Origin of the sequence: uncultured Winogradskyella sp. (assembly GCF_947496485.1) — a bacterium.
GTDB lineage: Bacteria > Bacteroidota > Bacteroidia > Flavobacteriales > Flavobacteriaceae > Winogradskyella.
On the sequence record NZ_CANMCZ010000005.1, the window covers coordinates 173,014 to 230,684 of the forward strand.

59 protein-coding genes (2 of these 59 only partly in view) are annotated in these 57,671 nt (G+C 33.2%); 35 read left to right on the forward strand and 24 right to left on the reverse strand.

Annotated elements, in window-relative coordinates; all coding sequences use genetic code 11:
• The 5 genes from Q0822_RS15030 to Q0822_RS15050 all read right to left on the reverse strand — a co-directional run.
• Positions 1-564 carry the 5' portion of a hypothetical protein gene (locus tag Q0822_RS15030; protein ID WP_299125121.1) on the reverse strand. The gene continues 399 nt to the left of window position 1, outside the view, so 564 of the gene's 963 nt are visible here — the first part of the coding sequence; it begins with the start codon at positions 562-564; its stop codon lies beyond the left edge, outside the window.
• Between the two features lie 274 nt (positions 565-838).
• Positions 839-1,384, reverse strand: a complete 546-nt coding sequence (locus tag Q0822_RS15035; RefSeq protein WP_299125124.1) for an ASCH domain-containing protein — start codon at positions 1,382-1,384, stop codon at positions 839-841.
• 46 nt (positions 1,385-1,430) lie between these two features.
• Entirely contained in the window at positions 1,431-1,775 is a 345-nt protein-coding gene (locus Q0822_RS15040) for an SRPBCC family protein (RefSeq protein WP_299125126.1), read from the reverse strand.
• A gap of 106 nt (positions 1,776-1,881) precedes the next feature.
• Complete coding sequence (locus tag Q0822_RS15045; protein ID WP_299125128.1) at positions 1,882-2,253, reverse strand: TfoX/Sxy family protein; 372 nt, start codon at positions 2,251-2,253, stop codon at positions 1,882-1,884.
• A gap of 76 nt (positions 2,254-2,329) precedes the next feature.
• Positions 2,330-3,100: a hypothetical protein gene (locus tag Q0822_RS15050; protein ID WP_299125131.1), complete on the reverse strand. Its 771-nt coding sequence runs from the start codon at positions 3,098-3,100 to the stop codon at positions 2,330-2,332.
• Positions 3,101-3,325: 225 nt separating this feature from the next.
• On the opposite strand from Q0822_RS15050, the gene Q0822_RS15055 reads away from it, so the two are divergent.
• The gene (locus Q0822_RS15055) at positions 3,326-3,940 is read left to right on the forward strand and encodes a DUF4230 domain-containing protein (RefSeq protein WP_299125133.1); all 615 of its coding nucleotides are present in this window, start codon (positions 3,326-3,328) and stop codon (positions 3,938-3,940) included.
• Here Q0822_RS15055 and Q0822_RS15060 read toward each other — a convergent pair.
• Complete coding sequence (locus tag Q0822_RS15060) at positions 3,935-4,240, reverse strand: rhodanese-like domain-containing protein (protein WP_299125135.1); 306 nt, start codon at positions 4,238-4,240, stop codon at positions 3,935-3,937. The genes Q0822_RS15055 and Q0822_RS15060 overlap by 6 nt on opposite strands.
• A 49-nt stretch (positions 4,241-4,289) precedes the next feature.
• On the opposite strand from Q0822_RS15060, the gene Q0822_RS15065 reads away from it, so the two are divergent.
• The 17 genes from Q0822_RS15065 (at position 4,290) to Q0822_RS15145 (ending at position 18,459) form a co-directional block, all read left to right on the forward strand.
• On the forward strand, positions 4,290-4,859 hold the full coding sequence (locus Q0822_RS15065) for a TetR/AcrR family transcriptional regulator (protein WP_299125138.1): 570 nt from the start codon (positions 4,290-4,292) through the stop codon (positions 4,857-4,859).
• 68 nt (positions 4,860-4,927) lie between these two features.
• Positions 4,928-6,001: an FAD-binding oxidoreductase gene (locus Q0822_RS15070; RefSeq protein ID WP_299125140.1), complete on the forward strand. Its 1,074-nt coding sequence runs from the start codon at positions 4,928-4,930 to the stop codon at positions 5,999-6,001.
• A 61-nt stretch (positions 6,002-6,062) separates the two neighbouring features.
• Complete coding sequence (gene paaA, locus Q0822_RS15075) at positions 6,063-7,019, forward strand: 1,2-phenylacetyl-CoA epoxidase subunit PaaA (RefSeq protein WP_299125142.1); 957 nt, start codon at positions 6,063-6,065, stop codon at positions 7,017-7,019.
• Positions 7,020-7,030: 11 nt separating this feature from the next.
• Positions 7,031-7,318, forward strand: a complete 288-nt coding sequence (gene paaB / locus Q0822_RS15080) for a 1,2-phenylacetyl-CoA epoxidase subunit PaaB (protein ID WP_299125143.1) — start codon at positions 7,031-7,033, stop codon at positions 7,316-7,318.
• Positions 7,318-8,070: a 1,2-phenylacetyl-CoA epoxidase subunit PaaC gene (paaC, locus tag Q0822_RS15085; protein ID WP_299125144.1), complete on the forward strand. Its 753-nt coding sequence runs from the start codon at positions 7,318-7,320 to the stop codon at positions 8,068-8,070. The genes paaB and paaC overlap by 1 nt, the downstream gene beginning before the upstream one ends.
• A gap of 52 nt (positions 8,071-8,122) precedes the next feature.
• A complete protein-coding gene (gene paaD, locus Q0822_RS15090; protein WP_299125147.1) occupies positions 8,123-8,623 on the forward strand; it encodes a 1,2-phenylacetyl-CoA epoxidase subunit PaaD in 501 nt (166 codons plus the stop codon).
• 80 nt (positions 8,624-8,703) lie between these two features.
• Positions 8,704-9,090, forward strand: a complete 387-nt coding sequence (locus tag Q0822_RS15095) for a VOC family protein (protein WP_299125150.1) — start codon at positions 8,704-8,706, stop codon at positions 9,088-9,090.
• A gap of 1 nt (position 9,091) precedes the next feature.
• Positions 9,092-9,874: an enoyl-CoA hydratase-related protein gene (locus tag Q0822_RS15100; RefSeq protein WP_299125153.1), complete on the forward strand. Its 783-nt coding sequence runs from the start codon at positions 9,092-9,094 to the stop codon at positions 9,872-9,874.
• Positions 9,875-10,810 (forward strand): pyridoxal-phosphate dependent enzyme, encoded by a 936-nt coding sequence (locus Q0822_RS15105; protein ID WP_299125156.1) that lies wholly within the window; start codon positions 9,875-9,877, stop codon positions 10,808-10,810.
• Positions 10,811-10,819: 9 nt separating this feature from the next.
• Positions 10,820-11,989, forward strand: coding sequence for a 3-hydroxyacyl-CoA dehydrogenase NAD-binding domain-containing protein (locus tag Q0822_RS15110; RefSeq protein WP_299125157.1), 1,170 nt, complete (start codon positions 10,820-10,822; stop codon positions 11,987-11,989).
• Positions 11,989-12,396, forward strand: coding sequence for a hotdog fold thioesterase (locus Q0822_RS15115; protein WP_299125160.1), 408 nt, complete (start codon positions 11,989-11,991; stop codon positions 12,394-12,396). The genes Q0822_RS15110 and Q0822_RS15115 overlap by 1 nt, the downstream gene beginning before the upstream one ends.
• Positions 12,396-13,604 carry a 3-oxoadipyl-CoA thiolase gene (pcaF, locus tag Q0822_RS15120; RefSeq protein ID WP_299125163.1) on the forward strand — a complete coding sequence of 403 codons (1,209 nt, stop codon included), beginning with the start codon at positions 12,396-12,398 and terminating at the stop codon, positions 13,602-13,604. Before Q0822_RS15115 ends, pcaF begins: the two co-directional genes overlap by 1 nt.
• The gene (locus tag Q0822_RS15125; protein WP_299125165.1) at positions 13,605-14,207 is read left to right on the forward strand and encodes a short chain dehydrogenase; all 603 of its coding nucleotides are present in this window, start codon (positions 13,605-13,607) and stop codon (positions 14,205-14,207) included.
• Positions 14,208-14,213: 6 nt separating this feature from the next.
• Positions 14,214-16,712, forward strand: a complete 2,499-nt coding sequence (gene paaZ, locus Q0822_RS15130) for a phenylacetic acid degradation bifunctional protein PaaZ (protein WP_299125168.1) — start codon at positions 14,214-14,216, stop codon at positions 16,710-16,712.
• Positions 16,713-16,773: 61 nt separating this feature from the next.
• A complete protein-coding gene (locus Q0822_RS15135) occupies positions 16,774-17,061 on the forward strand; it encodes a GIY-YIG nuclease family protein (protein WP_299125171.1) in 288 nt (95 codons plus the stop codon).
• Between the two features lie 47 nt (positions 17,062-17,108).
• The gene (locus tag Q0822_RS15140) at positions 17,109-17,861 is read left to right on the forward strand and encodes an enoyl-CoA hydratase/isomerase family protein (protein WP_299125173.1); all 753 of its coding nucleotides are present in this window, start codon (positions 17,109-17,111) and stop codon (positions 17,859-17,861) included.
• Between the two features lies 1 nt (position 17,862).
• Positions 17,863-18,459 (forward strand): transferase hexapeptide repeat family protein, encoded by a 597-nt coding sequence (locus Q0822_RS15145; RefSeq protein WP_299125176.1) that lies wholly within the window; start codon positions 17,863-17,865, stop codon positions 18,457-18,459.
• 2 nt (positions 18,460-18,461) lie between these two features.
• Here the strand turns inward: Q0822_RS15145 and Q0822_RS15150 are convergent, their stop codons facing one another.
• A complete protein-coding gene (locus tag Q0822_RS15150; protein WP_299125179.1) occupies positions 18,462-18,935 on the reverse strand; it encodes an Lrp/AsnC family transcriptional regulator in 474 nt (157 codons plus the stop codon).
• Positions 18,936-19,126: 191 nt separating this feature from the next.
• On the opposite strand from Q0822_RS15150, the gene Q0822_RS15155 reads away from it, so the two are divergent.
• Genes Q0822_RS15155 through Q0822_RS15170 form a run of 4 tightly spaced genes read left to right on the forward strand, consistent with a single transcriptional unit; the run spans position 19,127 to position 24,639 of the window.
• Positions 19,127-20,407, forward strand: a complete 1,281-nt coding sequence (locus tag Q0822_RS15155; RefSeq protein ID WP_299125308.1) for a dihydrolipoamide acetyltransferase family protein — start codon at positions 19,127-19,129, stop codon at positions 20,405-20,407.
• Positions 20,408-20,411: 4 nt separating this feature from the next.
• On the forward strand, positions 20,412-21,476 hold the full coding sequence (locus Q0822_RS15160) for a branched-chain amino acid aminotransferase (protein WP_299125181.1): 1,065 nt from the start codon (positions 20,412-20,414) through the stop codon (positions 21,474-21,476).
• Positions 21,476-23,524: an alpha-ketoacid dehydrogenase subunit alpha/beta gene (locus Q0822_RS15165; protein WP_299125184.1), complete on the forward strand. Its 2,049-nt coding sequence runs from the start codon at positions 21,476-21,478 to the stop codon at positions 23,522-23,524. The genes Q0822_RS15160 and Q0822_RS15165 overlap by 1 nt, the downstream gene beginning before the upstream one ends.
• 53 nt (positions 23,525-23,577) lie before the next feature.
• On the forward strand, positions 23,578-24,639 hold the full coding sequence (locus tag Q0822_RS15170; protein ID WP_299125187.1) for a bestrophin family ion channel: 1,062 nt from the start codon (positions 23,578-23,580) through the stop codon (positions 24,637-24,639).
• A 61-nt stretch (positions 24,640-24,700) separates the two neighbouring features.
• On the opposite strand, the gene Q0822_RS15175 is transcribed toward Q0822_RS15170, so the two are convergent.
• From Q0822_RS15175 to Q0822_RS15195, 5 genes are all read right to left on the reverse strand, one after another.
• Positions 24,701-24,892, reverse strand: a complete 192-nt coding sequence (locus Q0822_RS15175) for a cold shock domain-containing protein (protein ID WP_299125190.1) — start codon at positions 24,890-24,892, stop codon at positions 24,701-24,703.
• A 150-nt stretch (positions 24,893-25,042) separates the two neighbouring features.
• Positions 25,043-26,719 (reverse strand): SulP family inorganic anion transporter, encoded by a 1,677-nt coding sequence (locus tag Q0822_RS15180; protein ID WP_299125192.1) that lies wholly within the window; start codon positions 26,717-26,719, stop codon positions 25,043-25,045.
• Positions 26,720-26,838: 119 nt separating this feature from the next.
• Entirely contained in the window at positions 26,839-27,393 is a 555-nt protein-coding gene (locus Q0822_RS15185; RefSeq protein WP_299125193.1) for a DUF4136 domain-containing protein, read from the reverse strand.
• Positions 27,394-27,412: 19 nt separating this feature from the next.
• Positions 27,413-29,407 (reverse strand): urocanate hydratase, encoded by a 1,995-nt coding sequence (locus Q0822_RS15190; RefSeq protein ID WP_299125195.1) that lies wholly within the window; start codon positions 29,405-29,407, stop codon positions 27,413-27,415.
• Between the two features lie 5 nt (positions 29,408-29,412).
• A complete protein-coding gene (locus Q0822_RS15195) occupies positions 29,413-29,574 on the reverse strand; it encodes a DUF5522 domain-containing protein (RefSeq protein ID WP_299125197.1) in 162 nt (53 codons plus the stop codon).
• Positions 29,575-29,623: 49 nt separating this feature from the next.
• Between Q0822_RS15195 and Q0822_RS15200 the strand changes: the two genes are divergently transcribed.
• On the forward strand, positions 29,624-29,953 hold the full coding sequence (locus tag Q0822_RS15200) for a hypothetical protein (RefSeq protein ID WP_299125199.1): 330 nt from the start codon (positions 29,624-29,626) through the stop codon (positions 29,951-29,953).
• On the opposite strand, the gene Q0822_RS15205 is transcribed toward Q0822_RS15200, so the two are convergent.
• Positions 29,946-33,587, reverse strand: coding sequence for a T9SS sorting signal type C domain-containing protein (locus Q0822_RS15205; RefSeq protein ID WP_299125201.1), 3,642 nt, complete (start codon positions 33,585-33,587; stop codon positions 29,946-29,948). The two genes, Q0822_RS15200 and Q0822_RS15205, sit on opposite strands and share 8 nt — an antisense overlap.
• 246 nt (positions 33,588-33,833) lie before the next feature.
• Between Q0822_RS15205 and Q0822_RS15210 the strand changes: the two genes are divergently transcribed.
• Genes Q0822_RS15210 through hemL form a run of 3 tightly spaced genes read left to right on the forward strand, consistent with a single transcriptional unit; the run spans position 33,834 to position 36,829 of the window.
• Complete coding sequence (locus Q0822_RS15210; RefSeq protein WP_299125203.1) at positions 33,834-34,733, forward strand: pyridoxal-phosphate dependent enzyme; 900 nt, start codon at positions 33,834-33,836, stop codon at positions 34,731-34,733.
• On the forward strand, positions 34,730-35,539 hold the full coding sequence (locus Q0822_RS15215; protein WP_299125205.1) for a glucosaminidase domain-containing protein: 810 nt from the start codon (positions 34,730-34,732) through the stop codon (positions 35,537-35,539). The genes Q0822_RS15210 and Q0822_RS15215 overlap by 4 nt, the downstream gene beginning before the upstream one ends.
• A 3-nt stretch (positions 35,540-35,542) precedes the next feature.
• Entirely contained in the window at positions 35,543-36,829 is a 1,287-nt protein-coding gene (gene hemL, locus Q0822_RS15220; RefSeq protein ID WP_299125207.1) for a glutamate-1-semialdehyde 2,1-aminomutase, read from the forward strand.
• A gap of 41 nt (positions 36,830-36,870) precedes the next feature.
• On the opposite strand, the gene Q0822_RS15225 is transcribed toward hemL, so the two are convergent.
• From Q0822_RS15225 to Q0822_RS15235, 3 genes are all read right to left on the reverse strand, one after another.
• The gene (locus tag Q0822_RS15225; protein ID WP_299125209.1) at positions 36,871-37,212 is read right to left on the reverse strand and encodes a hypothetical protein; all 342 of its coding nucleotides are present in this window, start codon (positions 37,210-37,212) and stop codon (positions 36,871-36,873) included.
• Between the two features lie 100 nt (positions 37,213-37,312).
• Positions 37,313-37,768: a hypothetical protein gene (locus Q0822_RS15230; RefSeq protein WP_299125211.1), complete on the reverse strand. Its 456-nt coding sequence runs from the start codon at positions 37,766-37,768 to the stop codon at positions 37,313-37,315.
• A 92-nt stretch (positions 37,769-37,860) separates the two neighbouring features.
• Positions 37,861-39,357, reverse strand: coding sequence for a hypothetical protein (locus tag Q0822_RS15235; protein WP_299125213.1), 1,497 nt, complete (start codon positions 39,355-39,357; stop codon positions 37,861-37,863).
• A gap of 150 nt (positions 39,358-39,507) precedes the next feature.
• On the opposite strand from Q0822_RS15235, the gene Q0822_RS15240 reads away from it, so the two are divergent.
• The 7 genes from Q0822_RS15240 to Q0822_RS15270 all read left to right on the forward strand — a co-directional run bounded on the left by Q0822_RS15240 (position 39,508) and on the right by Q0822_RS15270 (position 44,526).
• On the forward strand, positions 39,508-39,666 hold the full coding sequence (locus Q0822_RS15240) for a hypothetical protein (protein WP_299125215.1): 159 nt from the start codon (positions 39,508-39,510) through the stop codon (positions 39,664-39,666).
• A 1-nt stretch (position 39,667) separates the two neighbouring features.
• Entirely contained in the window at positions 39,668-40,135 is a 468-nt protein-coding gene (locus Q0822_RS15245; protein WP_299125217.1) for a hypothetical protein, read from the forward strand.
• 36 nt (positions 40,136-40,171) lie between these two features.
• Positions 40,172-40,651, forward strand: a complete 480-nt coding sequence (locus Q0822_RS15250) for a hypothetical protein (protein ID WP_299125219.1) — start codon at positions 40,172-40,174, stop codon at positions 40,649-40,651.
• 72 nt (positions 40,652-40,723) lie between these two features.
• A complete protein-coding gene (locus Q0822_RS15255; RefSeq protein WP_299125222.1) occupies positions 40,724-41,416 on the forward strand; it encodes a CPBP family intramembrane glutamic endopeptidase in 693 nt (230 codons plus the stop codon).
• Positions 41,417-41,457: 41 nt separating this feature from the next.
• Entirely contained in the window at positions 41,458-42,336 is an 879-nt protein-coding gene (locus Q0822_RS15260) for an alpha/beta fold hydrolase (protein WP_299125225.1), read from the forward strand.
• A 34-nt stretch (positions 42,337-42,370) separates the two neighbouring features.
• Entirely contained in the window at positions 42,371-43,117 is a 747-nt protein-coding gene (locus tag Q0822_RS15265; RefSeq protein WP_299125227.1) for an alpha/beta hydrolase, read from the forward strand.
• A gap of 98 nt (positions 43,118-43,215) precedes the next feature.
• Positions 43,216-44,526, forward strand: a complete 1,311-nt coding sequence (locus tag Q0822_RS15270) for a hypothetical protein (RefSeq protein WP_299125228.1) — start codon at positions 43,216-43,218, stop codon at positions 44,524-44,526.
• 50 nt (positions 44,527-44,576) lie between these two features.
• On the opposite strand, the gene Q0822_RS15275 is transcribed toward Q0822_RS15270, so the two are convergent.
• From Q0822_RS15275 to Q0822_RS15295, 5 genes are read right to left on the reverse strand one after another with little or no spacing between them, the layout of a single operon-like run.
• Complete coding sequence (locus Q0822_RS15275; protein WP_299125231.1) at positions 44,577-46,205, reverse strand: HU family DNA-binding protein; 1,629 nt, start codon at positions 46,203-46,205, stop codon at positions 44,577-44,579.
• A complete protein-coding gene (locus tag Q0822_RS15280) occupies positions 46,196-47,791 on the reverse strand; it encodes a hypothetical protein (protein WP_299125233.1) in 1,596 nt (531 codons plus the stop codon). The genes Q0822_RS15275 and Q0822_RS15280 overlap by 10 nt, the downstream gene beginning before the upstream one ends.
• 48 nt (positions 47,792-47,839) lie before the next feature.
• Positions 47,840-48,142 (reverse strand): hypothetical protein, encoded by a 303-nt coding sequence (locus Q0822_RS15285; protein WP_299125235.1) that lies wholly within the window; start codon positions 48,140-48,142, stop codon positions 47,840-47,842.
• Positions 48,143-48,171: 29 nt separating this feature from the next.
• Entirely contained in the window at positions 48,172-49,611 is a 1,440-nt protein-coding gene (locus Q0822_RS15290; RefSeq protein ID WP_299125238.1) for a hypothetical protein, read from the reverse strand.
• A gap of 23 nt (positions 49,612-49,634) precedes the next feature.
• The gene (locus Q0822_RS15295; protein WP_299125241.1) at positions 49,635-50,306 is read right to left on the reverse strand and encodes a TIGR02594 family protein; all 672 of its coding nucleotides are present in this window, start codon (positions 50,304-50,306) and stop codon (positions 49,635-49,637) included.
• Positions 50,307-50,429: 123 nt separating this feature from the next.
• On the opposite strand from Q0822_RS15295, the gene Q0822_RS15300 reads away from it, so the two are divergent.
• Complete coding sequence (locus tag Q0822_RS15300) at positions 50,430-50,993, forward strand: sigma-70 family RNA polymerase sigma factor (RefSeq protein ID WP_299125242.1); 564 nt, start codon at positions 50,430-50,432, stop codon at positions 50,991-50,993.
• 4 nt (positions 50,994-50,997) lie between these two features.
• Positions 50,998-51,717 (forward strand): tetratricopeptide repeat protein, encoded by a 720-nt coding sequence (locus Q0822_RS15305; RefSeq protein ID WP_299125245.1) that lies wholly within the window; start codon positions 50,998-51,000, stop codon positions 51,715-51,717.
• Positions 51,718-51,721: 4 nt separating this feature from the next.
• Here the strand turns inward: Q0822_RS15305 and Q0822_RS15310 are convergent, their stop codons facing one another.
• The 3 genes from Q0822_RS15310 to Q0822_RS15320 all read right to left on the reverse strand — a co-directional run.
• A complete protein-coding gene (locus Q0822_RS15310; protein WP_299125247.1) occupies positions 51,722-54,472 on the reverse strand; it encodes a CHAT domain-containing protein in 2,751 nt (916 codons plus the stop codon).
• Positions 54,473-54,543: 71 nt separating this feature from the next.
• A complete protein-coding gene (locus Q0822_RS15315) occupies positions 54,544-55,053 on the reverse strand; it encodes a hypothetical protein (protein ID WP_299125249.1) in 510 nt (169 codons plus the stop codon).
• Between the two features lie 185 nt (positions 55,054-55,238).
• On the reverse strand, positions 55,239-57,671 hold the 3' portion of the coding sequence (locus tag Q0822_RS15320) for a zinc-dependent metalloprotease (protein ID WP_299125310.1). Its footprint extends 57 nt past the window's final position; the window shows 2,433 of its 2,490 coding nt (coding positions 58-2,490); its start codon lies off the right edge, out of view — the gene reads right to left on this strand; it ends in the stop codon at positions 55,239-55,241.

The window sequence follows — 57,671 nt, forward strand, 5'->3', positions numbered from 1 at the left end:
AGGTTTTAATGAGGTTAAATTTCTTGTAGCTCTAACAATTGGCTTTTTCTTTGCTGAAGCTACTTTTCGGTTAATTTTTATTGGTTTTTTATCAATTACTTGCTCTTTTTTATTTACAACTGCTAACTTAGGTTCTTCTATTTTAACTTCTGGTGTAGTAACAGATGTATCATTTGATGCTAAGGTTGTATCACCAAATAATGACACTTTTCTATTTGGTCTGGTTATGTTGACAGGATTATTTATTATTTCGTTTCTTAAAAGCGTAATAACAATCAGTCTATCTGGTAAAACAGCTTCTACAACAAATCGACCAACAGGAATATCTTTTAGAGGAATTTTTACCTTAGAGTCTTTTACGATCAAAGATTTTTCAAAATCTTTGTTAAAAATTTCAACTCTGTAAATAGTGCGTTCACACTTTAGAATAAGACTATCTCCAGTATCGTTTAACTTGTGTTTTAGTTCTTTTGCTCTTGTGTTAACATTTTGAAGTAATGTTGATTTTTGACCATACCCTAAAGTTGTCAATAGCAAGAATGCGAATGTATATAATCTTCTCATAATAAGTAGGTTTTGTTTTTGGGAAACAAATTGAACATAAAATATCCTGTTTAGAATATTCATTGTTCCCTACAAATTTACGTGCAATCATTTTGGTAATACTAAAACTTAGACGCTTGGCATTTTTTTTAGTTAATGTGTATAGCGCTTCGGTATATTGCAAAAAACAGGGCACATATGACATGTTTTTCGTTGTTAATCAGTAGTTTAGGTTTGTGAATGGTCAATTTATTAATGCGATATCAATCAATATTTACCTACATTTTGATGTATTTTAAGGATTTATTGGCCAGATTGTCTCAAATCTTTCGCAAACTATGAGCATTTCTTCAGTCGGTTTCTTTCCGTTTTCCTCCATTGTACTTGCAAAAAAGTCCCAATGTGCTTTCCTCCATTTTTTGAGAGGTTCAATTGTGGTTCCCATATCCATTTGGGCATAATCTTCAGAAATTTTATGAAACGGAATTGTATCTACCTTTTTAATTTCTATTATCGCTTTTGCTTTTCCCTCAAAATCTGTTATTATATGTTTAGTTCCGATTTTTGGTAAATCTGCATTGGCATCTTTGTACCAAGAATATAAACCAGAGCCTGCTCTCTTTTTTCCACTCACAACTAATTCTGCTAATCGATTTGCGTCTTCTTCATTATTATGAAAATACCAAGATTCTGGCAATTGATCTTTACTAAAATCTGGATTAGCTTTGGTAAAGCTATTCCATATTTCATAAACAGTTTTGTCAATTCCTTTTTCTGTTTTTGTTTCGTTTTTACAGCCAATTAAAACTAAAAATAGAATGATTGTTATTCGTTTTTTCAAAGTTTTGATTATTTATTATACCAGTAAAAATAATTAAAAAAACAGATTATGTATCACTTTTATAGTTTTCGGAAAGAGCCTTAAACTGGCGCAACCATTTTTCTGCAAGCTTTTTGTCCATACTGGGAAATAGAATTGACATAGGTTTTGGAATTACCCAATTAATGCGTTTGTACTCATATTCATATGCGTATCTGGTTTCATCATCACTAAGTGTAGTAAAATTACATTTCATGCTATTATCTATGTGTTTATGGTGATAATGAGCTTCAAAGGTATGCGGTAAATCATTTTTTGTAATGGTTTCGGTTAATTCCATTTCGTTTTTACCATATTTATAATACATATTAGAAATTGCACCATTTTGTCCTTTATCTCCGCTCAGGTGCATTTTTCTTATAAACCCATCTTGATACTCTTTGAGGTTATTTGGGCCTGCAAATAATTTTGTTACTATGTCCTACAAGACTGATTGATGTCGATAAACCCCGTATGTTTCATTTTGTGATAGTTTTATTAAATGCAACAGCTTTGTCAATCCAATATTCCAAATCTGAATCCATGTCAAAACCTTGAGGTGTTATAAATATGTAACCTTTCATAGGTCTGCCTGTAAAATCCATTGGTAAACATTCTTCTTTTTCGATGTTTTGGTTATAGGCTTCTTCACCTATTTTAGCCATTAATAAACTATCTCCATATTTTTTATCAATATGAATACCACAACACATTTTATCGTTTACCATAAACACTAATCCTCCCATCATTTTCTTATCGTAAAAAGGAACGTTTTTAGTTTGTAAAATTTGTCGGATTCTGTCTCCCAAATGTTCATCGTAAGCCATGAATAAAGATATTAATTTATTCATCAATGTTTTGATAAGAATAAATTAGGTACGGACAAGAATGGTGTCTTGGTCTAATTAAATAGTGAAATAATTAGATTTATAAACTCTGAACACTATTCTTTGTAGAGTAATGAGGTGTAGTATTAAAATACTCCGAGTTTGGTGAATAAATGAAATCAGGATTTGATACTTGATGCTCCATGAATTTAGTTTTGTTATAAACCTCCCAAACAATTAATTCATTTAATTTATTAGACGAGCCCTTATTTACGATTTTATTCTTCACAATCATTCGTTCAACGGATTCATGATCTACTAATCGCATCGTTTTGATAGAGCCAATTTCATTGTTGACTATAGTTATCGTCCAATAGAATTTTTGTTTTTTCTGACTTTGTTTTTTTGTTTTTCCACGATTGAGCATAAATCCTACACTTCTTTTAGGAGTGCTTTTTACTAAGTTAAGACTTTCGTCTAGCATCATGCCTCTGCCTTCTGCCACATCCTTTTTTTCGAACGGAACGGCAGAATTAGTTGTTTCATTAAAATCTTCATATTTAATCAAATCCATAACAATTACCTTATCGGTCAATTTCGCCTCAACAACAAATTTACCAACAGGAAGTTTATTTAAACCGATTCGTGCGTTATGGCCTTCAACTACAACGACATCTTCATAATCTTCATTAAAAATTTCAACTTTAAGAATTGTATTTTCACTAACCAATATTAAACTATCTTTAGTTTTGTTTAAACTATGTTTTAGTTCTTTAGCCTTTGGATTATAATTTTTCAACAATGTTATATTCTGTCCAGAAAGAATGAGGGCTGAAAATAGGATAAGTAGAGTGGATATGGATTTAATCATAATATTCACTTTTAAATTTGAGGGTTTTAAATATTCACTTTATAAAGACGAATACTTGCTTAACTAATACTAAGGTAGAATGTAAAAATTCATTTTTCATAAAAAAAAGATGTTTTACGTTTTTTAAGGGTTGACGTACTGTCAACTACGATGTAAAGCAAAAAAACAGGATTTAAAAATCCATATCTTTCTGTATATTGATTAGTAATTTCTTTAAATTAGCCTATGCGAAAAATACTATTTGGTGTTATTATTACTTTAATTGTTCTCTTTACATTTAAATATTGTGGAGATAGAAAAGAAGACAAAATTATATTACAAGAAAACTCTGCTTTAATACAAGAACAACTCAAAAATGTGAGTAAACTTGTCGTTACCGAAGGTCACTTTAGTGAAGTTTTTAGCTATAAGAATTCTAAAGCCATTTTTGGTGATTTATTAGAAGCAGAGAAGAAAGCCTTAGTTGTTGTAAATGCAGATGTAACTGTAGCATACGATTTAAGTAAGATTGAATACAACGTAAATGAAGAAACTAAGACTTTGGAAATTTTAAGTATTCCAGAAGAAGAAATAAAAATCAATCCAGATTTTGAATATTATGATATTCAAGCTGATTTTTTGAACCAGTTTGAAGCGAAAGACTACAACGAAATTAAAGAGACGGTTAATGCATCATTGATGAAAAAGATTGAGGCTTCAGATCTAAAATCTAATGCACAGAATAGGTTGATTAGTGAACTTTCTAAGTTTTTTATTCTAACTAATTCTTTGGGTTGGACATTGGAGTATAATCAAACACCTGTTGAGTCTCTTGAAGTTTTAAGGTCCCTAAAATTATAGTTTGTTTTTTAAGCTTACCCAACCACCACCATTAATGGCATCAATATTTTTGAGCGTTAAAAATTTTGCCGCTTTTGCAGACCGTACTCCACTTGCACAGCAAGCTATGACCGGTTTATCTAACTTTTTGACTTCATCAAATCTATTATTTAATTCGTCTAATGGAATATGTACTGCGTTTTCAATGTGTCCAGCATCCCATTCGCGCCGTGATCTTACATCTAAAATAATGGCTCCGTTTTCAATATAATCTTCAACGCGATGCTTTTTAGCTCCAAAAATAAAATCTAAAAACCCCATAGCTTCTTTTTTGCTTAAATTTACGAATTATAACACCATATTGTAATAGTTGAAGCCAGAAACACGTAAAGAGGAAATTATAAGAGTAGCTGCTAAGTTATTCAAAGAAAAAGGTTATAGTGCTGTAACCATGCGCGATTTGGCAAAGGCTATGGGAATAAAAGCTGCGAGTTTATACAACCATATTAATTCAAAACAAGATATACTAAACGCTATTATTATCAATTTGGCAGAAGAATTTACAGCTGGTATGAAACTGGTTCAATCTTCAGGTGAAAATTGCATCGGTAAACTCAATCGAATAATAGAACTGCACGTTAGAATTTCTAGTCAGAACATTTACGGAATGGCATCGTTAAATAATGATTGGATGCACTTGGAGGAAAAACTTGACTATTATCAAAGATTGCGTATTGATTATGAAGATGATTTCAGAGCAATTTTGAAGCAAGGAATAACGTCAGGTGAAATAGTAGATGTTAACCCAGAAGTTATGATGTTTTCAATATTAACTACACTACGTTCACTCTACCTTTGGATCCCTAAAAAGGAAGAACTTAACTTAGAAGAATTGTCAAATACCTTAAATCAAATCTTGATTAAGGGTATTAACAAATAGTTAAGATTAAATTTTATAACTTTGTCAAATAAACTAACACTTGTTAGTTTAATCTTTAAAGATTAAATATGGCAGAATTTCATAATCTAAAGGTTGAGAATATTTATAAAGAAACAGAAGATACTTCAGTAGTTACTTTTGAAATTCCTACTGAGCTACTTAATACATTTGAATTTAAACAAGGTCAACATTTAACCTTAAAAGCTGACATTGATGGCGAGGATGTGCGTAGGTCTTATTCGTTATGTTCGAGTCCCTATGAAAATCGTTGGCAAGTAGCAGTTAAGCAAATTTTAGGTGGAAAATTTTCAACCTATGTCAATGAAAGACTAAAAGCAGGTGATACTATAGAGGTGATGTCACCAAGTGGAACATTTGGTGTCGAGGTAAATCCTGAAAAAGCTAAAAACTATTTATTTTTTGCTGCAGGAAGTGGTATAACACCAGTACTTTCAATGATTAAAGCACATTTAAAGTCTGAACCAAACTCTACTTGTAAACTTTTTTATGTCAATAAAACAGCTAAATCTATTATCTTTAAAGAAGAATTAGAACAGCTTAGAAACACCTATTTTGGGAGGCTTGAGATTTATTATTTCTTAACCAAAGAGCGTCGAGATATAGAATTATTCAACGGAAGATTTGATGATGAAAAAATGCAGGTGCTTACTAAGACGTTTATAGATATTCCAGATACAAGTGAAGTTTTCCTTTGTGGACCAGAGAAAATGGTTAACTATGTGAGTGAATATCTTATTAACGCTGGTTTATCAAAAGAATTGGTGCATTATGAATTGTTCGTCACTGGGTTGTCAGAAGAAGATATAAAACGACAGGAACGCTTAGCGCAGCAAAATGTTGAAGGTACAGAAGTTATTATTGTAGATGGCGGAAAAGAATTTGCATTTACAATGACAAAAGAGTTTGATAATATTTTGGACGCAGCATTAAACGCAGGAGCAGATTTGCCATTCGCATGCAAAGGTGGTGTCTGTAGTACGTGTAAATGTGAGGTAAAACAAGGTGGAGTTGAAATGAAAATTAACTATGCACTAGATGATAAAGAAGTAAGTCAGAATTTAGTATTAAGCTGTCAAGCAGTTCCGACGACAGATAAAGTTGTTGTAGATTTTGACGTATAAAATATATAGAAAAAGAAAAATCGCTTATGGCCAAAAGCCAATAGCTAAAAGCTAAAAAACTATGAGTGAAGAACAAATTAGAAGTTTAGAGAAACAATTCGAAGAGCGTATCGCAAGAGACGAAAAAATCGAACCAAAAGATTGGATGCCAGAAAAGTACCGTAAAACACATATCAGGCAAATGTCGCAACACGCGCACTCTGAAATTGTAGGTATGCTTCCTGAAGGTAACTGGATTACAAGGGCACCATCTTTAAGACGAAAAGTAGCATTATTGGCTAAGGTTCAAGACGAAGCTGGTCATGGATTATATCTGTATTCAGCAACTGAAACTTTAGGTATTTCTCGAGACGAAATGTACGAGCAATTACATACTGGGAAAGCAAAATATTCTTCAATATTTAACTACCCAACAATTACTTGGGCAGATATGGGAGCTATTGGATGGTTAGTAGATGGTGCAGCAATAATTAATCAAGTGCCATTATGTAATACATCGTATGGACCATATGCAAGAGCAATGATTCGTGTTTGTAAAGAAGAAAGTTTTCATCAAAGACAAGGATTTGAGATAATGATGAAACTGGCGAATGGTACATCAGAACAAAAGGATATGGCACAAGATGCCCTAAATCGTTGGTGGTGGCCGAGTTTAATGATGCTAGGCCCAACAGATGATGTTTCTGTACACACAGCGCAATCTATGAAATGGAAATTAAAACGTAAGTCTAATGATGATTTGCGTCAGCAATTTATAGATCAAACAGTTCCTCAAGCAGAATTAATTGGACTTACAATTCCAGATCCAGATTTAAAATGGAATGAAGAGCGTGGTAGTTATGATTTTGGTGAAATTGATTGGGATGAGTTTTGGCAAGTAGTTAAAGGTCATGGACCTATGAACAAAGAACGAATGAAAGCAAGAGTTGGAGCCTGGGAAGAAGGAGAATGGGTTAGAGATGCAGCCATGGCTCATGCAGAAAAGAAACAAACTAGAAAAGAAAAACAAGCAGTTTAAAATATAAAATTATGTCAACAAAAAACTGGCCACTTTGGGAAATCTTCGTAAGAAGTAAAAACGGATTAGAACACAGGCATTGTGGTAGTCTGCATGCTGCAGATGCCGAAATGGCGCTAGAAAATGCTCGTGATGTATATACCAGAAGAAATGAAGGGGTAAGTATTTGGGTTGTAGAATCTAAAAATATCACAGCTTCAAATCCAGAAAATAACGGTGAGTTATTTGAACCTGCCCAAGACAAGGTGTATCGTCACCCAACTTTTTACGATTTACCAGACGAAGTAAAACATATGTAATGAAAGATAATTTATATAATTACTTATTGGGTATTGCTGACAATTCTTTAATTCTTGGTCAAAGAATGGGAGAATTGTGTGGTCATGGTCCGAGTCTAGAAACTGATATCGCATGCACCAATATATCCTTGGATTTATTTGGACAAGTACGTAGCTATTTTCAATATGCTGCCAAGATAGCTGGTGATGGAAGAACTGAAGATGATATTGCAATGCTACGTAAAGAGCGAGAGTACAAAAATGTATTATTGGTAGAGCAACCAAATACAAATTTTGCTTACACAATTGGAAGACAATTTTTATTTGATGTATACCATTTAGCTTTTTTATCAGAGTTACAGAAGAGTAAGGATTTAACGCTTTCAGCTATTGCAAATAAATGCATTAAAGAGGTAAGCTATCACGAACGTTTTTCATCAGATTGGGTAAAACGTTTAGGTGACGGAACTGAAGAGAGTAAGGGGAAAATGCAAGAAGCGATTAATGATCTGTGGACTTATACGGATGAATTGTTTCATCAAACTAAAGTAGATAAAGCAATGGTTATTGAAGGTATTGGCGTGGATGTTACTAAATTAAAAGAGAGCTATTATAGACAAGTCAGTGAACTTTTAGAAGAAGCAACACTTCAAATACCTGAGTCTAAATATTTTCAAAAAGGAGGTAAAGAAGGTATTCACACTGAACATTTAGGTTATATTCTAGCTGAATTACAGTATATGCAGCGTGCTTATCCTAATATGGAATGGTGATAAAACTTTGATTTGTTATCCTGAACTAGTTTCAGGATCTCATTATTAAAATATGACAAGCACTCAACAAAATATAGATAAAGAATTAATAGGAATACTAGAACAGGTTTCAGATCCTGAAATCCCAGTTTTGTCTATAATGGATATGGGAGTTGTGCGATCTGCTGTAATAATTAATGATGTTGTTAAGGTTGAAATTACACCTACCTATAGTGGCTGTCCTGCAATGGATGTTATTGGTGATGATATAAAAAAAGCACTAAAAGATGCAGGTTATGAGTCTGATATTGATTTGATTTTACATCCTGCCTGGACGACAGATTGGATTACACCTAGAGGTCGTAAGGCCTTGGAAGATTACGGAATAGCGGCACCATTAGATGCTGAAGCAGATAAGGATGTGTTGCTAAACGGTAAACGCATGGTAAAGTGCACCAATTGCGGTTCTCAAAACACAAGATTAGTAAGTCAGTTTGGTTCTACGGCATGTAAAGCACAATTTCAATGTGATGATTGTCAAGAGCCATTTGATTATTTTAAATGTTTGAAATGACAATATGTTATCATCCTGAACTTGTTTCAGGATCTCATGAAGAAAAATAATTTTTAAAAAAATTGAAGTCCAATTAAGGTATGAGCGACAATAAACCTTTGATGTTAGGATTACGAACAACTATTTATATGGTTAGTGATATCGTTGAAGGCACAGAATGGTATTCAAAAGCTTTTAATACAAAGCCCTATTTTAATGAACCTTTTTATGTTGGCTTTAATATTGGTGGATACGAATTAGGTCTACAATCCGAAGAAAGAGATATCAACTTAAAAACGGAGAATGTATATTCATATTGGGGAGTTGAAGACATAGACGAGGCCTATCAGCATTTAATAAATTTAGGCGCATCAAAACACGAAGAACCGAATAATGTAGGCGGTGAACTTATGGTTGCAAGTGTTTACGATCCTTGGAAAAACATTATCGGCATTATATATAACCCTTATTTTAAATTACCAGAATAATATGAGTCATTCAATTGAATTAAAAATTGAAAATAAAGTAGCGTATATAACACTAAACAGACCAGAAGTATTTAACAGCTTCAATCGTGAAATGGCGTTAAGTCTTCAAAATAATTTGGATGCTTGCGAAGCAAATTCAGAAGTCCGAGCAATTGTTTTAACTGGCAATGGTAAAGCATTTTGTGCAGGCCAGGATTTAAAAGAAGTTACAGATCCGGAATTAAATCCAGGTTTTAAAAAAATATTAGAAGAGCATTACAATCCTATCATCACAAGATTGCGTTCTATTAAGAAACCTATCATTGGTGCCGTAAATGGAGTGGCTGCAGGAGCAGGAGCTAACATTGCTTTAGCTTGTGATATTGTCGTTGCTCATGATAAGGTGAGTTTTATTCAAGCCTTTAGTTTAATTGGTTTAGTTCCTGATAGTGCAGGTACATTCTTTTTACCACGTTTAATTGGTTTTCAAAAAGCACAGGCATTGGCTATGTTAGGAGACAAAATTTCGGCGGAAGAGGCAGAAAAAATGGGAATGATTTATAAATCTGTTTCTTTAGATGAATTTGAAGACACTATAAATCAATTAGCAGTGAAACTGGCTAATATGCCAACAAAAGCGTTAGGTCTTATCAAAGAATTGTTCAATAAGTCCATGACTAATACTCTAGTGGATCAATTAGCTTTAGAATCTAAATTGCAAATTGAAGCAGCCAGCAGTAATGACTATGCGGAAGGTGTTTCGGCTTTTATTGAAAAACGTAAACCAAATTTCAAAGGGAATTAATTGAATAAAGAAACCCTCATAGAAGTTCACAATAGAATAAAACCATTTATTCATAAAACACCAGTTTTAAGCTCAAGCTTACTAAATGATATGGTAGGAGCAAATATTGTGTTTAAATGTGAGAACTTTCAAAAAATGGGAGCTTTCAAAATGAGAGGTGCAGCTAATGCCATACTATCGCTTTCAAATGAAGAAAGAGAACGTGGAGTCGTAACGCATTCTTCGGGTAATTTTGCACAAGCCGTATCCTTGGCTGCTAAAAAATTAGATGTTAAGGCTTATATCGTCATGCCAGAAAATGCACCACAGGTTAAAAAGGATGGTGTAAAGACTTATAAAGGCGAAATCATAGAATGCGAATCTACACCACAAGCAAGAGAAGCTACAGCTGATAAAATAAAGAAAGAAAAGGGAGCGTCTTTTCTACATCCTTCGAATCAAGATGAGGTTATTTATGGCAACAGTACTGCTGCTATGGAATTGTTAGAAGAATGTCCAGAATTAGACGTAATTTTAACACCAGTTGGTGGTGGTGGACTTATTGCAGGAACTGCTTTAGCAGCGCATTATTTTTCGGATAACTGCAAAGTTATTGGTGGAGAACCGATGGAAGCAGATGATGCCTATCGCTCTTTGATTTCGGGTAAAATAGAAACGAATGAAAGTTTTCATACCGTTGCTGATGGCTTAAGAACGCATTTAGGAGATCGTAATTTTCCGATTATACAAAAACATGTCGATAAGATTATCCGTGTTGAGGAATATGAAATTATAAATGCAATGCGACTCATTTGGGAGCGCATGAAAATTATTATAGAACCTTCTTGCGCTGTACCCTTCGCAGCTGTATTGAAGAATAAAGGAGAATTTAGAGATAAAAATGTCGGCATTATTTTGTCAGGCGGAAATGTAGATGTCAAAAATCTACCATTTTAATATAAAACTATGAACGTAGGAATTATAGGTTCTGGAACCATGGGAAGCGGTATTGCACAAGTGGCTGCTACTGCTGGTTGTCAAGTAAAATTATACGATACAAATCAAGTAGCTCTCGATAGAGCTAAAGCGTCATTAGAAAAAATTCTTCTGCGTCTAATTGAAAAAGGACGAATTGATTCTGATGAAAAAAATAGAATTAAGTCAAATATTAGTTACGTAGATAACTTGAAAGATTTATCGGATTCAAATCTAACGATCGAAGCCATTATCGAAAATCTTGATATTAAAAAGAAAGTCTTTTCAGAGCTTGAAGGTTATGTGGCAGACGATTGTATTATAGCTTCAAATACATCGAGCCTATCTATAGCATCTATTGCCGCGTCTTTAAAAAAACCAAAACGTTGTGTCGGCATTCATTTTTTTAATCCAGCACCATTAATGAAATTAGTTGAGGTTATTCCTGCTATTCAAACATCTTATGAAGTGCTCGAGAAATCAATCGATACCATTACTAGTTGGAAAAAAGTGGTTGCCGTTGCAAAAGATACACCTGGTTTTATAGTCAATAGAGTCGCAAGACCATTCTATGGAGAAGCCTTAAGAATCTACGAAGAAGGTATTGCAGACTTTGGAACTATAGATTACAGTCTAAAAACGATTGGTGGATTTAGAATGGGACCATTCGAACTCATGGATTTCATTGGTAACGATGTAAATTATACGGTTACAGAAACTGTGTTCACAGCATTTTATTTCGATCCAAGGTACAAGCCGTCGTTTACTCAAAAACGATTTGCAGAAGCCGGTTATTTAGGTAGAAAGTCTGGAATTGGCTATTATGAATATGATAATAATGGAAAGCGTGTGACTCAGAGCGATAGCCAAGAATCTTATGACAACGTACTAGCAGAAAAAATATTCAACCGTGTTTTAGTGATGCTCATTAACGAAGCCACAGATGCTCTATTTTTAAATATAGCTTCTGCAGAAGATATAGATAATGCCATGACTAAAGGTGTCAATTATCCGAAAGGATTATTAGCTTGGGCAGACGAAAAAGGAATAGATTGGTGTGTTTCAAAATTAGATGAACTTTATAACGAATACCATGAAGATCGTTACCGTTGTAGTCCACTATTACGCAAGATGAACAGAGAAAATAAGACCTTCTTTTAATGAAAGGAGAACAGATTCCATATAAAATGCTTTCTCAAGATGCTTTTAGCCAATGGTTAGGTATTGAGATTTTAGAATGTGAAATAGGACGTTGTAAACTAGGAATGACTATTAGAAAGGACATGCTTAATAGCATGGATAAAGCTCATGGCGGAGTAAGTTATTCGTTGGCTGATACGGCTTTTGGTTTTGCAGCTAATACGCATGGCAAATATGCCGTATCGATAGAAACAAGCATCAATCATATTGAAGCTTTAAATGAAGGTGATTATTTAGTGGCTGAATCTGTAATCGAAAAAGTAAATAACAAATTAGGTTTTAATATCATCGAAGTAAAACGAGGTGATGAATTAGTGGCCCTTTTTAAAGGAATAGTTTATAGAACTCAAAAAGATTGGAAAGAGTAATGAAAGAAGCATATATAATAGACGGAATTAGAACACCAATAGGAAATTATAAAGGGACATTGTCGGCTGTGCGTACAGACGATTTAGGAGCTTTAGTGATTGCTGAAGTTGTAAAACGAAATCCAAATATTCCTAAAGAAGCTTATGATGACGTGATTATGGGTTGCGCTAACCAAGCTGGTGAAGATAATCGTAATGTCGCACGTATGTCATCTTTGTTAGCAGGTTTGCCATTTACAGTGCCAGGTGAAACCGTTAACAGATTATGTAGTTCTGGCTTATCAGCAATCATTCATGCCAATCGTGCTATTAAAGCAGGTGATGGTGATGTCTTTATCTCTGGAGGTGTAGAGAATATGACAAGAGGTCCATATGTTATCGCGAAGCCCTCAACCGGATTTGGTGGCGATTCTAAAATGTACGATTCCACATTTGGCTGGCGTTTTATCAACCCAAAAATGCAACAGATGTATGGCACTGACGGAATGGGCAATACTGCTGAGAATCTTGTCGAGAAATATAATATCTCTCGAGAAGACCAAGATAAATTCGCCTATAGGAGTCAATTGAAAGCCTCAAAAGCTCAGGAAAATGGGCGACTAGCAAAAGAAATAATTACTGTTGAAATTCCGCAACGCAAAAAAGATCCAATTCAATTTTCAAAAGATGAATTTGTAAAACCAAATACATCTTTAGAAGTATTAGGGAAACTAAGAGCAGCCTTCAAAAAAGAAGGAGGAAGTGTTACTGCAGGAAATTCATCTGGATTAAATGATGGAGCAGCAGCAACTATTATTGCTTCAGAAGATGCTGTAAAAAAATATGACCTAAAACCATTAGCAAGAATTGTAAGTTCTGCTGTGGTTGGTGTAGAGCCAAGAATTATGGGAATTGGTCCAGTTCAAGCTTCTAATAAAGCATTAGAAAAAGCCGGTTTGACCATGGATGATATGGATGTTATTGAATTAAATGAAGCCTTTGCAGCTCAGGCTTTAGCATGTACGAGAGCTTGGGGATTGGCAGATGACGATGCTAGATTAAACCCAAATGGTGGCTCGATTGCAATTGGTCATCCATTAGGAGTTACAGGAGCAAGGATTGCTTATTCTGCAGCTGTAGAATTGCACGAGCAAAATAAAAAATATGCATTAGTAACCATGTGTATTGGTGTTGGACAAGGTTATGCAGCAATTATAGAAAAAGTATAAATGAAGATTCTAGTTATAGGAGGAAACGGAACCATAGGGAAAAAGGTTAGTGAACGACTAGCTCAAAAACATGAGGTGCTCATTGCTGGACGAAATTCAGGTGACGTAACAGTGGATTTTTCAGATTCAAGTTCTATTAAGTCGATGTTTGATTCTGTTGGTAAGCTTGATGCTATTGTTGCCATTGCTGGAGATGCAAAATGGGACAAGCTTGATAATTTATCGGAAGATGATTTTTATATAGGCATAAAGAGTAAAATGATGGGTCAAGTTAATGTTGTCCGAATTGGAAAGGACTATCTTAATCCAAATGGTTCAATAACATTATCAACGGGAATTTTAGCAGACGACCCTGTTGATATGACAACAAGTGCTGCCATGGTCAACGGAGCCATAAATAGTTTTGTGAAAGCTGTCGCTTTAGAGTTAAAAGACGGAAAGCGTATCAATGTAGTATGCTCAGATTTAGTAGAAGACTCATTTGAAAAATATAAAGATTATTTTCCGGGAAACACACCAGTACCAATGCATAAAATTGTAGATGGTTATGTGAAGTCCGTCGAAGGGAAAATTACAGGAAGAGTTTTAAGAATAATGGCTTAAGTTATTATGGAAAAAATACAACATTACGTTCAAGGAAACTGGACAACAGGTAAAGAGGAGGGAGCACCAATTCTAGATGCTGTAACTGGCGAAGCATTTACTAGCGTGGCAATAGAAGGGTTAGATATTCCTGATATTCTTCAATATGGAAGAACCAAAGGTGGAGAAAAACTTCGAAAAATGACGTTTCAAGAGCGTGGGAATATGCTCAAGAGTTTAGCCTTATATCTCACCAAAAGAAAAGATGCCTTTTATGACTTAAGCTACAGAACAGGTGCGACAAAAGTAGATAGTTGGATAGATATTGAAGGTGGATTCGGAAATTTATTTGCCAATGCGTCCTTAAGAAAGTTATTTCCAAATCAACCGTTTCATGTTGAAGGCGATGCTATCGATTTGTCTCGTGGTGGACGTTTTATGGCGCATCATATAATGGTACCTAGAAAAGGAGTAGCTGTACATATCAATGCTTTCAATTTTCCAGTTTGGGGAATGTTAGAAAAATGTGCGGTGAACTGGATGGCAGGAGTACCAGCTGTGGTTTTACCAGCACCTTCATCATCATATTTAGCAGAAGCCGTAGCGAGAACAATTGTTGATTCTGGCATTCTTCCAGAAGGTGCGCTTCAAATCATTAATGGAACTGTAAAAACGATATTAGATACAGTAGAATCTCAAGACGTAGTCACATTTACTGGTTCTGCCCAAACAGGACGTTTACTGAAAGCACACCCAAGATTGATTCAAGAATCTGTGCCATTTACGATGGAAGCGGATTCATTAAATGCGTCTATTTTAGGAGAAGATGCGGTTCCTGGGACACCTGAATTTGACTTGTTCATCAAGGAGGTGAGAAAAGAAATGACTGTAAAAGCTGGACAAAAATGTACAGCAATCCGTAGAATCATGGTGCCAGAGAATTTAGTTGAAGATGTTCAAATTGCATTAGGAAAAGCACTTGATAAAGTGACTATTGGAGATCCAAGATTAAAAGAAGTACGCATGGGATCTTTAGTAAGTCAACAACAAGTTCAAGCTGTAAAAGATTCTGTAAACGATCTAGCTAAAGAAGCACAAATCGTATATGGAGATGTAGATAAAATTGAAACCATTGGAGCAGATGCTAAAAAAGGTGCTTTTATTAGTCCTATTTTATTAAGAGCTGATCATCCATTTCAGAATACAGTAATTCACGAACGTGAAGCATTTGGTCCTGTAAGTACCATTATGCCTTATAAAAATTTAGATGAAGCAATTACGCTTGCTCAAATGGGTAAAGGCTCATTAGTGTCTTCAATAGCAACAAATGATGATAAAATTGCTAAGGAGTATGTCGTTAATGCAGCATCTCATCATGGTCGAATATTAGTACTCAATAGAGAGAGCGCTAAAGAAAGCACAGGTCATGGTTCGCCATTACCATATCTAGTCCATGGAGGTCCAGGACGTGCAGGTGGCGGAGAAGAAATGGGGGGAATGCGTGGTATAAAACATTATTTACAACGTACCGCAATCCAAGGTTCGCCAACAACGATTACTGAGATTACGGGAATCTATCAGCAGAATGCAAAATATAAAGAAGCAGAACAACATCCTTTTAAATACCATTGGGAGGATATTGAGACAGGAATGTCAATGAAGACGCATAAGCGAACCATTACAGATACAGATATCATCTCATTTGCTAATGTCACTTGGGATCATTTCTATGCGCATACAGATATCACATCTCTTGATGGAAGTATTTTTGAAAAGCGTACAGCTCATGGTTATTTCATTATTTCGGCTGCTGCAGGATTGTTTGTGTATCCAAATAAAGGACCTGTATCAGCTAATTATGGTTTAGAAGAATGTCGTTTCCTTAGACCATTATATCATAACGATACTATTTATGTACGTTTAACCTGTAAACAAAAAATAGATCGTGATGTAGCCTCTGCTGAACATCCGAGCGGAATCGTAAAATGGTTTGCTGAAATTTTTGACGCAGATGATGAACTTGTGGCTTTAGCAACTGTATTAACTATGGTGCAAAAGAAACAAGAAGTTTTTGTAGAAATGACTGATGAAAAGATTGACGAATGTTTATCTAAATTGACCGAAGACATGAAACCAAAATGGGGAATCATGACACCACAACACATGATTGAGCATTTGGAGTTTACTTATAAAATTGCGGCGGGTGAAATTCAGGATTTTGAAATTTCAACACCAGAAAAGATTTTGGAAAAAGTAAAAAATAGCCTTTGGAATTATAAAAAATTCCCTCAGAATTCGCGGTTCCCTTTGTTAGATAAGGAAACACTGGATGATTTAAAGCACTCAGATTTAGCCACTGCTATTGAAAAATTTAAGACGCAACGAGAAGCCTATTTAGAATATTTTAAAGAAAATCCAGATGCTAAATTAAAAAATATGGTATTTGGTGAATTAAATAGATACGAGTGGTATTTAATGGAAAGAAAACATTTAAATCATCACTTTGAGCAATTCAATTTGTTATAGCAAATTGAATTGCTTAAAGTTCCCACGAAAGTGGGAATCTCTCAAAATGCGAGTTTGAAATATGAAATACTTAGTTTATATAATATCAAATAAAAAGCAAGGTGTTTTATACATAGGAAAAACAAAGCGATTAAAAAAAAGAATATATCAACATAAAACAAAAGCACATCCAAATACATTTTCAGCTAGATATAATTTAGATAAACTTGTTTATTTTGAAGCGTTTGAAACTGAAGATGAAGCTAATTTGAGAGAAAAAAGAATGAAGAAGTGGTATAGAGCTTGGAAAATAGAGCTTATAGAAAAGTCGAATCCTGAGTGGAAGGATTTGTATGAGGTATTAAAATAGTAATTAATAAAACGAGATTCCCGTTTTCACGGGAACACATAAATGTGATGACCAAACCATACGTAAAACAAACCATAGAAAATGAAGTAGGATATATCGAGTTTTTTCATCCTGCTCATAATTCATTACCAGGAGATGTTCTGGCAAAATTAGCTAATATCATTACTGAAGCTGGGTTGAACGATGACATAAAAGTGATTGTTTTAAAAAGTGGTGGTGACCGTACCTTTTGTGCTGGAGCAAGTTTTAATGAATTGATTAATATCAATGATGCGGCTACTGGAAAAGTATTCTTTTCTGGTTTTGCTAACGTTATTAATGCCATGCGAAAATGTCCGAAATTTATTATTGGACGTATACAAGGTAAAACTGTAGGTGGAGGAGTAGGTCTTGCGGCTTCAACTGATTATTGCATGGCAACAAAATTTGCGGCAATAAAGTTGAGTGAACTTAATATTGGTATCGGACCTTTTGTTGTCGGACCAGCTATAGAACGTAAAATGGGCTTAAGCGCAATGTCTCAAATAGCAATTGATGCTAATACGTTTTATTCTGCGGAATGGGCCAAACAAAAAGGTTTATTTACTCATGTCTATGAAAGCACTGAAGAATTAGACGAAGCTGTAAAAGCAACAGCAGAGCATTTATGTACTTACAATACTGAAGCGATGCTAGAAATGAAAAAGGTGTTTTGGAAAGGTACTGATCATTGGGATGAGCTTTTAGCAGAGCGCGCGCAAACAAGTGGAAGATTAGTGCTGTCAGAATTTACAAAAGAGAAATTAAAAGGGTTTAAATAAAATGATATACAGTTTTAATGGCTATACACCAGTAGTTCACGAAAGTAGTTTTGTGCACCCTTTAGCTGCTGTGACAGGCAATGTGATTATAGGCAAAAACTGTTATATAGGTCCTGGAGCTGCAATTCGTGGTGATTGGGGACAAATCATATTGGAAGATGGTGTAAATGTGCAAGAAAATTGTACAGTCCATATGTTTCCAGGAAAATCAATCATTCTTAAAGAAAGCGCGCATGTTGGACATGGAGCTATTATTCATGGAGCTAATTTGGGCAGAAATTGTTTAATAGGTATGAATACGGTTATTATGGATGATGCTGAAATTGGTGATGAATCTATAGTTGGAGCCATGGTATTTGTTAAGGCAGAAACTAAAATTCCAAAGCGTAGTTTAGTAGTTGGGAATCCGGCAAAAATTGTAAAGGAAGTTTCTAATGAAATGATAGCTTGGAAAACGAAAGGGACGGAGCTTTATCAGCAATTACCAGCAGATTGTCATAAATCTTTACGAGAAGTTGAGCCACTAAGAGAAGTTCCTGAAAATATGAAAGTGCAAGATGATATTTATAAGACGCTTAGAGAGACTTTTAAAAAGTAAAATCAAATTCTACTTAAATCAATTTCATTGGTTTCTTTTCCAGTTGAAAGCGTAATTAAACTTTGTACATTACCTAAATATGGTAGAAGTGTTAATTTTGAAATAATAAACGTTTCATAAGCTTCAATATCTTCAACAACTAGCTTCAATAAATAATCGAAATTTCCACTTACACGATGGCATTCTACAATTTCAGGAAAATCATTAATCTCTTTCACAAACTTTTCCAAATAACTTCTTGTATGACCTTGTAAAGTGATTCCAATAAATACCTTAAGTTTTAAACCTATTTTCTTATGGTCTAATACTGCAACATATTTCTTAATATAACCTTCTTTTTCAAGCTTTTTAATACGTTCAAAAATTGGTGACGTAGTCATGCCGAGTTCCTCAGCAATACTTTTAGTGGTCCTATTGCTGTTTTTTTGAAGAATAGCTAGGATTTGTGAGTCTATCTTATCAAGAACGTATGGCATAAGAAAATTATTTTTTAAAATGGCTTAAATACAAATATAAAAAGAATAAAAAACTTTTAAATAATAATAATTTAGAATAAATAATTTTTTATAGTTAATAATAAAGTTTTTAATAGTAGATATATTCGATATGAAGTATCTTTATTTCTTATATAAAAACTATTTTTGATTTGGAAAATTTCGAATTTAAAATGCCCAAATTGGGTGAAAGTATCACTGAAGCGGTAATCATTACTTGGTTTAAAAATGTTGGTGATACTATTGAAGACGATGAAATGTTGTTAGAAGTGGCTACTGATAAGGTAGATTCAGAAGTACCCTCAACAGTTTCAGGTGTAATTGTAGATATTTTGTATAATGCCAATGATGTTATTAAAATTGGTGAAACCATTGCTATTATAAAAGCAAATGGTAAATCATCATCAGCGAAAAAGGAAACTAAGAAAAAGGATAATAAACCAAAAAAATCAGATAGTGTAAAGCAGAAAGTTCTTAAAATTCCAAAGGCAATTCAGAGTTCTTCAACTTCTTTTTCAACATCAAATGCTAACACATTCTTCTCTCCATTAGTTATTTCAATTGCCAAAGAGCATCATATTAGTTTTGAAGAATTAGCTCGAATTCCTGCTACAGGAAAAGAAGGACGCTTACGTAAAAGTGACCTTTTTCAATATATCGAAGATGGTCGACCATACAAATCTGCTCAACCCTTAACCAAAGACCCAACGGCTTATAGAATACCGCAACTAACATTCGATAAAGGAGAAGGTAAAGTCATTGAAATGGATCGCATGCGTAAGATGATTGCAGATCATATGGTGTATTCAAAGCACACGTCACCACATGTTACTGCATATGTGGAAGCCGATTTAACCAATGTGGTTAACTGGAGAAATGCTAATAAAATAGCTTTTCAAGAAAAATATGGTGAGCGTTTAACCTTTACACCATTATTTGTTGAAGCGGTTGCAAAAGCGGTTAAAGATTTTCCAAATATAAATGCATCAGTCGATGGTGATAATATTATTGTAAAAGAAGATATAAATATTGGTATGGCAACAGCATTACCGAGCGGAAATTTAATTGTTCCTGTGGTGAAAAATGCAGATACTAAAGATTTGAAACAACTTGCTGAAAATGTAAATGAATTAGCAAATAAAGCCAGAGAAAATAGGCTTGTAGGAGATGATATAAAAGGAAGTACGTTTACCATTTCTAATGTCGGAACTTTTGGAAGTGTTATGGGTACACCAATTATCAATCAACCCGAAGTGGCCATACTGGCATTAGGAATCATAAAGAAAAGACCAGAGGTTATCGAAACAGAAAAAGGAGACGAAATTGCAATTAGAAGTATGATGTACTTATCGCTTTCTTTTGATCATCGTGTTGTTGATGGCTTTTTAGGTGGAAGTTTTGTGCGCCGGGTGGCTGATTATTTTGAACAATTTGATTTGAACCGAAAGATATAATGTTATGAAAAATATAGACATCAAAAGAGTAGAAAATTCAAAAGTTGAAAATATCGATTTCAACAATATACCATTAGGAACCACTTTTACGGATCATATGTTTATATGTGATTATGAAAATGGTGAATGGATTAATCCAAGAATTGTTCCTATGGGAATGATACCAACACATCCAGCGGCAATGGCATTGCATTACGGACAAGCTATTTTCGAAGGAATGAAAGCTACTGTTGATACTGATGGTAACCCAATGCTTTTTCGCGCAGATAAAAATGCAGCAAGATTAAATAAAAGTGCAGATAGAATGGGAATGCCTCATTTTCCTGAAAGTATGTTTATTGAAGGATTAAAACAACTCGTCGATTTAGAACGCAATTGGATTCCGCCAACAGACGGAAGTGCACTCTATTTAAGACCGTTTATGTATGCTGATGAGCCATTTATTGGTATGCGTGCAGCAACATATTTTAAGTTTATTATTATGGCATCACCAGCGGGTCCATTTTTTAGTAAGCGAATTAAATTATGGGCAGAAAGAGAATATATACGTGCTGCAAATGGTGGTACAGGTGAAGCTAAAGCAGCTGGGAATTATGCAGCAGCTATTCGTCCAACAGAGTTGGCAAAAGAAAAAGGTTACGATCAAGTATTATGGTTAGATGCAATTGAGCATAAATATATTCAGGAAGTTGGGACTATGAATATTTTCTTCAAAATAGGTGGAAAATTCATTACACCAAAACGCGACGGTTCCATTTTAGATGGTATTACTAGAATGAGTGTAATTGCTATTTTAAGAGATAAAGGTTATGAAGTGACAGAGCGTGCAATCACGATAGACGAAATTCAAGAAGCTTCAAAAAATAATACCCTAGAAGAAGCATTCGGTACAGGAACTGCGGTTGGGATAGCTTATATTCAGGAAATTGGATTAGATGGAGAAACAATTCATGTGTCTGATGCAAGCCCAGTTGGATTGGAAGTTAACCACTCTTTAAATGCAATTAAAACTGGAAAAGTTGAAGATAAATTTGGCTGGATGATTAAAGTTGAAAAAGAATTGGCTTAATGAAAAAAGAAATACTAGAGAAAGGATTTGCAAAGCTCTGCATGGCAAAAGCAATGACAGAATTGTACGAAGCTAATTTTAAACAGGTTTCTAAGTATGTGCACGCCACATCGAGAGGGCATGAAGCAATTCAAATAGCTTTAGGGCTACAATTATTGCCACAAGATTATGCTTTTCCATACTATAGAGATGATGCTATGTTATTGTCTTTTGGATTGGAGCCTTATGATTTAATGTTGCAATTATTGGCCAAAAAAGATGATCCGTTTTCTGGAGGCAGAACTTATTACTCACATCCAAGTTTAAAAGATGATGATAAGCCAAAAATTCCGCACCAATCGTCAGCCACAGGAATGCAAGCGATTCCTGCAACTGGTGTTGCTATGGGAATACAGTATAAAGAAATACAAGGTTTAAATGATACTTCAATTGAAAATCCTATTTCTGTATGTTCGCTGGGTGATGCTTCTGTGACGGAAGGAGAAATAGCAGAAGCTTTTCAGATGGCCGCTTTGAAGCAGATGCCAATTCTGTATTTAGTACAAGATAATGGTTGGGATATTTCTGCGAATGCAGCTGAAACGAGAGCACAGAATGCGTTTGAATATGCTCAAGGATTCCATGGATTAGAGGCAATTTCTATTGATGGGGCAAACTTTACAGAAAGCTATGAGGCTATAGAAAAAGTGATTGCAACAATTCGAAAAGAGCGTAGACCATTTTTGGTGCATGCTAAGGTACCTTTACTGAATCATCATACATCTGGTGTTCGTATGGAATGGTATCGTGATGATTTAGATGAAGCGCGTTCCCGTGATCCTTATCCAGTTTTAAGACAGCAACTCCTAGATAATGGCTTTTGTGAAAAGGAAGTTAATGACATAGAAGAATCTGCTAAAGACAAAGTAGCTTCAGATTTTGAAAAAGCATTAAAAGCTGAAGACCCAAAACCTGAGGATCTATTTACACATGATTTTGTACCAACACCAATAACTGAAGAAAAAGGAACTCGTGAACCAGAAGGTGCGGATAAAGTCGTGATGGTAGATTGTGCGCTATTTGCTGTTGAAGAGTTAATGCGAGAACATAAAGAATGTTTACTCTACGGACAAGATGTTGGTGGTAGGTTAGGTGGTGTTTTTAGAGAAGCAGCAACCTTAGCGCAAAAATTTGGAGACGATCGCGTGTTTAACACACCAATACAGGAAGCTTTTATTGTGGGTTCAACAGTTGGAATGTCTGCGGTTGGGTTAAAGCCTATTGTTGAGGTGCAGTTTGCAGATTATATCTGGCCAGGTTTAAATCAGCTATTTACTGAGGTGAGTCGCAGCTGTTACTTATCTAATGGTAAATGGCCTGTAAGTATGATTTTACGCGTGCCTATCGGTGCCTATGGAAGTGGTGGGCCGTATCATTCGTCTTCTGTTGAAAGTGTTATCACAAATATTAGAGGAATTAAAATAGCCTATCCAAGCAATGGAGCTGACCTTAAGGGCTTAATGAAGGCCGCTTATCACGATCCTAATCCAGTAGTTATTTTAGAACATAAAGGATTGTATTGGTCTAAAGTACCAGGTACACAAGGAGCTACTTCTGTTGAGCCAAGTGAAGATTACGTTTTGCCTTTCGGTAAAGCTTGGGTTTTACAAGAAATCTGGAAACAAGAAAATGTTGAGACCTTAACCATTGTTACTTATGGGATGGGAGTGCATTGGGCGTATAATGCTTCAGGAGAACTAGGTATGAGAGACCAAATTGAAATTATTGATTTGAGAACTTTATATCCTTTAGATGAAGATACCATTATGAAATCTGTCAAAAAAACGGGCAAATGTTTAGTCGTTACAGAAGAACCTTCAAATAATAGTTTTGCTAGAGCCTTAGCTGGAAAAATTCAAGAAGAATGTTTCAAATATTTAGATGCACCAGTAATGACTATTGGAAGTGAAAACATGCCAGCAATTCCTTTAAATTCGACGTTGGAGCAAACAATGATTCCTTCGACAGAGAAAGTGAAATCAAAAATTGAAGATCTATTGAATTACTAGGTGATTATTTGATGTAAGATTTTTATTATCTTACATCAAATAATCATAACTAAATGCTTACCAAAAAACGTTACTCAATCAAAGACATGGTGCTTTGGACGCGTGGAGAGACATTGATTTATCTTCTTTATGCTGGGATTATTACTATTCTTTATAAAGTTTTCGGATTTACATTTCTAAATGTACCATGGACACCAGTTGCCTTGATTGGTACAGCAGTGGCCTTTTTGGTGGGTTTCCAGAATAATTCTGCTTATGGACGTATTTGGGAGGCTCGAATGATTTGGGGAGCTATAGTAAATACATCTCGTACTTGGGGAATGAAAGTCCAAGATATGGTTACAAACGAATACTGTGGTCATCCAGTCTCTGAAGATGAATTAAAACAACACAAAAAGAGACTAGTCTATCGTCATATTGCTTGGATGACTGCGTTGCGGTATGCCATGCGACAACGAAAATCTTGGGAGACTCAGCACAAATCAAAAACTAATCAAGAATGGAGAGATATGATTCATATACCAGAAGAAGTCTCTACTCTAGATGACAATCTTATGATGTATTTATCAGAAGAAGAAAGAGCATATGTTTTATCTAAAGGAAATAAGCAGACTGCACTTTTATATTTACAATCTAAGCATATAAGAGAATTGAAGGAGAAAGGTCTAATTTGGGAATTTGCTTTCTTAGAACTAGAAAATGTATTAGAATCTCTTTTTACCCATCAAGGTAAATCAGAACGAATAAAAAACTTCCCTTACCCTAGACAATATGCAAGTTTGGGCTTATACCTTACTAGAGTTTTTACCATTTTAATACCCTTTGGTTTAATTCCAGAGTTTGCAGAAATTGGTGAAACCATGGTAGATGATTTTTTTCTTGTAGGTAAATATTTTATTTGGATTGCAATTCCGTTTTGTGCTGTGGTGTCATGGGCATTTCATACCATGGAGCGTTTGGCCAGAACTGGAGAAAACCCATTTGAAGGCGGGCCTAATGATGTTCCTATTTCTACTATTTCAAGAGGTATTGAAATTGATTTAAGACAAATGCTTAATGAAGATTTGGATAGCATTCCTAGTCAATTTCCTGAAGAGCAACATGTTCAAATGTAAGTACTAAAAAAGCCTATCTAAAAGATAGGCCTTATTCTTAAAAAGATTGTAAGGTATATAATTATATAACTTTTACATTTACTGCGTTTAATCCTTTTTTTCCTTCTGTTAAATCAAATTCTACATTGTCACCTTCTCTAACCTCATCGATTAAACCAGAAATGTGTACAAAATGCTCTTTGTCGTTTCCTTCTTCTGTTATGAATCCAAAACCTTTAGAGTCATTAAAAAATTTTACTGTACCAGTACTCATATTAAAATATATTAAATTAAGGTGCGAAAGTAGTCTAATTAATTGATTTTCAATTATTTTCACCCCTTTATTTTTGTAAAAAGGATGAAAATTGTAGTTAATCACTTAACACTTAAGTTATAAGCGGTAAATAAAAAAAGTAAAGTTGACTTATATTTTATATTCAGAAAGAGGTTTTGTGAATTTCTCTGGATCTGCGGCTAAATGATATCTTGGATCATCAATATCTTCAATAATGACTTCTTCAAACTTAGGACTTGCTTTTCGAAGCAATACTTTACAATCTTCACTCAAATGTTTAAGTTTAATGGATTTTCCCTCAGCCTCATATTTTTCGACTAAATTAAAAATAGCTTCTAAAGCAGAATGATCACTAACGCGAGATTCTACAAAATCTATTTCAACTTTATCAGGATCATTTTTAGCATCAAATTTAGAATTGAAATTCTGAATTGATCCAAAAAATAATGGCCCCCAAATTTCATAAGTTTTAGTACCATCTTGTTGAATGCGTTTTCGAGCTCTAATCATAGTTGCATTCTTCCACGCAAAAACCAGAGCAGAAATTATAACACCAGCAATAACAGCGATTGCTAGATCTTTCCACACTGTAATTGCAGAAACAGCAATTAAAACTATGGCATCAGAAACAGGAATTTTTCTTATGATTCTGAAACTACTCCATGCAAATGTTCCTATTACTACCATAAACATTACACCAACTAAAGCAGCAATTGGAATTTGCTCAATTAAAGGTGCTCCAAATAGAACAAAGCAGAGTAGTGCAAGAGCAGCAACGGCACCAGATAATCGACCACGACCACCAGAGTCTACGTTGATTATAGATTGGCCAATCATGGCACAGCCTCCCATACCACCAAAAAATCCATTTAACATATTTGCACCACCTTGAGCAATACATTCTCTGTTGCCATTTCCTCTTGTTTCGGTCATTTCATCAATAAGATTCAATGTCATTAACGACTCAATTAGGCCAACTGCAGCTAATATAAATGCAGTAGATAATATTAAATCCCAGTGACCGGAAAGTGTACTAAATAATCCAAAGATTTGATCTTGGAATTCAGGTAAACTGCCCTGCAAGCCTTCTCCTCCTCCTTCTTTGATGAATGAACCTACTGTACTCATTTCTATTCCACCAAAAATTGTAATACAAGCCACAACTATAATTGCTATTAAGGCAGCAGGAATCTTTTTTGTAAGCTTAGGTAATCCATACATTATTCCCATAGTTAACGCTATGAATCCCATCATTTTCCAGAATGCTGCATTTGTAAATAATGCTGAAAACCAATCTGATGGATTACTCCAAATAGAAATATCTTTTGGGACTGCATTTGGAAATAAACCTAATTGAGACAAGAATATAACAATAGCTAAACCATTGACAAATCCCATCATAACTGGGTGTGGAATCAAGCGAACAAACTTGCCAAGTTTAAAAACACCTGCTAATATTTGAATACCACCAACAAATAATAAAGTTATAAATAGCCATTGTAGACCAAGGTTTTCAATTGGTGTTGCGAGTGTGATACCTACTTCGTTTCCTTTTTGAATAAGATGGACCATAACAACTGCCATTGCTCCTGTTGCTCCAGAAATCATTCCGGGACGACCACCAAAAAGTGCTGTAACAATTCCCATCATAAAGGCTCCATAAAGTCCAACTAGAGGATCAATACCTGCAACAAAGGCAAATGCTACTGCCTCTGGAACTAATGCTAAAGCAACAGTTAATCCTGAAAGAATATCATTCTTTGGATTCTGAGTAAAGTTTTTTCTAGTAGTTTGACCTAAAATCATAATATATGTTCTTAAAAGGCGCCAAAGATATAGTTTTTAGATTTAAACACTAAGTAAATACTAGAAACAAAAAAAGCATCGAAACAACGATGCTTTTCTATTATATTATGGTAGAAATATCATTTTACGGGCGGAAATTGTTCCATGGTTTTTGATACAAATTCTTTTATACGCGCTTCTTTCTTTTCTACATTTCGAGTAACAAGATAGCCTGTACCGGATCCTTGCCAAATCAATTCTTTTTTGCTTGCGTCAATGAAATCGATGAAAAGAACACCTTCAGTTTTGGTGGAAACTTGATTTCCTCCCCAACCAGGTCCCCAACCCCAACCCCAACGATTGAAACCTCCCCAGCCCCAGGCACCTGCGCCCCAAGCATTGTTGTAAATATCAACACGTTGGTTCGATTTGGTGAATATACTAACAAGCATATCTGGATTTTCGGATTTAGTCATCCCTTTTGCCATCAATTCTGCTTCGATAGCTCTAAGAATTCTACGTTTGTCGATATCATTTATCTCAGCCTTATCAATACCTGGTTTAAAGAATGCAAATGTTTTGTAAGTGTCAAAATTTGCCTCTTTATCATAATCTGCTGCAACTCTAACAGAACTACAGGAAGATAGAAGGATGGCAAATACTAAAATCGGAGTGAGTTTAATTAGTTTCTTCATATCGCTTTTTTTTAATTATTTACAATAAATTTTCATCAACAGTATTCGGTAAAGTTATTTTTAAGTTAGGTTCAACTTCCATGGCTCGTTTTATGGCGAAAATTGCTCCTTCGTTTCTGGCCCAACTACGTCTTGAAATTCCGTTGTTGACATCCCAAAATAACATTTGTTTTAATCGTTTTGATGCTTCTTTAGTACCATCAAGAACCATACCAAAACCACCATTTATAACTTCTCCCCATCCAACACCACCACCATTATGAATACTTACCCAAGTGGCTCCCCTAAAACTATCTCCGATAACATTATGTATGGCCATATCAGCGGTAAAGCGAGAACCATCATAGATATTACTAGTTTCTCTGTATGGTGAGTCTGTTCCGGATACATCATGATGATCTCTACCAAGTATAACATATCCAATATCACCTTTTTCAATAGCTTTATTAAAAGCCTCGGCAATTTTCATTCTTCCTTCTGCATCTGCGTATAATATTCTTGCTTGTGAGCCAACAACTAATTTGTTTTCTTGTGCGCCTTTTATCCATTGGATATTATCAGACATTTGTTGTTGAATCTCTTTAGGAGAATTCTTCATTATTTCTTCAAGAACATCACAAGCAATTTTATCTGTTTTTGCTAAATCTTCAGGTTTTCCTGAGGCACATACCCAACGAAATGGTCCAAATCCGTAATCAAAACACATTGGTCCCATGATATCTTGCACATAACTTGGATATTTAAACTCGCGACCTATTGTTGGATTTTCAGACATTACATCTGCACCAGCTCTAGAAGCTTCTAATAAAAAGGCATTTCCATAATCAAAAAAGTATGTGCCTTTAGCAGTATGTTTGTTTATAGCTTTAGCATGACGGCGTAAAGTTTCTTGAACTTTTTCTTTAAATAATTCAGGATTATTGGCCATCATTTCATTGGCATCTTCAAAAGATATATCTACAGGATAGTATCCACCAGCCCATGGATTGTGAAGCGAGGTTTGGTCGCTTCCTAAATCAATGTGGATATTGGCTTTGTCAAATTTTTCCCATACATCAACTATATTACCTAAATAGGCTATTGAAATGGTTTCTTTTTTAGTTTTTGCATTTTTAACTCTAGAAACTAATTCATCTAAATCAGTTATGTTTTCGTCTATCCAACCTTGGTCTAAACGAACTTGTGTAATCTTAGGATTAACTTCAGCACAAACTGTAATACAACCTGCAATATTTCCAGCTTTGGGTTGAGCGCCAGACATTCCGCCTAATCCAGAAGTTACAAAAAGATTACCTTTAGGTGATTTGCCTATTTTTCTAAACCCATTTAAAACGGTTATTGTGGTGCCGTGTACAATACCCTGAGGACCAATATACATATAACTTCCAGCAGTCATTTGTCCATATTGTGTTACTCCAAGTGCATTAAACTTTTCCCAATCATCGGGTTTGGAGTAATTAGGAATCATCATACCGTTTGTAACCACAACCCTAGGTGCTTCTTTATGAGAAGGGAATAAACCCATTGGATGACCAGAATACATCACAAGAGTTTGTTTATTATTCATTTCAGCCAAATACTTCATTGTGAGCCTGTATTGCGCCCAATTTGAAAATACTGCTCCATTTCCGCCATAAGTAATTAACTCATGCGGATGTTGTGCCACTGCATAATCTAAATTATTCTGAATCATTAGCATAATACCTGCTGCTTGTTTTGACTTTGCAGGATATTCTTCGATTGGCCTTGCATACATTTTGTAATCTGGTCGAAATCTGTACATGTAGATTCTACCGTAGGTTTTTAATTCGTTTTTAAATTCAGGTAGTAGCTCTTTATGATGCTTTTTATCGAAGTAACGTAATGCGTTTTTAAGTGCTAATTTCTCTTCTTCAATAGAGAGAATAGCTTTTCGTTTTGGTGCATGATTTATAGAAGAATCATAAGATTTTGTTTGAGGTAACACATTTGGAATGCCCTCTAGTATTTGATCTTTGAAAGATAATTTTGTCATCTGCATCACTTCTTTTTTAATGTATTTTTATCAAATCCATAAGGACAATGTCTACAACCACTTTCACAACAATATCCTCGTTTTAAGTGATATTGCTCTGTGAAACAACGATAGCCTTCGGGTGTTAGATAGTAGTCTCCGTCTTCAATTGGGACATATTTCTTCATACTTAACAAAGATAATGTAAATTGGTGTGATTTTTGAAACGAATAAAATATGATATTGATTTCAAAATACATTGTACCAAAAGGTTATATTGGTATTACTATTTTTCCTTTTATGTTTTTAAAGTACAAAACTTTAAAAGGCAATGCTATTTTTATAAATCATGAAAGAATCCATTTGCGACAGCAAATAGAACTATTAATTATTCCCTTTTTTCTGGTCTATGGACTAGAATTTTTAATTCGTTTGATTCAATATAGAAATTGGCATTTAGCCTATAGAAATATTTCTTTTGAGCGCGAAGCTTACAGAAAAGAAAAAGACCTTGACTATTTAAAATCAAGGTCTATATTCAGTTTTTTAAATTATTACATTAGATAATAACTTTCTTTGATACTATAGCACCATTGGCGAGTAAAACTTGTACAATATAAGTACCCTCACTCAACCCATTGGTTTGATAAATATAACTTGTGTTATTTACGTTTATGTTTTTGTGAATTGTTCTTCCTGTAATATCAAACACTTCGAATTTTTTAATTACACTAAGTGAAGAAATTGCATCAATTGTATTATTAACTGATCTAATTCTTAAGTCGGTAATAATATCTTGATCTTTAATACCTAAAGTAGTGTTATTAAATCTAAGGACAAACCTTTCATTAAAAGTTCCTGATTCTGTAGTAAATGAATACGGATTTGCTCTTAAATCATGAATTATATTGAGTTCTTTATCTTCAACATATATACTTTGATTTGAGTCGACAAACAAGCCGTCTAGTTGATTTATTGAGATGGTGAAACCTCCAGGATTAGATGTTTGATATCCTAGTGCAATAGTTTTTGAATCTTCAAAAGGTAGTGCCTTAGCTTGAATTGTAAGTTTTTGGTCAGATAACACAGAATAGAATTGATTTTCAGATTTATTAATTGAAATGCCATCATATAATCTATCCATATTATCTGAAGCTCCATCTGCAAAACCAACTAAGATGGATAGAGCTGTATTATCTTCACCAACTAAATCCAACCAAATGCGATGCTTACTTTGTACTCCAGGGGCATCACGATAAAAACCATCATTAGCATAAACTCCTCTCATAGTATTATCAAAGTTAACGGTATTAGGAGTAGTAGCTGAATCAAGCATTAAAGCAAAAAAGCCTTGACCAGAAGCTATATAGTCATTAAATCCTGGTGGAGATGATCCAAAACTGTTAGCGGCTATATAATCACTATCATTATAATTATATGCATAATTTTCGTAAAAAGGGTCATTTATCGCAGCACTAGCTGCATTAAGGTGTCTCCAAAAATATAATGTGCCGTCAATCGTTGGATTTGCATCGACAAAATCTTTTAAAGAAATTGCTGAAGGATACGGATTACCCAGTAAATTCCAGTTGTCATCTTCTGCCGTTGCTGTATTACCTATACCAACATAATCTGCACCTGTCCATGTCCCTCTAGAAATAGGAAACGAAATTTTTCCATTATTTATAGTACCACTGAACTCAGCTGTATTTGCAATTGAAGTACCAATTAATCCACGTATAATATAGCCTTTTCCAGGTATCATATTCTCTGAAGTATTAATCCACGTTCCATGCTCACCTGCTGTACCATTGGCAACGGTAGGTTCCCAATTATATATCAAAGAATTTGAACTACCAGGTGATATATCTTCTACATCAAAGAGATCTACAGGCGAAGACCAATATACATAATCATATGAGTTTAATCCATCTACTTTTCGTTGCACTCTTGCAGATCCGTCATTTTTATTAGTGGTTACATCTATAATTTGTATAACACTAGCACTATCTCTTACTTCTAAATCTCCATTTGGCTCAATCCTAATATCGTCTTCTATTGTGAGTGATGAATTAGATTGCTGAGTAAGCAATGCACCATCTAATATTTCCATATTATAACCAACGCCATCCGTTGTGCCTAACATTATTGGGTCATTTGCGGTGACAGGAATTGTGATACAATCTGATGAAATTGGAACTCCAACAGGAGTCCAATTATTTGCATTTTCCCATGCTGTGCTTACTGAGCCATTCCAAGTTTTATTACCACTTACAGTTACAGTTGTAGCATCAGATTCAACAATTGTGCTACCGTTACACAAAGTGTATGTTACTTCTGAAAAATATGTAGTAGTAACTGCTGGGTTCACTGTTATTTCACCATCATCATTAGGATCAATAATTTCATTGGCCGCAGATATTGAGTTTTGATACCATTTCAAATCTGTAATTGATGCACCAGAAGGTACAAATCTCCAAGCTTCTTGTGAGACACTCCAATCAGTGCTATTTGTATTTCTTCCTGGTGGTACCGTTGCTACTGTTGCATTGGCCTGTAATCCTACAGAGGCTCTTTCATTATTCCAAGTAGGATCTAAATTTTTTTCTTCTATGTATATTTCTATAACATTAGTATCCTCATAAAAGACCATCATGCCAGAATATAAAATGGAATTGTCAAGATACATAGGGACATCTTTCCATGCTGTAACAAGAGCTTGACAACCTGTGTCTAATGTAATTAGTTGGTAACCTATTTCACCTCCAATACTTGGGTCTACATCATGATGTACCCCATAGATAGAAGGGCCAAAGAAATAGGTATTTGTGCCACTATTATAGTCTCTAGCATTTTCAGCATTTGGTATAGGATAGAGCATTCTCCATCCAGACGGTCCGTTTGCCAAACTAGTATCAAAAGAAATGACACCATTTGAACCAATAACACAAGAGTTATAAGTGTTTCCATAAAAACAGAAATCGAAAGGCAAATTAACAACAGGGGAAAACACATCATCAAGATTTACACTTACAGGATTAGCCAAACAACCAAATTGATATGGTGGATTATAAGCTATAGATTCTACATCGTAACTAGAAGTATCTCCTAATTCTAAATAATTAGCTTCTATAACTGTATCTTCATAATAGCAATCGACTGTAGGATCTCCACCACTTAATCCTAAACCTCCGGCATCTACTGATGGACATGCTAAATCCGATGTTCCATTAATTGTTGTTGGTGAACAAAAATCATCTGTTGTTATATTATCAGTTAAAGGTGAGGTAGTCAAATAATCTGGACCACCTGAGCAAGCCGAGTTGAAAGAGAACACATAAAAATGATAAGTAGTGTTATTTGTTAATCCGGTAATATTAAATGAAGTATCACTATTATTACTTAAAACCGTATTCCCAGAAAAAGTTGAGCCAATTGTATAAGTTGTTGTATCATTTATTGTTGGAGTCGTGCCAGTCGTGTTATACAAAACCAAGTAGCCATCTGGTGAACTTGTGGCTGCTGTAAAACTCATATTCATGGTTGTTTCTGTAACACTATTAAATGATAAATTTGTAGGCTGGTCAGCTGGTTCAGAACATAGAGCTCCGCCCGCTTCGGTTATCACAACATCATCAAAATAATTGTACTCATTGTTATCATTAGCAGTTCCAGAAAATCTAAATCTTGAACTTGCTGAGAAGTTATAAGTTGAAGACAGTATGGTTTCTGAGAAACTATGTGGATTACCTTGTCCGTTATTAGTGAAATCAGTACCTCTTGCATATGTTCTTACAGTATTCCATGATGTTCCATCAAAAAATTCTAGATTAAATCCTTCACCATTGTCAATTCTTTGTGATTTGTGGCAAAAAGAAATTATTACCTCAGTGTAACTACTCAAATCTATAATTGGGGATGTCATTCTATTATTACCTGTATCATTATCTTTTGAAAATATTGCAGAATTGTTTGTACCACCGCAAGACCAATTACTACCAGTTGTTCTTCCTGCATCGGATCCACCATCTGTCCAGCCTTGTAAACCAGATTCAAAATCATAAGATACTGGCAGTTGAGCATAAGCATTAGTGCTAGCTAGAAGGAGACTCCCAAAAAGCAATAAAACCAAGGTTTTTTTGTTGACTTTTATGCAGAAATTAAATAAGCGAAATAACGGAGAATGTAGAGTATTCTTCATAATTAGTAGGTTTTAAGATCGAGGGACATCTTTAAAATAAACGTAAATTGTTTTATGTCAGTTTTAAATAGGTGCTTTTATGCTATTATAATTTTGTCAAACGTAGTAAAAAAAAACTAAAAAAAATAATTTTTTATCGATTAAACAACAAAAAACATCGTTTAATGGTTTAATTGTGGTTTTTTTACTACATAGAAAGAACTTTTGCAGTTAGAATATGTTGCTTACTTTTGTGAAAAACCATACTTGTTTAATAATATTACTCATAATCAGAATATTCTAAATTCTTCCATTAAGCTAGTAATAAAGCGGGAGGATTTAATACACCCACTTATTTCTGGAAATAAATATCGCAAGCTAAAGTATAACTTTATTAAGGCTAAAGAAAATAATTCAAAAGTGTTGCTAACTTTTGGAGGTGCATTTTCAAATCATATAGCTGCAGTAGCCTTTGCAGGTAAAGAGTATGGCTTTAAAACTATTGGTGTTATCAGAGGTGAAGAATTAGAACTAAAAAAGGATTTAAATCCTACATTGCGATTTGCTAAAAATTGTGGAATGGATCTTAAGTTTGTAACCAGAGAAGACTATAGAAACAAAACGAATAGCAATTTTATCGATGATTTAAAAAGTGAGTTTGGTAATTTTTATTTAATCCCAGAAGGTGGCACAAATAATTTAGCGGTAAAGGGTTGTGAAGAAATTTTACAGCCAAAAGACATGGGTTTTGACTATGTCTGTTGTTCAGTTGGAACAGGTGGAACAATTTCTGGCATAATAAATACTTCCCAAAGGCATCAGAACATACTGGGTTTTCCAGCATTAAAAAATGTTAGTTTACAACAAGATATTCGTAAATTTGCAAATCAAGAGAATTGGGAATTGATAACAGATTATCATTTTGGAGGTTATGGTAAAATAAAGCCAGAACTGATAACGTTTATCAATAGGTTCAAGAAAACTTATGGTATTCCATTAGATCCAATATATACTGGTAAAATGATGTTTGGCATATTTGATTTAATAGAAAAAGGATTTTTTCCTAAAGGTTCAAAAATATTAGCGATACACACTGGTGGTTTACAAGGGATACATGGTATGAATGAAAAGTTGAGTCGAAAAAAAACTCCTTTAATTGAATTATGATAATAGAATTTAGATACATATTATTAGTATTAGTTATGCTTTCTATAGTTAGTTGTGGTCCCAAAAAAGGAATAGTAACAAAGAAGGACGGCAGTTCAAAAAAAGAAGTGATTATAGACAACCGTAAAGAGGATAGTGGCAAAGAAACTGAAAAAACAGTTGTTAAAGATGATGGCCCTCGTAATGCGGTAGATATATATATTGATTTGTATTCAGGTATTGCTAAGGATAATATGCGTACCCATAAAATACCAGCGAGTATTACACTAGCACAAGGTATTTTAGAATCTGGATCTGGCAAAGGTAGATTAGCTAAAAAGGCCAATAATCATTTTGGTATTAAATGTCATGGTTGGAAAGGTGCTAAAATTTACCACGATGATGATCGTTCTCAAGAATGTTTCAGAAAATATAGAAAGGCAGAAACGTCTTATGAAGATCATTCAGAATTTTTAACAGGACGAAAGCGTTATGCTGGTTTGTTTAAGCTTAAACCAGATGATTACAAAGGTTGGGCAAAAGGTTTGAGAGCAGCTGGTTATGCAACCGATAGAAAATATCCTCAAAAACTGATTAGTTTAATAGAGCGCTATCAGCTTTATAAATATGATGAAGAAGTACTTGGGAAATCGAGAGAGACAAGTGTGTTAGAAGAAAATTCTACCTTAAAACATATTGTGGTGAGAGGCGACACCTTATATTCACTTTCAAGATTTTATAAGACAACTGTTGATGCCATAAAAGCTAAAAATAACTTAACATCAAATGACCTGACTATAGGTCAACAACTTATTATTCCTAATTAATTTATGTTATACCAAAGAAGTAGTGCTTTATTTAAAGCTGCTAAAGCAGTTATTCCTGGTGGAGTAAATTCACCAGTAAGAGCTTTTAATGCTGTTGGTGGGACGCCAATTTTTGCTAAATCAGCTAAAGGAGCTTATGTTTATGACGAAGATGGTAACCGTTTTATAGATTATATTAATTCTTGGGGACCAATGCTACTTGGGCATGCATATCCTCCTGTTGTAGATGCAGTAATTGAAAAAGCAAAAGCAGGAACCTCTTTTGGAATGCCAACTGAATTAGAAACCGAGATTGCTGAGTTGGCTATTTCTATGGTGCCAAATATTGACAAAATTCGTTTTGTCAATTCAGGCACAGAAGCTTGTATGAGCGCTATAAGATTGGCAAGAGGTTATACTAAAAAAGATAAAATTATAAAATTTGCTGGTTGCTATCATGGTCATAGTGATTCGTTTTTAATTGCTGCTGGCAGTGGAGCGGTAACCTTTGGTACACCCAATAGTCCAGGTGTAACACAAGGGACTGCAAAAGACACCTTATTAGCTACTTATAATAATATTGAAAATGTAAAGGAACTTGTTAGAGCTAACAAAGATGAAATTGCTGCTATTATAATAGAACCTGTTGCAGGTAATATGGGGTGTATACCTCCTGTGGATGGTTTTCTTGAAGGTTTGAGAACTTTGTGTGATGCTAATAATATTTTATTGATTTTTGATGAAGTAATGACTGGCTTCAGATTAGCCAAAGGAGGAGTACAAGAACTAAAGGGCGTTAATGCTGACATTGTTTGCTTCGGAAAAGTTGTAGGTGGTGGTTTACCTGTCGGTGCTTTTGCTTCCAGAGATGAAATTATGAATCATTTGGCACCTCTTGGACCAGTATATCAAGCAGGTACTTTAAGTGGAAACCCATTAGCAATGGCAGCTGGATTAGCAATGCTTAAAGCCATTAATGTTGATAAAGGGTTGATAAATAGATTAGAAGAGAAGACTAAATACCTTCATAATGGCATTACAGATGCACTTAATAAAAATAATGTAACTCATACTATAAACAGAATTGGTTCTATGATTTCGGTTCATTTTTCTGAACACGCTGTTGTAGATTTTGATTCAGCTGCGAAAGGGAATAATGAAACTTTTAAAAAATTCTTTCATGGTATGTTAAATGAAGGGATTTATATTGCTCCAAGTGCTTTTGAAACTTGGTTCATTACAGATGCGTTAACCTACCAAGATTTAAATGAAACGATAACAGCTGTTGAAAAAGTTGCAAAAATGTTATAAAGTAAAAAATAAAAAAGCCTCGCAATTTGCGAGGCTTTTTTTTAATCTTCTTCACTGTAGGTTTTATAGCGCTCGTATTGTTCATCCGATAAAATCGCTTTGACTTTATCGTCTAATTGTTTTTCGATTTTAGCATCTTCTTCTTCATTTTCAGGCTTTCCTTTTATGCTAGCTTTAGCCTGCCCATAGGCTTTTAAGGCTGTGTAAATTTCATCGCGCTGCTCATTAGTAAACTTTACAAACTTCCTTAAAGCTTCAGTTTTTTTCGAAGCAACATTATTTATTTCAATTCTATCTTCTAGTTTGCTATTTTGAGCTGTCACTGATTCAGTTCCTAGAATCATCATAAAAGCGAATAAACAAAATGTAATTACCTTTTTCATTATGGACTATTTAATTATTTGCCACTAATGTAATAATTTTATTTAATTAAATGAAAAAGTATCGCTTAAGCGATACTTTTTACTATAAATAAATTTTCAGTTATCTGTTTTCATCATGCTTTTTACCACGTCTAGCTCTTTTTTTATGTTGTCTTGGTTTCATTTTTTCAAATTTAGAATACTGTTCTGCCGTTAAGATGGTCTTCATTTCACGCTTCATTTCAATTTGTTGATCTAGTCTATGATTCTGCATTTTCACAATTTCATCTTTAGAAGGCTTTTCTTTTTTCTCACCATCTACTGCTTTGCGTTCTTTTCTTAAACTTTCGTTTTCCTTAGCTTGATTTAAAATAACAGAGTGTACCTTTTTTTGTTGTGCATCCGTAAGATCTAATGATAAAGTCAACTTTTTTGCTTTTAAGTCGGCAATTTCGTTAGGTGTCATTTGTTTTCTTAATTCAGAACCTCCTTTACGATCTGCTCTTTGTTTCTTTCTTTCCTGTGCCACACCAGTTAAAGTAAAAAGTGCTAAGGCAATCACTAATAATTTTTTCATTTCTTTTAAGTTTTATGTTATATCAGTTTAGACCTTTGATGAATTATAAAGTTTAAATGAGGTTGTGTTTTTAACACGAATTTTAACACTTGCTACATTTTTACTAGCCTAAGTGTGGTTTTATATAGGTTTCTACCTTCCATTTTATTTTTCAACCAAGCATAAAAACTCATTACAAATATATCTTCTTCGTTTACCTTGGTCCATTCAAAAGCGCTTTCTACTCTGTTTTTAAAATCATCACTTGTAATATTTTCTGGTTTTAGATAGTATAGTTCTGCAAAATTTAAGAATGTAAAGATACGGAATTGACCTATTTGTTTTAGATAGCTTGTATATCGACGCTTAAAACTTTTTAACCTTGAGTAAAATAAATCGTCTTCTTGCAATTCTATGTACAATAATAATTCAGCCAAGTTCTTTTTAATAACCCAATCAATTCCTGCTTTTTCTATGTACCATTTATCTGTGTGATAAAACTGTGATAAAATTGACTTTGCTTTTAAAAAATCCTCCTTCTGAAAATAAAACATTAATAGTGATAGGTGAAGATCTAGAAGAGACTCTAAATCGTTATGTTTTACTTTAATGGTTGATTCTACAAGTTCTATAGCTTCGTTTTGATGATTATTGAAGTTGAGATTTAAAGCTTCTACCAAGGTTTTCTTTAGAACAAAATCTTTAAAATAAATACGTCGTTTTAAAAGCATCAGTTGCTCCATCTCCTTAATGTAGCGTAATGAGATATCGAATTTTTTATTTCTGAATAAGGTGTTTGCAATAATATAAACAATGTGGATTTGATAATAAAGCTGTTTGTCTGTGTCTTTTTTGTTTTTTAGAATCTCATAACTTTTCAAGACAAAATCTTCAATCTGAAAATATTGTGTTGTAACTAAGGCAGAAATATTTGCGATAGCTAAAATTTGATAAAGTGATTTAAAGGACAGCGATTCACTAATTTTTATGTTATTATCCTTTAAAGTGTCTTGTAAAATTTGTTCAAAGTTTATGACTTTACCTTCATAACTAATAGCATTTAAAACTGATTTCAATTTGGCATACACAACATTCAATTGGTCTTCTAATTGATGTTTTTCCTGGTTTTCCTTTTGTTTTATTATTAATTCCTCTAAATCTATTTTTGGATAATTAGCAGCATACTGAATTTTGGTATGGTAAATCTCATTAAGAATAGGAAATAATAAATGCTCATCTGCTAATCGTTCTGCTTTGTCTAAAATTTTATAAGCAATCTCGTAGTTTTTTTGAAGTAGATAAGTACGTGAAGCAAGTATATACTTAATAATCTGCATGTCTATAGAATTCTCATCTTCAAGATTTTTGTTGGCTGTAAAATCTATTAAAGACTGAAACAAACGTTTTCTAAGTGCATGATAAGCATTGTTTTGATTAGAATTATATAAGTGATTACATATAGCCTTAGAGTCTGCTTCGCCTTTAGTCAATAGTTTAAATAGCTTTATGTTTTTAGTGTCTTTACGTTTGTTCTTTTGTTCTAAATAAGCAATAAACTTTTGCTGATCTTCAGAACTAAATGTATCGATTATAGATTTAATAGCTATCATTTAATCGTCATTAATTTATTTATTTATATAATAAATATAGGTATAAATAATTTTACTTATAAAAATATATCGTCATTTTTTATTAATAATTGTTTTTTGTGAATAAAGATTTAGTCGCAGATTTGCTTCACAATCATCAAAACAATTATCATGAAAAATCTAATTAGAGTTAGTTTATGTATTACCGTATTAGCTTTAGTAACTATTTATTCAGCATCAATTTATAGTTACATGATTGAGACCTATAGCGAAAGTGTAGAATTCTTAGCGAACAATACAGTAAAGACTTCTAATCCATTAAGGTTTTAACATGAAGTTAAAGAACTTAAATATTGCTTTTTTTGTTACCACTGGAGTCTCTATTGTTGTGTTTATCTATCTCGTGTTTTTAGGATACGATGAAATAGAAACACCTAAAGATGTCATTAAAATTATTGCATCAATAGTGTTCCCGATTCCAATGTTGTTTTTTATGAGATTTATTGTCATTGAACATTTTCTCCCAGAAAACACAGATGAATACAAACTGAAAAACCAAAAACCAGCAACACTATTTTTAGTTGTGACTATAGCAGGCGGTATTTTAATGATGCAATTCCTAGAGTTCCTCACTCAAAAAAAATTGGAGGATGCTCTAGTAATAGCTCATCTTATCAACTCTACAACAATCAGTTCTTATGTGATGAATTTTTTGTTGTACAATAACCTAAAAGCCAATGGTATATTAAGTGGAGTGCTTATGGCTTTAGCAATACATGTTTTCTTTTTATCTGCTTAAAAATCGTCAAAGTTTAATCATCAAAAATTTTAAATTATGAATGTTATCAAAACACCAAAAACCCAGACTAACTCTGGGAAAAGAGAATTACTATTTACGTTTCAGACGATAATAGTTACAGGATTACTCGCTTTTACGGCAATTGCATTTTTCTGTTATAATGATTTATCAGTTGTTAAAGGCATTAAGGTGATTTTTGCACCGTTTTTATCAGTTGTTCCTTTGCTTTTTATTTTATCCATTTTACGCGATTTGAGAAAAGGATTTATAGAAGGGAATTATACAAAAAATGAAATTTTAAAATTCGGTTTAATTACTATTGGAATAACAGCAGCTTTTACTGGGATTACTTTATTACTCTCAAAGATTGATGCTTTAGAAATTCTGTTAGCAGGAATTATAGCCATTTTAAGTACTGTATTTTTTTTACGAAGTAAAATAAAGGATATTCTAGGAATGTCTATAGTTACGGGAATTGCTGAAGGTATTATTGTCTATATGATTTTTTTGTTTTGATGATAGGTTAGTTAGTAACCCAAAACCTCGCAGATTGGTTTTAGAGCTGCGAGGTTTTAAATTAATATGATCATGAAACAGAGACTCACAACATTCTTAGTTGAGTTTTCCAATTTAAAACTCACAAGACCAGCTTCAGATAAGATTAGATTTATAGAAATTATTGCAGTAGCATTAACAGCAATTGGTAAATTCATTTTTGTAGATTGCCTTAATTTAAGGTTACCTTTTGTCATTGTGACAATACTAGCTTGGTCAATATATGTGGTTTACCGTTATAAAAAAGATAAAATGGTTCTTAAAGATTGGGGATTTAGAACAGATAATTTTAAATCGGCTATTAAACTCATCGTTCCGTTCGTAATTGTATCAATTCTATCTTTTTTTATTATCGGATATTCTCGAGGTACTTTAAATATGACTTGGCATATTTTGCCACTTCTAATAACCTATCCCATTTGGGGAAGTGTACAGCAGTTTTTAACCATAGCTTTAGTTGCTGGAAATTTGAATAATCTCAAAAGCATGAAACTAAAAAAGATCTCCATCATTTTTATTACTGCTATTTTATTTTCAGTAGTTCATTATCCATCAGTTTGGTTAATGATTGGTACGTTTATTTTGGCTCTATTTTATGGCTATGTATATTTAAAAGTTAAGAATATATATGCACTTGGCTTATTTCATGGTTGGTTAGGCGCATTATTTTATTATACAGTTGTAAATCAAGATCCATTTGCAGATGTGTTTCTTAAATTTCTCTAAGTTTTAAATTTTCCTATCTTGTAAGAAGTAATATTTCATTTATGGCATACTGGGTTTCCACAGCACTTTTAATTTTAGCAATATATATTGGGATAAGCATCGCATTATATTACTTGCAAGATTATATGCTCTTTAAACCGGAAAAATTACCTGAAGATTTTCAGTTCGATTATGAAAATCAGGAAACAAAAGAGTACAACTTAGAAACTAGAGATGGAGCAGTTATCAACGGTTTACGTTTTTTTCCAAAAGGAGAAAGTAAAGGTGTAGTATTATATCTCAAAGGAAATTCTAAAAGCATTAAAGGTTGGGGAAAATTTGCTGTAGATTTCACAAGACATGGTTATAATGTACTGATGGTAGATTATCGTGGCTTTGGTAAAAGCACAGGAAAACGCTCTCAAAAAGCAATAAAGCGCGATTTACAATTGGTATATAACAAGATTAAAGAGCAAACTACCGAAGACCGAATTATTCTTTATGGTCGTTCATTGGGTTCTGGTTTTGCAACAAAATTGGCATCGATGAATAATCCTAAAATGCTAATTCTTGATGCTCCTTATTATAGTTTAACAAAAGTCACGGCGCGCTACGCTCCTTTTATGCCATTGTCTTTATTGCTTAAATATCCATTACCAACTTACAAATGGTTAAAATATGTACAATGTCCTGTTCACATTATTCATGGTACGAATGATAAGCTGATTCCTTATAAATCTAGTGTTAAACTATCTAAAATAAAACCAAAGCTCACAAAATTACACACAGTAATAGGAGGTGGACATAAGAATTTAAATAATTTTGAATCCTATCACAAAATGTTAGATGATATATTAAACAGCCAACCAAAAACTATCGATTTAGAAACCACAAGTATTAATGTCATTCACTCTTCAAAGAAAACTAAAAAGAAGGCTTAAAAAGTTCGTCATTGTAATTTTTGGCTTATATGTTATGATAGGATCTGCACTTTACTTTTTTCAAGAAAAAATCTTGTTCTTGCCTACAACTCTAGAGCAAAATTATCAATATCAGTTCAACTATAATTTTGAAGAATTATTTCTAAAAATTGATGATAATGCGACTATAAATGCACTACATTTTAAGATTGAAAATCCCAAAGGGGTTATATTATATTTACATGGCAATGCAGGCGATTTAAGTCGATGGGGAAATATTGCAGAATATTTTGTAGCCATGGATTATGATGTTTTAGTAATTGATTATAGAACTTATGGAAAAAGTACTGGAAAGTTAAGTGAACAAGCTCTATATGATGATGCACAATATTGTTATGATTATCTCCTAAAACATTATTCTGAAAATCAAATTACACTATATGGTAGATCTTTAGGAACAGGCATGGCTTCACAATTAGCATCAAAAAATTACCCTAAACAGCTTATTTTAGAAACACCATATTATAGTATTCTAGATGTGGCAGAACATCGATTTCCTATGTTTCCTGTAAAACCATTATTGAAGTATCAGTTTCCTACGTATCAATACTTACCTAAAACAAGTTGTCCGATAACAATTATTCATGGTACAGATGATAGCGTGGTGCCATATACCTCAGGTGAAAAACTTTCAAAATTAAATCTTGAAAACTTAAACTTTGTTACTGTTAATGGTGGAGATCATAATAATCTTATTGATTTTGAAAGTTATCATGAAGCCATTAAAGCTATACTCTTTTAAAAGCTTACTTTACGCATTCAAAAGTACCGTACACTCATTTTAGGTTCATTAACCTAAACTTTCATAATACTTTTAGTTGAATCAAAAAACAAAATATTATGAAAACAAAGACAAAAAAGTTAGTTGGGATTACTGGTGTTATAATGCTATTTATTGCAACAGCTTTATCTGTTAACAAAACTTCAAACGAGCAACCAATTGCTGAAGTGAGTAGAGAAAAGGGTTGCGTGTTTATGACCACTTTTGGGGAGCAACCTTCTGAAGGTTATGCCCAATTCAAATTAAAAGAAAATATTCAACCTGTTGTCAATGACGGATTAATTTGGCTGGCAAAAGCACAACTAGAAAATGGAGGTTATGGAGCAGGTAGTCATAGCAGACAAGGCGAAATGAACCCTCATGCAGTAAATGCAGATCCTGCAACAACATCTATGGTTGCCATGGCCATTTTAAGAAGTGGATCTACATTAAAAAAAGGTGAGTATAAAGATCAGCTTAATAAAGCATTAGAGTTTTTGCTCGAGCAAGTAGAAGGCCTTTCTAAAGATGATGAATTTATTACTCAAGAACGCGGAACACAAATACAATCTAAACTTGGAAATAATATTGATGCCGTTTTAACTGCTCAATTTTTTTCAAATATATTAAAGGATAAAATAGATAATAAGACGAAAAAGCGTGTTGAAAAATGTTTAGATATTTGCGTAGATAAAATTCAACGAGCAACTGGTGCAGATGGAAAAATGAAAGGTGCAGGATGGGCTGGTGTATTGCAATCTGGCTTGGCAACAAGTGCTTTAGAATCTGCAGGATCTGTTGGTGCTGAACTAGATGAAGTTGTGGTAACAAGTCAAAAGAATTATCTTAAAGGTAATTATGATGAAGAGTCAAAATCTGTTAAAACAACAGATGGGGCAGGTATAATTTTATACTCGGTAAGTAATTCTGCGAGAGGATCTGCTAAAGATGCCAGAAAAGCAAAAGAACTAATCGCTAAGGCTAAAAAAGAAGGAAAACTAAAAGAAGATGATACTGTCACTGTTGAAAATTTACAAGATATTGGTATTCCTGAAAGTGAAGCAATTGGATATGTATCATCTTATAATGTGTATAATGCATCCAAAAAACAGGCACAACGTAATGATGTAATGAGTGGATTTGGTAATAATGGAGGTGAGGAGTTTTTAAGTTTTTTACAAACAGGTGAATCTATGGTTGTTAATGACGATGACGATTGGAAAACATGGTACGATAATGTTTCTGGTCGTTTAATGAAAATACAGAATGAAGACGGGAGTTGGAATGGACACCACTGTATTACAAGTCCAGTGTTTTGTACAGCAACAAGCTTATTGATTTTATCAATAGAAAATGATATTGAGAATTTGAAACAGACAGGCGAGGATTAATAAAAATAAAACCGAAGCTCAAAAGCTTCGGTTTTTAATCAAACACTAGATCAATAGTAATTTATACCTTCAATAGGATTATTATCCTTCTTAACTGTCTTACCTATGCAGCCCAATAATAAAAAAGTATCCTCTTCGAGCGCATATGTTTCAAGAATATTTTTTGGGTTTAAATAAATAGTCTTTGTATAAACATTAGATTTTTTTTGAAAGTTTGTTTCTTTTAATTCAATTTTTAAAGACTCGAACTTCGGATGCAATATCTCAATAAAGTATCCTTTCTGTTGGCTTGTCTTAAATTCTATAATATGATTACTCTTTTTAATTTTTTCTTTAATTTCTTTTCCATTTCGTGTCAACTTTATTGTTATATCACTTAATGGTGAACGCGTGTTAGAGAAAACAGAAATTTTATAATTGTTTTGCTTTTTTAGTCTTAAAACATGTTTTGCTTTAATATTGATGATTTTTCCTGTCACAGGATTTCTTCCTACTCTAGCTCGTCTAGTTTTTAATTCATAATGTTCTAAATTCAAATTAGGTTGTAGATTTAGTTTCAGCGAATTAGGAGTTACTTTTTTTAATATACTTGTTTTAGCCTTTTTATCTGCATTTCGAGATAAATATGCTTTATGAGCATCATTTTTACCTGCTGTTTTAAAATTAATTGGACTTAAAAACATAGGGCTTAAAAATGTACTAAGCATAAAGTTTGTGTTAATAGGTCTAATATCCTGATGTTGTTTTTGAGTATACTTTACATTTCGTATAAACATTAATTTTTTAGGATAAGTTTCAATGGCTCCTTCGCTAATCCATAATGGGGATTCAAGGAAAGAATGATGTAGCCAATCTCTAAAAACATTTAGAAAACAACATTCAAACTCTATAGAAATAATGTCATTATCAAAATTCTTAGGAATTTTAAACTCATCAGTATTAGAGTCAATGAGATTTTTTATTTCATCCTTGGAAATTTTGTAATGTGTCCACTCAGAATTAGAAGAATAGAAGTTTTTTGGATTAAAGGCAGTAGCAACAATATCATATGTTGGCTTAGTAATTATTGTTGTGGTGTTTATGTCAATTTTATTTTTAATTTCTTCTTTTTCATCCCATAAATCCTGAATTCTTTTTTTGAGGAGTTCTTTTATTTTTGTCTCTACGTTGAGTTTCTTTTCGTCTTTTTTCCATGTTTCTGAGGCAGCTTTATAGACCAGAGAGTCATCGCCATATTTTTCTTTAATTTCTTTGAGAGCTATCCAATTTTTATAATACTCTGAGTAGCTCTCTTTAATGATCTGTTCAAAATAATCGGATTGAAAAAAATCTGAAGATATCTCATCATCTTGATCAGGTAATTTCATTTTTCTCTCGATTAAGTTTCCTAGTTTATTATATAGAATTTTATCCGATTCACCAGCAGAAGTATTCCATAATTTTCTTTCCTTATCAAATTCTAAAGAGTTTGCACTCATGGCGAAATCTCCTAGATCTTTATAAAATTTATGAGGGTCACTATTAATAATATCCTCCTCCAAGAAAGTGAGATCGTTTTTGCTATATGATGCTGGAATCATATCGAAGTAGATATCTTCAGTTATACCTAAATCACTTTTTGAAACTTCCCTTAGCTTGAAGAAGATGATATTATTAACGTTTTGGTTGATTATACCCATTTTTCTATTTCTGGATTTGGATTAGGTGATTCTTTTAGTAAGTGACATTTGAATCCAATAAGCTGCATTCCGTCTACTTTTATCTCATTACTTGTACGATTTCTTTCGCGATTACCGCTAGATTCACTATTGTTATAATTGAATTCAGACTTATGGAATATGCTTCTTGTTTTAACTGATACGTCAGTTTCACTTAGATTTTTCTCAAACTCACTATGATATTTTCCATAATTCAGTCTAAGGTCTCTTATAAATATGCATTGTGTGGTAACTGCTGGCATTCTTCCCTTGGCAGGAATGTTACCATCTGATAGCAAATCGTCTTTATAATTAACGTCATTAGAGTCAAACTTCCAGCTTGTGTTGGTTAAAAAGGTTTTATGAAACCATGGTCTATATATTTGTACGGCACAGATTTGAAATTTTAAATAGAATCCTTCAAAATCACTTTCACGTTTTGCGTTGGTTTTTGTATGACTCGCTTCCACACTAGCTCCTCCAAGAAATGTTCCACCACCAGCACTACCTCCAATAGTTTGAGACTTATTCTTATACTTACTTTTATAGTCACTAAACGTATATTCAAATTGTGTCCAACTGCTAGTTTTAGCAAAAGTTCCAGGGACTAATGATGTATATTGAAACGGTAATTTAGAGCCAGACATAGCAGATACTTGAGCGTTTTCAAAGTCTTGTTTGTACTTATCTATTAGGCTTACCATATGTCTTCCTTCAACGTGGCTTATAAAGTTGGTGATATGCTCGTATTGTTCCTTGTAACCATTGGATATCCAATCTCTCAATGCTGCATCTTTTTTAGATTGTAAGACTTTTGCATTTCCTGTACTCATAGCATGAATATTATTTTCGTTCGTTCCAACAATGGCCTCTGCGACTGAATCATTATATTCTTGGCATGCTGCGTCATAGGCATTCTTTTTCTGTTCATATAATAAGACCATTTTAGATGGTTTTTCTACTTCTTTTTCCAGGATATCGTCATATTCTTTAGTAACCATTTTGCTTTTGTATTTTTCAACTTTGGCTTTTGTTTTTTCATCCATTTCGTAATCAGCTACCATACAATGATTTAATACTTCGTGATAAACCGATGAAATCTTGCCTTCACTACTAAAGACGTTTATTGTGCTAGAGTTCATGCCATCAACATCTGGTATATAATCTAATAAAGCGGCAATGTTTTCTGCTTGGAGATACTTTCTGTTAGCATCAATAGCTATAAGATCTTCTTTAGACATTTCATTCTCTGATGATTCTGAGATATTAGAGGATTGATTGTCTTCATTTGACTCTCCATCACTATTTTCTTCATTGGTATTTTTTGTTTTTTCAACTGAAGTCATAGTATTATTTAAAGGACTAAATATTGGTTGACGAGCATAACCTTTAAAGCCTTCATTCATAAAATCGAAGTCACTTTTATGAAAGGGAATTGGCACAGATAACCATGCAAAATGATTATCTGGTGATTTTGTAACCACATCTGGGTCGCCTTCAACTAATTTGTCATAGATTTTGCCTAATACTCCGTTCATTAGGTCTCCTGGATTTATTTTTTCATTCATGATTTCTTGTTTTTAATTTTTTTGTTATTATTTGTTTTGTTGTCAGTTTTAGTTTGTAAACAAATGAATATTAGCTTTTAATAATTCCATTTGTGCAAAAACCATATTAGCCAAAGCCTTTTTGTAATCTTCGTTTTTATTTTCTTTTTTAAACTTTAACATTGTTTGTTGTAATAGTTGATTTGTAACTTCAAACGATTTGCATAAAGCATTAGTTACGCCTTCATCACCTTCTAATTGAAGAATGTCAACTACAGCTCTATCCGATAACGTTTTAAATTCTGTGATTTCACCAGGACTAAGTTTTGAATCACTGTATATTTCTGATATTTTTTTTAATGTACCTTTCATAATTATATATTTATTAGATTATTATTCAGTTAGAAATTAAAGGATCTTATAACATCCCATTTAGCATCACTCATAGGTGCTCTTCGGTTTCTAGTTCCATGCCAAACCCACCAAATTATACTTTGGTTTGTTAGATGTGGTGCGGTAATTTCTAATAGGGCACGAACGTGAGTAGCAGTTTTTCTCCCTCTAGTCATTGTGGCAGAGGCAACAACAATTTTGTTGTTAAAGCCCCTTGTGTCATCTTGCCATAATTCTACACCTCTCCTTATATAATTTCTATGCGTTTGTTTTACACTACCTGAACTGTCAAATATTTCGTTCAAAGGGGAATACAATTGAGGAATTCCAAAATCAGCTCTGCTCATTTCTGACCAAGGAAAACCTCTTACAGCTGTTCCGAAGCTAGATACAGCTACTGTCATATTTCTTTGATGAGCTTGTTCTAAAGCATAGTCCATAAGAATCCTCATATTTCTTGTATTATCACCACGATTCCATCCTGTAGCTCTTACTCCTCGAATAGGTCCTTCAATATCAAGTATAATACCATCACCATTAACCCATTCAACTTTTCTAATCATCCTATCAATGAAGAGCCTATATTGTCTTGCGTTACTATTAGCAGTTGGCCAACCCCAAACATAAACTTTTGCATTATCTACATTGTTTTTAAATGTTTCTATATAATCTTGGGTAATGCGTTGACTTTCATTTTGATCTCCTTGAGTAATGCCTCGTACATCTTGTGTAGCACCTTTAAAGGCTATCCAAGTAATTCCGTTTTGTTGTGCTCTATTAGCAAAGCCTTCAGCAGTAGGTTCAGCACCTCTAAGGTTTTCTACGAACATACCTTTACCCATTGGGATAATGTTATTTTCTCTGTAGTTGGAGTCTGTATTATTATTTGACGTTTCGTTCTCAGAAGTATCTACATCATTGTATTCGTAATTACTACCATCTCCATAAATGTCATCAGTACTATTAGATTCTTCCGAACCTCCATTTCTTTGTTTTGATATTACTTCAGAATTATTGTCGTCTTCTCTTTCATGACTATTGTTTTCGGAATAATTTGAATTATTATTCACAGAATCTTTTCCATTACTGTAATTACTGTCATAATCATCATATGGTGGGTCATTTATAGGTTCTTCGTTTCTATATTGATTATGCTCTTTTGAATTATTATTACTTCCAGAATCATATCCATTATCATTGTAATTAGAACTATTAGTGTCTTCTTTTGATGGATAATGACTTGAATTGTTGTAAGACTCAGAATCATATTCGTTAGAACCGTTATTATCACTAGAACTATGCTCATAAGAATGATTAGGTTTAGTGAAGTTTCTACCTGTAGGATTTTTTGAACCAGAACTTCTTCGGTTATTAGATCTTGTATTCTTAGAATTGTTATTATTACTATTCTTTGAGCGTGTTGTGTTATTTCTATTTTTTGCTGCCATAATTTTGTTTTTTTAATATTATACTATTTGTCTTGTGATTTTACTTCTTGGATATATGCCTTGGTTTTACTGTCTAGAATACCTGTAATTTCAAGGTTTTCAGAAGTAGCTTGTAGATCTTTTATACATTGTTCTGTTTTTGGACCAAAGATGCCATCAGACGTGCCGCAATTAAAACCAAGTTGCTTTAAGATGTCTTGTAGTTTAACTACCTCTGTACCTCTGTCTCCTCTTTTGAGGTTTTTTCTTGAAAATGTAATTTCATTAACAAAGCGCAATCTTCTATAGCCTAAAACTTGTTCTATAGGTTTAGCAGTAATGGAAACCATATCACGTTGATTGCCGCCTAAACAATAAACGCGAGATTTATCTTCGGAGAATCCTTGAAAGAAGCCTACGTGACCTTTACGAGAATTACGACTTTCTCTCCAAAAGACAACAATATCTCCTGGTTCGGGATCGCTTACCGGAACACCAACATTTAGCCATGATCTAGCCCATAATGAGTTTGTACGTTCTAGACCTGCTTTATAAGCAACCCAGTTAGTGAATAGACTACACCAAGCAGTTTCGTCTGAACGGTAATTGTTAAACCCAGATTCTTCAGCGTATCTAATTATTTGAGGATTAGATCTAGAACCTCGCACTTCTTTAACACCAATTTCGGCTGATGCTATCTGCATTAAATTTCCCATAATTTTATATTTTAATGATTAATTACACTCTTTTATAGAAAGCTTTTCAAAAGGTTAACATTTATGAAAAAGAAATATTAAATTTGAGTGAATGCGTTAACCATTAAACCTATCAAAACATTAATGCATAAGGAAGACTATATTACACTTAAAGATTTAAAAAAGGGTTCAGATGATATACTGCGATTGGTCTATGAGGATAATAGACCAAAGTTTTTAAATTTTGCTAAGCGTTATAATTTACCAGAAGAGGATTTAGTAGATATTTATCAAGAAGCATATATTGCTTTTTATGATAATGTAATGAATGGTCGAATAAAAGAATTTACCAGCACTATCTCAACATATATTACAAGTATTGGTAAGTATATGATTTTTGATAAATTGAAATATAATAAAAGAATAGTGCATCCAGATTTTGATATTTCTGTTTTAAATAATAAAGACGATTTGATTGATACGCTAGATATAGATAATGAGAACCTTACAACTGAGCAACAATTGTTATATAAGCATTTCTCTACATTGGGAAAAAAATGCAAAGAACTATTGGACTTGTTTTATTATCGAGGATTTACCATTAAAGATATTTTGATGCATACAGAATACAATTCAGAAAATGTAATTAAAAGCACTAAGTCTAGATGCATGAAAATCCTTAAAGAGCGTATCCTTAATACTAACTAATAGCGTGAATAAAAGCGAATTACTATACCACTATTTCTCTAATTCTTTAACTAAAGATCAAGAATTACTTTTTGATAAATTATTAAAAGAAGACGAAGAATTTAAGAAGCAATTTGAGTTTGAGAGTAATTTAAAACGAGTGGTTAAAGAAAAACGTCATAAAGAGTTGAAGTCTAAATTAAACCAGTTTGAGACCAAAGCGAAAATTGAAAAAACAGACAAAAAACCTTCTTTTTCTTATCTGAAAATTGCTGCTTCAATTATTATTTTAATTACAGCAGGTTGGTTTGGGTATCAGAATTTTTTTAGTATAAATTATGAAAACCTTTATTCAGAAAATTATAATTCCTATCCTAATACTGTGTATTCTATAACAAGAAGTGATAGTACTAATTCACCAGAGCGAGAAGCTTTTGTAGCTTATGAAGCAGCTAATTATCAATTAGCTATAGAAAAGTTTGACAAAGCTAAATCAAAAGATTATTTCAATTTTTATAAAGCACAATCTTATTTAAATATAAAACAATATGAAAAAGCCAAGCACTTATTGGAGACTGTAATTAAAACCGACGAAGAGTTTGTTGCAGAATCTCATTGGTACATAGCTCTTATATACATCAAAGAGGAGAATAAAACTAAAGCTATAGAGTATTTAAATCAATTGGTTGAAAAGTATAAGTACAAAACAGAAGAAGCCAAATTATTAATTAAGGCGTTAGACTAGTAAACTAAATTCTATTTTTCTTTCGTTTAAAAAATACACTTAATATAAAAACGAGTAGTATTCCAAGTCCAAAATAAATCCAATTCTTATTATTGATGACCAAAGCTTCAGTATTTCCTGAAATAATAAATCCAGACCAATAAAACGGATGCGCTAGAGCATTATCTTTATTTGTGGATATAAAGTCTAGTTTTGCAAATTGTAAGGCTTGGTCTTTAGTTTTACCTTGAGAAAGATTTTTATAGAAATTATCCATTAGTTGTGATGATGAAGCATCATTGACTTTCCAGAGTGTGCTTGCAATACTTGTTGTACCACTAAAGTAAAACCCATGAGCCAAACTCATCATACCTTCACCGCGTTTTAGTTTGCCAATACCACTTTCACATGCACTTAGGGTAACCATACTGGCATTTAATTTAAGGTTATACAAATCGTTAGTATATAAGAGGTTTTCACTTCCGGGATTTGGTGTAAATGCTAAATAGGAATATTCTGGACTTTCATCATTAAAAATGGCATGAGTTGCCAAATGAATGATACCGTAGTTCTTATTATTGCTATTAAAATTACTTAGAGAAGCATTTTCATTCATGAATAACTTGCCTTTAAAATGAGATAAAATATATTCAACCTCTTTTACATTGTTTGGGAGTGCCAAAAGTGCAGAAGAACTTGAATTGTTAAAACTAGGCGCAAAAGCCAAGATTTTAGTATTACTCTTAGAACTAAGTTTTAGTTGTTTTAATAATGTAGCAGAATTAGTATAGCTTATGGAATAATCTTCAATTAAATATTTTGAATTGTTACCAAACAAACTTTCAAAGGGTAGATAGTTTAATAAACCATCTGGTATTATTGTAAGTTGCTGATTTAAGGTGCCTAATAAGTTCTTAGGTATCAGTTTTTGGTAAAGTTTGTTTGATTTTTTTTGTAACAGTTCAATATCAGATTTAGGGTTGGATACAATAGCGTAATAATCTTTTAATAGATTTTCAAAATCATCACTTAACTCTAGTTTTTCGAAATGTTTTGAATTTTTTGAAACCGAAAAGGTGAAGATGGCATCATTTCCATAAAAATAAGAGAGCACTAAGGTGTTGTTATCTATTTGATTTTGTAATTCTGATAGTGTCGTGACTTTAGTATTGTATTTTACATCGTAATATTGCGTATAATCAGATTCAATAGTATTAACTAATTGCCTATACTGTTGTTTTAAATCAAATAGTTGGTCTTGTAATTCTGATGTAGATTTTTTATTAATTGCTTTTTCGATATAGTTGATTTTAGCTTTTAATAAGCTTTCGTTGTCGATAAATTCCTTTGGAATATTGGCAAATGAATTCGCTTGAGTACTAAGAAGAGATTCTAATAACAAGGTGCTTTTACTTTTCTCAGAATAGAAAAAAGCCTTGTCAATAAATTTTGAATCTGATGTCTCTAAAAATAAATTGTAAGCTGCTTCAATACTATTTTCAAATAGAGGAAATGCATCTTCAATTAAAAATAATTTATCAGCATTATTCTTAAAAGAGGGTTTTATACTATCTAAAATTGAAATGGCTTTGTCCGAGGCTTCTATTGTTAGTCTATATTTTTTTAAGTCGTTTAAGGATTTTACTTTATACTTTATTGTTTTAAATTGTATTGTTTTGTTGATGACAGAACTAATAGTATCTTTTGAAATATATAATAAAGCAGTTTCAAAATTATCTATAGCCTTCAATGGAATATTTTGTCTTTGATAAAGTTTTCCAATTAAATTATAAGATTCTGAAACAACTTGTTGGTTTTTTCCTCCCCATTTATCTAGTGACAGGTCTCTATTTTTTTTGAGTAAGTTTAGTGCTCCTTCAGAATCATTATTTGCTTCATTAAACCTAGATGCTATTTGACAATAAAGGTGGAAAAAATGATTCTCCTTAGGAATTTTAGCTCTTAATTTATGTAAATAATATTTTGCACTATCTAACTGATTTAGCTTTGTATAGTTTTCAATAATATTTGCTGTAGTGGTTATTATACTGTTTTCACTTTTTATTTCTTCGTGATAAGGAAGGGTTTTTAAAAAAAAGTAGTTAGATTTCTTGTAGTTTTTCTCTTCTTGTAATAGGTCTGCATATAAGTTATAAATAGAAAAAAGTAAATCCTTATCACTAGCATAGCGAAGGGTCATAAACCTAATGGTTTTCTCATAGACAGACTTAGAAGTACTGTATCGTCCTTCATCTGCATAGATTTTTGCTATAGAACTGTAAGCAGCAACAACTTCATATTTATTATCAAGACTTAATAAAGAGTCTGGCTTATTTTCTGTTCTAGAAATAATCTTTTGAAAATTGATTAGTGCATAACCATGATTAGCTATTTTATAGTTGTAAAACCCTTTTTGATAATTTATATAATTTTTAAAATAAAGACTATCATTTGATTGGTTTATAAATCGTTTTTGGCTAATAGCCAAAGAGTCTATAAGATTTAAATTAGTTTTTATGGATTCAAAATTGTTTGAGTTTAGAGCTAAATCATTTAATGCAAAATACGCATCAAAAACTTCTGACCAATCTTCATTTATTGTTGAAATTTGTGCAATTTTTTTATAAAGATTATAGCTCAAGTCTGGCTTGGAATAAAAAAAGAGATCAGCTTTCTCCTTATAAATACTTAATTGACTTTTATAATCTTGAGTTTGTGCTAATAATATTGGCCATATATATAAAAGTTTAAAGATGATACATAGCCATGTTTTCATGAATTGTTTTTATAACTAGTTTAAGGTTAATAAATACTTTATTTAAGCTTCCTTTTGTATCTAGTAAAAATCTATTCTAGATTGCCTAAAGATTTGGTGTTAATTTCTAAATAGCTAATTCCATCTATTTTTATAAGTTCAAAATCATCTTTAAACTCATCTGAAATATTGAGTGATTTTAGTATTTCTAACTTGGTTTTATCCTTAAAATCAGGCCCAATTTTTATGAATCTTAATTTTGGACAACATACAATTCTAGGCCTTTTTGGACAAAATATGCAAGGTCTTCTTTTTACATTAGGACCGATAATAGACTTTAAGTCACCTATTTTTATCTTCAACCCTTTTTGTTTATGACTAAGTTTTTCTAATTCTGTAAACTTATTTTTATAAAGAGTAGAATCGTTAACTGATTTAAGTTTAATTTTTGCTTCAGATATCAAGTTTTCATTATCTGTTTTTTCAGACAATAATTCATAGTATAACAATTCATTGAAAGTGATTGTGTCTTCTTCAGTTGGTTTATTTTTACATGACGTAATTGCTAAACACGTAATAAACAATAATAGTATAAATCTCATAATTAATAATTTTTAAGGTTGATACATCCATTAATGATTGAAGCTTTTATAAAGTTAACATTTTTTGTAGGAGTTACTATAGATCTGTCAATTATTTATTAAACTAATAAACAGGTACTTATAAATAAAAAAGGCTTCAAGTTTACTTGAAGCCTTTATACCCTAATGTGCTATTGTATATCACATTAGTTCTTAGGATCTAAAATATTATTGATACGTTCAATAGCGTCTGCTATATGAATTCTACTCATAGAATCGCCACCACGTGCATTTCTTAACTGAGAACGTAATGTTTTTAATTCAGCTCTTACAACGGCTCTGATATCAGATTGACTGGTATTTACAGCAGTCATTTTTACGTAAGGACTAAAAGTTCTTCCACTTTGATTTTTAGCTGTCATTAAATAGGCTAATCTATCAATATGTGCACGTTGTAAATTACGTCTATAGGTGTCAATTTTCTTTCCGTTACGCAATTCACTCCAAACACCTTGGCGTAAATCTCTCATCATTTCTGGCAAAGAATAAGCTGTATTATCATAAGTGTGAGCTTCAGTTAAGCGTTGCATTTTACCTAAGCTTAGAATAGTATTAATTCGTCTGGCTTGTAGCGCACGTATACGCTCTACAGAACCTGTAAATTCAATACGATCAAAAATTTCTTTATTGACTAACCATTCTGGTGTTGTAAATAAATTATCTTGAATCCATTTCATTGCCTTTTTTTGATGATCTTTAGGTACAGCTGTGTAAACAGCACCTTCTTGGCCTGCCGCTTTGTAGTGTTCATAAACTCCACCAATATTATTAGCAACATGTCCTGTATAACGATTAAACTGAGATAAGACATGGCCATACATTTCTTGTAGATCATCATAATCTTCACCAGCTTCTGTTGTCCATTCGATTAAGTTTGGTACAATACGTTTTAAATTTTTAATTCCATAATCACTAGCTAACATTGCGTCGTCACCTAAGTCCTCAGTTTGAGAGCTTGGATCTACTACATCACCTGCTTGTTGGTGACCAAAACGGTACATTGGATCACCAGCATGTTCTGTAATCCATTGGTTAAGAATCGGTTTTTCTTCTTCAGCTGTTTTATCTAAGATAGGTCTGTAACCCCAAGCAATAGCATATTTATCATACACACCAATATCTGGCATTAAAGCTACTCCTTCATCTCCAGGTTGTGCAACGTAGTTAAAACGTGCATAATCCATAATTGAAGGTGCAGTTCCATATTTTTGTGTAAATGCAGCATCGCGTAATTTTTCTACGGGATAAGCAACACTACTTCCCATATTATGAGGTAAACCTAAAGTATGTCCAACTTCGTGAGCAGATACAAAACGAATTAAACGTCCCATAACTTCATCCTTAAACTGTGGACTCTGCGCATCTGGATTTATCGCTGCTGTTTGTACAAAGAACCAACCACGTAATAAAGACATAACGTTATGATACCAATTGATATCACTTTCTAAAATTTCACCTGTTCTTGGATCACTTACATGAGGACCATTTGCATTAGGAATAGGTGATGCTAAATAACGTACTACAGAATAACGCACATCCTCTGGACTCCATTCTGGATCTTCTTCAGCCGTTGGTGGATCTTTAGCTATAATGGCATCTTTAAAACCAGCAGCTTCAAAAGCCACTTGCCAATCTTCAATACCTTGCTTAATATATTTTCTCCATTTTACAGGTGTAGCTCTATCAATGTAATAAACGATTTGTTTTTTAGGAACTACTAACTCACCACGTTTAAATTTCTCTATGTCTTCATCCTTAACTTCTAATCTCCAGCGATCTAAAAATGTTAAGCGTTTACTCTTTTGATCTTCTTGGCCGTAATCTGTCTGACTTCTTGCAAACCATCCTACACGCTCATCAAAATAACGACGTTTCATTGGATTGTCTGGCAGTAAAATCATTGAGTTGTTAATTTCAATTGAAATACTACCTGTACTAGAGTTTGAAGGTGGACGTCCTGCAGCATATGTTTTTACATGACGTGCTTCAATATTTCTTGGATAACTTTTAATGTTTTCAATAAATGATTTATCACTTTCTAAACGCGTTACTCTGTATGGCGTTCTTCTAAATTGAGGTAATCCTAAAGACTTTACATCTTTTTCAAATAATGGAGAAGCATCAATTACTGTACTGGTAGAATCCTTGCTATATGCTTTGATTGGAAAAGTGTATAAAACAGGTTCAAAATTAGAATTTACAACAGCCTCTTTTACAGGAAGAGAATCAGCAGCTACTACATTGTATGACACAACACGTAAGACTACTTTTTTTCCTTTTTTCTCCCAACGTAAAACTTGTGTATTTTGTTTTCCTCCGCCAAAACCTAAATTACTTGCGGTTTTAGAGATGCGCGTTACCATTAACATTTCTCTGTTAAAAAGTGAATCTGGTATTTCGTAATAAAACTTATCATCTAAAGTGTGAACTGTAAATAAACCTGCATCACTTTTAGCATCTTTAGTAATAACTTTGTTGTAAGGTTTTGGGTCATTTTTACCAGGTTTTTTTACTGGAGGTTTTGCCATTGTTGTGGCATCTTTTTTTGATTTACTGGCTTTTTTTGCTGTTGAACATGA

What these genes read in the sequence shown, in the direction of transcription:
- Q0822_RS15155 (WP_299125308.1), top strand. Translation starts at nt 19,127, where the DNA reads ATGCCCAAATTGGGTGAAAGTATCACTGAAGCGGTAATCATTACTTGG.
- Q0822_RS15145 (WP_299125176.1), top strand. Translation starts at nt 17,863, where the DNA reads ATGATATACAGTTTTAATGGCTATACACCAGTAGTTCACGAAAGTAGT.
- Q0822_RS15190 (WP_299125195.1), bottom strand. Translation starts at nt 29,407, where the DNA reads ATGACAAAATTATCTTTCAAAGATCAAATACTAGAGGGCATTCCAAAT.
- Q0822_RS15040 (WP_299125126.1), bottom strand. Translation starts at nt 1,775, where the DNA reads ATGCACCTGAGCGGAGATAAAGGACAAAATGGTGCAATTTCTAATATG.
- Q0822_RS15140 (WP_299125173.1), top strand. Translation starts at nt 17,109, where the DNA reads ATGACCAAACCATACGTAAAACAAACCATAGAAAATGAAGTAGGATAT.
- Q0822_RS15245 (WP_299125217.1), top strand. Translation starts at nt 39,668, where the DNA reads ATGAAGTTAAAGAACTTAAATATTGCTTTTTTTGTTACCACTGGAGTC.
- Q0822_RS15170 (WP_299125187.1), top strand. Translation starts at nt 23,578, where the DNA reads ATGCTTACCAAAAAACGTTACTCAATCAAAGACATGGTGCTTTGGACG.
- paaZ (WP_299125168.1), top strand. Translation starts at nt 14,214, where the DNA reads ATGGAAAAAATACAACATTACGTTCAAGGAAACTGGACAACAGGTAAA.
- Q0822_RS15260 (WP_299125225.1), top strand. Translation starts at nt 41,458, where the DNA reads ATGGCATACTGGGTTTCCACAGCACTTTTAATTTTAGCAATATATATT.
- paaA (WP_299125142.1), top strand. Translation starts at nt 6,063, where the DNA reads ATGAGTGAAGAACAAATTAGAAGTTTAGAGAAACAATTCGAAGAGCGT.
- Q0822_RS15265 (WP_299125227.1), top strand. Translation starts at nt 42,371, where the DNA reads ATGATAGGATCTGCACTTTACTTTTTTCAAGAAAAAATCTTGTTCTTG.
- paaB (WP_299125143.1), top strand. Translation starts at nt 7,031, where the DNA reads ATGTCAACAAAAAACTGGCCACTTTGGGAAATCTTCGTAAGAAGTAAA.
- Q0822_RS15100 (WP_299125153.1), top strand. Translation starts at nt 9,092, where the DNA reads ATGAGTCATTCAATTGAATTAAAAATTGAAAATAAAGTAGCGTATATA.
- Q0822_RS15060 (WP_299125135.1), bottom strand. Translation starts at nt 4,240, where the DNA reads ATGGGGTTTTTAGATTTTATTTTTGGAGCTAAAAAGCATCGCGTTGAA.
- Q0822_RS15295 (WP_299125241.1), bottom strand. Translation starts at nt 50,306, where the DNA reads ATGGGAAATTTAATGCAGATAGCATCAGCCGAAATTGGTGTTAAAGAA.
- Q0822_RS15175 (WP_299125190.1), bottom strand. Translation starts at nt 24,892, where the DNA reads ATGAGTACTGGTACAGTAAAATTTTTTAATGACTCTAAAGGTTTTGGA.
- Q0822_RS15055 (WP_299125133.1), top strand. Translation starts at nt 3,326, where the DNA reads ATGCGAAAAATACTATTTGGTGTTATTATTACTTTAATTGTTCTCTTT.
- Q0822_RS15215 (WP_299125205.1), top strand. Translation starts at nt 34,730, where the DNA reads ATGATAATAGAATTTAGATACATATTATTAGTATTAGTTATGCTTTCT.
- Q0822_RS15255 (WP_299125222.1), top strand. Translation starts at nt 40,724, where the DNA reads ATGAAACAGAGACTCACAACATTCTTAGTTGAGTTTTCCAATTTAAAA.
- Q0822_RS15315 (WP_299125249.1), bottom strand. Translation starts at nt 55,053, where the DNA reads ATGAGATTTATACTATTATTGTTTATTACGTGTTTAGCAATTACGTCA.
- paaD (WP_299125147.1), top strand. Translation starts at nt 8,123, where the DNA reads ATGACAAGCACTCAACAAAATATAGATAAAGAATTAATAGGAATACTA.
- Q0822_RS15240 (WP_299125215.1), top strand. Translation starts at nt 39,508, where the DNA reads ATGAAAAATCTAATTAGAGTTAGTTTATGTATTACCGTATTAGCTTTA.
- Q0822_RS15270 (WP_299125228.1), top strand. Translation starts at nt 43,216, where the DNA reads ATGAAAACAAAGACAAAAAAGTTAGTTGGGATTACTGGTGTTATAATG.
- Q0822_RS15250 (WP_299125219.1), top strand. Translation starts at nt 40,172, where the DNA reads ATGAATGTTATCAAAACACCAAAAACCCAGACTAACTCTGGGAAAAGA.
- Q0822_RS15185 (WP_299125193.1), bottom strand. Translation starts at nt 27,393, where the DNA reads ATGAAGAAACTAATTAAACTCACTCCGATTTTAGTATTTGCCATCCTT.
- Q0822_RS15275 (WP_299125231.1), bottom strand. Translation starts at nt 46,205, where the DNA reads ATGGGTATAATCAACCAAAACGTTAATAATATCATCTTCTTCAAGCTA.
- Q0822_RS15095 (WP_299125150.1), top strand. Translation starts at nt 8,704, where the DNA reads ATGAGCGACAATAAACCTTTGATGTTAGGATTACGAACAACTATTTAT.
- pcaF (WP_299125163.1), top strand. Translation starts at nt 12,396, where the DNA reads ATGAAAGAAGCATATATAATAGACGGAATTAGAACACCAATAGGAAAT.
- Q0822_RS15290 (WP_299125238.1), bottom strand. Translation starts at nt 49,611, where the DNA reads ATGGCAGCAAAAAATAGAAATAACACAACACGCTCAAAGAATAGTAAT.
- Q0822_RS15160 (WP_299125181.1), top strand. Translation starts at nt 20,412, where the DNA reads ATGAAAAATATAGACATCAAAAGAGTAGAAAATTCAAAAGTTGAAAAT.
- Q0822_RS15135 (WP_299125171.1), top strand. Translation starts at nt 16,774, where the DNA reads ATGAAATACTTAGTTTATATAATATCAAATAAAAAGCAAGGTGTTTTA.
- Q0822_RS15300 (WP_299125242.1), top strand. Translation starts at nt 50,430, where the DNA reads ATGCATAAGGAAGACTATATTACACTTAAAGATTTAAAAAAGGGTTCA.
- Q0822_RS15205 (WP_299125201.1), bottom strand. Translation starts at nt 33,587, where the DNA reads ATGAAGAATACTCTACATTCTCCGTTATTTCGCTTATTTAATTTCTGC.
- Q0822_RS15150 (WP_299125179.1), bottom strand. Translation starts at nt 18,935, where the DNA reads ATGCCATACGTTCTTGATAAGATAGACTCACAAATCCTAGCTATTCTT.
- Q0822_RS15200 (WP_299125199.1), top strand. Translation starts at nt 29,624, where the DNA reads ATGATATTGATTTCAAAATACATTGTACCAAAAGGTTATATTGGTATT.
- Q0822_RS15115 (WP_299125160.1), top strand. Translation starts at nt 11,989, where the DNA reads ATGAAAGGAGAACAGATTCCATATAAAATGCTTTCTCAAGATGCTTTT.
- Q0822_RS15310 (WP_299125247.1), bottom strand. Translation starts at nt 54,472, where the DNA reads ATGAAAACATGGCTATGTATCATCTTTAAACTTTTATATATATGGCCA.
- Q0822_RS15180 (WP_299125192.1), bottom strand. Translation starts at nt 26,719, where the DNA reads ATGATTTTAGGTCAAACTACTAGAAAAAACTTTACTCAGAATCCAAAG.
- Q0822_RS15235 (WP_299125213.1), bottom strand. Translation starts at nt 39,357, where the DNA reads ATGATAGCTATTAAATCTATAATCGATACATTTAGTTCTGAAGATCAG.
- Q0822_RS15280 (WP_299125233.1), bottom strand. Translation starts at nt 47,791, where the DNA reads ATGAATGAAAAAATAAATCCAGGAGACCTAATGAACGGAGTATTAGGC.
- Q0822_RS15070 (WP_299125140.1), top strand. Translation starts at nt 4,928, where the DNA reads ATGGCAGAATTTCATAATCTAAAGGTTGAGAATATTTATAAAGAAACA.
- Q0822_RS15165 (WP_299125184.1), top strand. Translation starts at nt 21,476, where the DNA reads ATGAAAAAAGAAATACTAGAGAAAGGATTTGCAAAGCTCTGCATGGCA.
- Q0822_RS15230 (WP_299125211.1), bottom strand. Translation starts at nt 37,768, where the DNA reads ATGAAAAAATTATTAGTGATTGCCTTAGCACTTTTTACTTTAACTGGT.
- hemL (WP_299125207.1), top strand. Translation starts at nt 35,543, where the DNA reads ATGTTATACCAAAGAAGTAGTGCTTTATTTAAAGCTGCTAAAGCAGTT.
- Q0822_RS15225 (WP_299125209.1), bottom strand. Translation starts at nt 37,212, where the DNA reads ATGAAAAAGGTAATTACATTTTGTTTATTCGCTTTTATGATGATTCTA.
- Q0822_RS15110 (WP_299125157.1), top strand. Translation starts at nt 10,820, where the DNA reads ATGAACGTAGGAATTATAGGTTCTGGAACCATGGGAAGCGGTATTGCA.
- Q0822_RS15050 (WP_299125131.1), bottom strand. Translation starts at nt 3,100, where the DNA reads ATGATTAAATCCATATCCACTCTACTTATCCTATTTTCAGCCCTCATT.
- Q0822_RS15195 (WP_299125197.1), bottom strand. Translation starts at nt 29,574, where the DNA reads ATGAAGAAATATGTCCCAATTGAAGACGGAGACTACTATCTAACACCC.
- Q0822_RS15125 (WP_299125165.1), top strand. Translation starts at nt 13,605, where the DNA reads ATGAAGATTCTAGTTATAGGAGGAAACGGAACCATAGGGAAAAAGGTT.
- Q0822_RS15045 (WP_299125128.1), bottom strand. Translation starts at nt 2,253, where the DNA reads ATGAATAAATTAATATCTTTATTCATGGCTTACGATGAACATTTGGGA.
- paaC (WP_299125144.1), top strand. Translation starts at nt 7,318, where the DNA reads ATGAAAGATAATTTATATAATTACTTATTGGGTATTGCTGACAATTCT.
- Q0822_RS15285 (WP_299125235.1), bottom strand. Translation starts at nt 48,142, where the DNA reads ATGAAAGGTACATTAAAAAAAATATCAGAAATATACAGTGATTCAAAA.